Annotated in this window: 34 protein-coding genes (2 of these 34 cut by a window edge); 16 read left to right on the forward strand and 18 right to left on the reverse strand. The window is 61.6% G+C overall.

Going from position 1 to position 57671, the window contains the following annotated elements:
• Together H6A60_RS05145 and H6A60_RS05150 are read left to right on the forward strand one after the other, a co-directional pair.
• Positions 1-1478, forward strand: partial view of a sensor histidine kinase gene (locus H6A60_RS05145; protein WP_205102339.1) — the 3' portion only. Its footprint begins 445 nt before the window's first position; 1478 of the gene's 1923 nt are visible here — the last part of the coding sequence; its start codon lies off the left edge, out of view; the stop codon is at positions 1476-1478.
• 34 nt (positions 1479-1512) lie between these two features.
• Positions 1513-2121 (forward strand): response regulator transcription factor, encoded by a 609-nt coding sequence (locus H6A60_RS05150; RefSeq protein WP_205102340.1) that lies wholly within the window; start codon positions 1513-1515, stop codon positions 2119-2121.
• A 91-nt stretch (positions 2122-2212) separates the two neighbouring features.
• On the opposite strand, the gene bcsG is transcribed toward H6A60_RS05150, so the two are convergent.
• The 5 genes from bcsG to H6A60_RS05175 all read right to left on the reverse strand — a co-directional run bounded on the left by bcsG (position 2213) and on the right by H6A60_RS05175 (position 12000).
• A complete protein-coding gene (gene bcsG, locus H6A60_RS05155) occupies positions 2213-3862 on the reverse strand; it encodes a cellulose biosynthesis protein BcsG (protein ID WP_205102341.1) in 1650 nt (549 codons plus the stop codon).
• Positions 3859-5187, reverse strand: coding sequence for a cellulose synthase complex periplasmic endoglucanase BcsZ (bcsZ, locus tag H6A60_RS05160; protein ID WP_205102342.1), 1329 nt, complete (start codon positions 5185-5187; stop codon positions 3859-3861). Before bcsZ ends, bcsG begins: the two co-directional genes overlap by 4 nt.
• A gap of 95 nt (positions 5188-5282) precedes the next feature.
• A complete protein-coding gene (locus tag H6A60_RS05165; protein WP_205102343.1) occupies positions 5283-7577 on the reverse strand; it encodes a cellulose biosynthesis cyclic di-GMP-binding regulatory protein BcsB in 2295 nt (764 codons plus the stop codon).
• Positions 7574-10192, reverse strand: coding sequence for a UDP-forming cellulose synthase catalytic subunit (gene bcsA, locus H6A60_RS05170; protein WP_205102344.1), 2619 nt, complete (start codon positions 10190-10192; stop codon positions 7574-7576). The genes H6A60_RS05165 and bcsA overlap by 4 nt, the downstream gene beginning before the upstream one ends.
• Positions 10193-10665: 473 nt before the next feature.
• The gene (locus H6A60_RS05175) at positions 10666-12000 is read right to left on the reverse strand and encodes an MFS transporter (RefSeq protein ID WP_205102345.1); all 1335 of its coding nucleotides are present in this window, start codon (positions 11998-12000) and stop codon (positions 10666-10668) included.
• A gap of 584 nt (positions 12001-12584) precedes the next feature.
• On the opposite strand from H6A60_RS05175, the gene H6A60_RS05180 reads away from it, so the two are divergent.
• Positions 12585-14552: a multiheme c-type cytochrome gene (locus tag H6A60_RS05180; RefSeq protein ID WP_205102346.1), complete on the forward strand. Its 1968-nt coding sequence runs from the start codon at positions 12585-12587 to the stop codon at positions 14550-14552.
• A 348-nt stretch (positions 14553-14900) separates the two neighbouring features.
• Here H6A60_RS05180 and H6A60_RS05185 read toward each other — a convergent pair whose 3' ends face one another.
• The 3 genes from H6A60_RS05185 to H6A60_RS05195 all read right to left on the reverse strand — a co-directional run bounded on the left by H6A60_RS05185 (position 14901) and on the right by H6A60_RS05195 (position 17549).
• On the reverse strand, positions 14901-15926 hold the full coding sequence (locus H6A60_RS05185) for a DUF362 domain-containing protein (RefSeq protein ID WP_239477603.1): 1026 nt from the start codon (positions 15924-15926) through the stop codon (positions 14901-14903).
• 143 nt (positions 15927-16069) lie between these two features.
• The gene (locus tag H6A60_RS05190; RefSeq protein ID WP_205102347.1) at positions 16070-16609 is read right to left on the reverse strand and encodes a flavodoxin family protein; all 540 of its coding nucleotides are present in this window, start codon (positions 16607-16609) and stop codon (positions 16070-16072) included.
• 139 nt (positions 16610-16748) lie between these two features.
• Positions 16749-17549 carry an RNA methyltransferase gene (locus H6A60_RS05195; RefSeq protein WP_205102348.1) on the reverse strand — a complete coding sequence of 267 codons (801 nt, stop codon included), beginning with the start codon at positions 17547-17549 and terminating at the stop codon, positions 16749-16751.
• Between the two features lie 414 nt (positions 17550-17963).
• On the opposite strand from H6A60_RS05195, the gene H6A60_RS05200 reads away from it, so the two are divergent.
• The 3 genes from H6A60_RS05200 to H6A60_RS05210 all read left to right on the forward strand — a co-directional run bounded on the left by H6A60_RS05200 (position 17964) and on the right by H6A60_RS05210 (position 22968).
• Entirely contained in the window at positions 17964-19013 is a 1050-nt protein-coding gene (locus H6A60_RS05200; protein WP_205102349.1) for an inositol monophosphatase family protein, read from the forward strand.
• 125 nt (positions 19014-19138) lie between these two features.
• Positions 19139-21898 (forward strand): DNA mismatch repair protein MutS, encoded by a 2760-nt coding sequence (gene mutS, locus H6A60_RS05205; protein ID WP_205102350.1) that lies wholly within the window; start codon positions 19139-19141, stop codon positions 21896-21898.
• A 377-nt stretch (positions 21899-22275) separates the two neighbouring features.
• Positions 22276-22968 (forward strand): FCD domain-containing protein, encoded by a 693-nt coding sequence (locus tag H6A60_RS05210; protein ID WP_205102351.1) that lies wholly within the window; start codon positions 22276-22278, stop codon positions 22966-22968.
• 426 nt (positions 22969-23394) lie between these two features.
• Here the strand turns inward: H6A60_RS05210 and H6A60_RS05215 are convergent, their stop codons facing one another.
• The 4 genes from H6A60_RS05215 to H6A60_RS05230 form a co-directional block, all read right to left on the reverse strand.
• Positions 23395-23916 (reverse strand): peptide deformylase, encoded by a 522-nt coding sequence (locus H6A60_RS05215; RefSeq protein ID WP_205102352.1) that lies wholly within the window; start codon positions 23914-23916, stop codon positions 23395-23397.
• 93 nt (positions 23917-24009) lie between these two features.
• Positions 24010-24744: an S-methyl-5'-thioinosine phosphorylase gene (locus H6A60_RS05220; protein ID WP_205102353.1), complete on the reverse strand. Its 735-nt coding sequence runs from the start codon at positions 24742-24744 to the stop codon at positions 24010-24012.
• Positions 24745-24776: 32 nt separating this feature from the next.
• The gene (ligA, locus tag H6A60_RS05225) at positions 24777-26936 is read right to left on the reverse strand and encodes an NAD-dependent DNA ligase LigA (protein ID WP_205102405.1); all 2160 of its coding nucleotides are present in this window, start codon (positions 26934-26936) and stop codon (positions 24777-24779) included.
• A 344-nt stretch (positions 26937-27280) separates the two neighbouring features.
• Positions 27281-28504 (reverse strand): hypothetical protein, encoded by a 1224-nt coding sequence (locus H6A60_RS05230; protein ID WP_205102354.1) that lies wholly within the window; start codon positions 28502-28504, stop codon positions 27281-27283.
• A gap of 474 nt (positions 28505-28978) precedes the next feature.
• Here H6A60_RS05230 and H6A60_RS05235 point away from each other — a divergent pair, with 474 nt between their 5' ends.
• From H6A60_RS05235 to H6A60_RS05260, 6 genes are all read left to right on the forward strand, one after another.
• The gene (locus tag H6A60_RS05235) at positions 28979-30880 is read left to right on the forward strand and encodes a sensor histidine kinase (RefSeq protein ID WP_205102355.1); all 1902 of its coding nucleotides are present in this window, start codon (positions 28979-28981) and stop codon (positions 30878-30880) included.
• A gap of 42 nt (positions 30881-30922) precedes the next feature.
• Positions 30923-31552: a response regulator transcription factor gene (locus tag H6A60_RS05240; RefSeq protein ID WP_205102356.1), complete on the forward strand. Its 630-nt coding sequence runs from the start codon at positions 30923-30925 to the stop codon at positions 31550-31552.
• On the forward strand, positions 31549-33216 hold the full coding sequence (locus tag H6A60_RS05245; RefSeq protein ID WP_205102357.1) for an FAD-dependent oxidoreductase: 1668 nt from the start codon (positions 31549-31551) through the stop codon (positions 33214-33216). Before H6A60_RS05240 ends, H6A60_RS05245 begins: the two co-directional genes overlap by 4 nt.
• Positions 33217-33521: 305 nt before the next feature.
• Positions 33522-33866 carry a cytochrome c3 family protein gene (locus H6A60_RS05250; protein WP_205102358.1) on the forward strand — a complete coding sequence of 115 codons (345 nt, stop codon included), beginning with the start codon at positions 33522-33524 and terminating at the stop codon, positions 33864-33866.
• 2 nt (positions 33867-33868) lie between these two features.
• Positions 33869-35410, forward strand: coding sequence for an FAD-dependent oxidoreductase (locus H6A60_RS05255; RefSeq protein ID WP_205102359.1), 1542 nt, complete (start codon positions 33869-33871; stop codon positions 35408-35410).
• A 499-nt stretch (positions 35411-35909) separates the two neighbouring features.
• Complete coding sequence (locus tag H6A60_RS05260) at positions 35910-36863, forward strand: sugar phosphate isomerase/epimerase family protein (RefSeq protein ID WP_205102360.1); 954 nt, start codon at positions 35910-35912, stop codon at positions 36861-36863.
• A gap of 88 nt (positions 36864-36951) precedes the next feature.
• Here the strand turns inward: H6A60_RS05260 and smc are convergent, their stop codons facing one another.
• Positions 36952-40596, reverse strand: a complete 3645-nt coding sequence (gene smc / locus H6A60_RS05265) for a chromosome segregation protein SMC (protein WP_205102361.1) — start codon at positions 40594-40596, stop codon at positions 36952-36954.
• A 440-nt stretch (positions 40597-41036) separates the two neighbouring features.
• Here smc and prmB point away from each other — a divergent pair, with 440 nt between their 5' ends.
• Together prmB and H6A60_RS05275 are read left to right on the forward strand one after the other, a co-directional pair.
• Complete coding sequence (gene prmB, locus H6A60_RS05270) at positions 41037-41960, forward strand: 50S ribosomal protein L3 N(5)-glutamine methyltransferase (RefSeq protein ID WP_205102362.1); 924 nt, start codon at positions 41037-41039, stop codon at positions 41958-41960.
• Between the two features lie 10 nt (positions 41961-41970).
• Entirely contained in the window at positions 41971-43905 is a 1935-nt protein-coding gene (locus tag H6A60_RS05275) for an ABC-F family ATP-binding cassette domain-containing protein (protein WP_205102363.1), read from the forward strand.
• A gap of 118 nt (positions 43906-44023) precedes the next feature.
• On the opposite strand, the gene H6A60_RS05280 is transcribed toward H6A60_RS05275, so the two are convergent.
• Positions 44024-45349 carry a hypothetical protein gene (locus H6A60_RS05280; RefSeq protein WP_205102364.1) on the reverse strand — a complete coding sequence of 442 codons (1326 nt, stop codon included), beginning with the start codon at positions 45347-45349 and terminating at the stop codon, positions 44024-44026.
• Between the two features lie 285 nt (positions 45350-45634).
• Between H6A60_RS05280 and H6A60_RS05285 the strand changes: the two genes are divergently transcribed.
• Together H6A60_RS05285 and H6A60_RS05290 are read left to right on the forward strand one after the other, a co-directional pair.
• Entirely contained in the window at positions 45635-45949 is a 315-nt protein-coding gene (locus H6A60_RS05285) for a hypothetical protein (protein ID WP_205102365.1), read from the forward strand.
• Positions 45950-46106: 157 nt separating this feature from the next.
• Entirely contained in the window at positions 46107-47588 is a 1482-nt protein-coding gene (locus tag H6A60_RS05290; protein ID WP_239477606.1) for a TrkH family potassium uptake protein, read from the forward strand.
• Between the two features lie 128 nt (positions 47589-47716).
• Here H6A60_RS05290 and H6A60_RS05295 read toward each other — a convergent pair whose 3' ends face one another.
• The 4 genes from H6A60_RS05295 to H6A60_RS05310 all read right to left on the reverse strand — a co-directional run.
• Positions 47717-48058, reverse strand: a complete 342-nt coding sequence (locus H6A60_RS05295; protein WP_205102366.1) for a hypothetical protein — start codon at positions 48056-48058, stop codon at positions 47717-47719.
• Between the two features lie 381 nt (positions 48059-48439).
• Positions 48440-51805 (reverse strand): autotransporter domain-containing protein, encoded by a 3366-nt coding sequence (locus H6A60_RS05300; protein WP_205102367.1) that lies wholly within the window; start codon positions 51803-51805, stop codon positions 48440-48442.
• Between the two features lie 808 nt (positions 51806-52613).
• Positions 52614-52979, reverse strand: coding sequence for a transposase (locus H6A60_RS05305; RefSeq protein WP_205102368.1), 366 nt, complete (start codon positions 52977-52979; stop codon positions 52614-52616).
• A gap of 213 nt (positions 52980-53192) precedes the next feature.
• Positions 53193-57671: the 3' portion of an autotransporter outer membrane beta-barrel domain-containing protein gene (locus H6A60_RS05310; RefSeq protein WP_205102369.1), read on the reverse strand. 2319 nt of this gene lie beyond the right edge of the window; only the last 4479 of its 6798 coding nucleotides appear in the window; the start codon falls outside the window, past its right edge; it ends in the stop codon at positions 53193-53195.

Below are 57671 nucleotides of genomic sequence, written 5' to 3' on the forward strand. Positions count from 1 at the left end.
AGCGATACGCCGACACGGGCGGCACGACCGTCGTCGTGCGTGCCGATCGGCGCGATATTCGAAGTCTTGACGAGCTCTCGGGAAAGTCGATTGCCGCACCTTCGCCCGATGCGCTCTCGGGGTGGCTTTCGCTTTTAGGCGAAATCAAGGTGCGCCATCGCCACATCGACGACTTTTTCGCGCGAACCGACTTTGTCGGCGGCTCGGGCGCCGTCATCGAAGCCGTGCTCTCGGGACGCGCCGACGCCGGGGCGCTCCCCGTCTGCCTGCTCGAAGAGCTCGCGCGCACGAAGCGTCTCCCTCTCGAAGCGCTTCGCGTTGTCGAACCGCGTCCGCAGACGCCGCTTGCGTGTCTGCGTTCAACTGCGCTCTATCCAGAGACCGTTATCGCCTCGAGCGCCGCCGCAGACGAACATCTCGCCAAAGAAGCCACGCGCATTCTCCTTGAGATGCCGCCCGAAGAAGAAAACGAATGGATCGTCTCGCGCAACCACGCCGACGTCGTGCATCTCGCGCAGTCGCTCGAATTCGGTCCCTACAAGGACCTGCGCAGAAGCCGCCTCTACACGGTGCTGCGCGAACACCTCCCAGTCATCGCGGCGATCGGCCTCTTTGTGCTCCTGCTTCTTACGAACGAGTGGCGCCTGCACGCACTTTTGCGCAAGCGCAGCCGCGAACTCGAACAGACTGAGCGCGCGAAAGCACGCGCCGAGAAGGCCGGGCGCGACATGCGCGAGCGGCTCGCCGCACTTCAGACCCGCGGCATGGTTTCGCACCTCTCGAGCATGCTTGCGCATGAATTGAAGCAGCCCCTCGCCGCCATTTTCAACCGCTGCGACGTCGTGAAGCTGCGGCTTAACGACGCGCTCAACGACGACGATGAGAGCGCCGAAGCCGTCCTCGGCATTGAAGGCAGCGCCGCACGCATCGCTTCCATCGTCGAGCGCGTGCGCGGCTACGCACGCAAGGAAGAAGCGCCAAGAACACAGTGCGAACTCAATGCCGTGCTGCGCGCGACGATCGACACCTACCTGGTCGAAACGCCGAACGGCATGCCGATCGACTTCTCGTCGAACGCCGCATCGGTGCCTGTGAACGGCATCGAAATCGAACTAGAGCTGCTCTTTCTCAATCTCATTCGCAACGCGTCGAGCGCGGCCGCCATGCTCGAAAGTCCTTCCATCGTCAACCTCGACCTGATTCTCACGGATCCGGACTGCGCGGTCGTCATGATTTCAAACGACGGCCCGAAGGTCCCCGACGAGGCGTTCCGACGCATTGCCGAAGGTACCCCCGGCTTTGCCTCCGCCACGGGCGGCCTCGGCATGGGGCTCTCGATCGTGCACCTCATTGCCGACCGCCATGCCATCGAGCTGCGCTTCCGTCGCAGACGCACGGGAGGCCTTGTCGTTGAAGCGCGCGTGCCGGTTGTCGCCAATGCAAAGAAAAACGACGAACTCCCTCATCCGGACAACTAAGCAAACGCATACACCATCCGTAGGACCCGCCGCCATGCATCTCACGCCCATCATCCGCGTCGTTGACGACGACCGCGATCTGCTCCAGAGCCTTCGAGCCTGCCTCTCAACCTTCGCTTGGGAAATCGAAACCTATGAGAGCGCCGAAGCGTTTCTCGCGCAAACCGACCTCGACGCGCCGGGCTGCCTCATTCTCGACGTCGCGATGCCCGGCATGAAAGGCACGGAGCTGCAGCTTGAATTGAAGCGCCGCGGCATCGACATGCCGATCATTTTCCTCTCGGGGCACGGCACGATCGCCATGGCCGTTTCCGCCATGGCGCGCGGCGCCTCGACCTTCCTTGAGAAGCCCGTCGAGCCGCAGAAGCTCCGAGAAGCGGTGGTGCTCGCGATGTCCAAACTCATCACGATCGAACGCGAAACGAGTGTCGCGCGCGACGCCAGAGCGCGCTTTGACACGCTGACGGAGCGCGAAAAGGAAATTGCACGCTTGATTACGAAGAGCCTCCTCAACAAAACGATTGCCGATCGGCTCGGCATTTCGGTGACGACCGTGAAAACGCACCGCGCGAATGTCTTTGCGAAGCTTGGCGTCAAAAGTGCCGTGGAACTCACCAAGCTGCTCGTTCTGATAGAGGACTGAAACCGATCGAACCCGAAGAACAAGAGCCCCGCTCATCGCAACGGCAACGCGCGGGGCCCGTTCTTGTGGACTTGAAGGCCGCAGCCGGCGGTCAGCCGCCGTAGGGCTCCCACTTGCCGCGGTTAAGCTTCATGTAGTCGCGCCCCTTGTACTCGAGAACGGCCGCCTGACCGTTTTCCGAGACCATGTGCGTCGTGGGCAGATCCTGCACGAGCGCTTCGAGCGGCACGGCGCCGGCCTTCTTCGAGAAGAAGTTCGTCTCGATGACGCGGCCGATCAGAGTGCTCAGCCCCAAGTAGCTCGTATTCGTCGTCACGTGGATCTGGTTCTTCGGCAGGTCGTCCACGCCGATGAACTTCACGAGCACGGGCACCTGCGTGATGCGGCGGCTCGGAATGTCGCGCAGACGCGGCGTCTGGATGCGGTCGCCGCGCACGGCCGCACCGTGCTCGGGCACGACGACGAGAAGCACCTTGCGCTTGCCCTTTTCAAGTTCGTTGATGAACGTGTTGAGCGAGTCGAGGAACGCCTTCGCACGCGGCTCGAACGCTTCCCAGCGGCTGTGAAGCGGCAGTCGGTTGCCGTCGTGCAGCGCGATGAAGTTAAAGAGCGAGACGCTGCGCACGTCCTTGTCGCGCGTCACGACGCGGTTCCAGTGACGGAGCACCGAGAGCGTGTCGGCAATTTCCTCGTTGTTGAACGACATGTACTTCAACGGGAACTTGCGCTGCTCGAACGTCGCCGTAAGACCGGCCTGCGTGCGCATCGTGTTGAGGTAGTTGTCGTACGCGCCGCTGTGGTCGAGGAAGAGGTGCTGCTTGAAGCCGAGCGAATCGAGGCGGTTCATGATTTCGCAGTCCGGACGACGCGAATCGTAAAGCGCGTCGTGCGAGGGCTGGCCGCAGGCGCCCGTGAGAAGACGCAGCGCCGCCGGGCCCGAATAGGACGTAGCGGAATTGAACTTGTCGAACTTGATGTTGAAGCGCGAGAAGACGCGGTGGTCCTGCAGATTCGACGCTTCAAGGTCGTCGTTCGAGAGCGAGCAGATATTGAGGAGAATGATGTCAAAGGGGGTGTCCTTCGCACCAATGCCCGCAGGCAGCTGCGCAACGCGCTCCTTCTCGTAGTCGAGGAACGTCTTGTACCAGGTCTCGACCTCTTCGGGCGGCACCACCGCGTCGGTGGTGGTCCCCGTGCTCGCCTGCTTCAGAATCTCGTCGGGCGTCTTGGGCGTCGCTTCAGCCACAACAGCGGGCTGCGTGCGCACGGGCGCAGGCGCCATGAAGAAGGGCTGCACGATCAGGAAGACGAGGTAGAGCGCCGTGATCGTCGTCACGCGAACGAAGTCGCGCAAAAGGTAATAGACGAGCAGGATCACGAAGCCCCAGCCGACCATCCGGAAGTTGATGAAGTCCCAGGCGAGCTGAACGACGTAATTGACGGAAAAGCCCGTGATGCCCGACTGGTTGGCCAAAATCGACTGCGGCCCCGGCAGCCAGCTCTCCGACCAGAGCAGCGAGATGCCGAGCACGAGCGCGACGAGCGCGTGCAGTCGATGGAGCCACTTGCCCTTGACGGGAATCAGGACAAAGAGGAAGAACGCGGCGTTAAGCAGCAGATCGAGCCGCAGGTAGCCCGTATAGGCGAGCGCGAACTTCCCGATGAAGTACACGTTCCAAAGTCCGAGCCCGAAATAGGTCTTGGGCTCGGCCTTCGATGGCTGAACATTGGGGGCACTCACTTCTGAGCTCCTTCGACGGGCGCATTGCCCTCGGTTTCGGCTGCAGCAGGCGTTTCGGAAGCCTTATCGGCCTGCTGAGCGGCCCGATCATCAGCCTTCTCGGGCGCCTTTTCGGCAGGCTTTTCGGCAGGCTTTTCTGCGGCCTTCGCATCCGCCTTGGCTTCAGGCTTGGCTTGTGCCTTCGCTTCGCTCGCCGACGGCGCTTCGCCGGCCGCGGGCGCGCTCTGGGCTGCAACAGCCTTCTTCGAGATGACGACGCGGCCGTTGCGATCGAATCGGAAGAGCCCTTTGTCGAACCCGGCGCCGTAAAGCATCAGCACGTTGCGGTAGTAGTTTTCGCCGATGATGGGCTCACCGTCGATCACCGTACGGATGAGCGCGGCGGTCTTCGAGTCGCCGAGCATCTCAAGGAGGCAGGCACCGAAACCCGGGTTGCCCGGGCGGTTCACGGCACCGGTCATGATTTCCACCTTTTCGGGCGGCATGTTCATGCGTTCGGTAAGCTTGCGCATCGGATCAAACTGGCGCATCAGCACGCCGTAGGCGGGATCCTCGGGCGCCATCATCGCCGTCCACAGATAGACGCGGATCGCGTTGTAGCTGCCGATCGTGTAGTCCTCGCCTTCGGGCATCATGAATTTGCCCGCCTTGTCGATCTTGGCCCAGTCGGGCGAATAGCCCGCAGGCGCCGTGCGAACGAGCGCGCGGATCGTGCCCTCCGTCACTTCCTGCCAATAGGGATCGACCTCGGCCATGCGGCGAAGAATGAAGACCGGGTAGTAGCTCGGGTTGAGCGTCACGTGCGTCGGGTGGTCGAAGCCGCTGCCGCCCGGCAGGATCACCTTGCCGAGATTCGGAACGTCGCGCACGTCGCGCTTCAAGAGTTCCATCATGGCAAGCGCCTTCTTTTCGTATTCGGGCACATTCCAGATGCGGGCTGCCTCAAGCAAGTCGTACGCAATCCAAAGGTCGGAGTCCGTGGCGTTGTTCGTGTCGATGATGCCCCAGTTGTTGCCCGACTTCCCCCAGAGCCACGAAGGCAGGTTCTTCGTGATGTCGCCCTTGCTCAGGTTCTTTTCCGTCCAGGCGAGGAGCTTGTCGAAGGTTTCGCGGTCGTCTGCGACGAGCGCGAAGAACATCGCATAAGACTGCCCTTCGCTCGTCGTGATCGCGCGCGAATCGCTGTAGTCGATCACGCGGTAGTTCTTGTCGATATTGACCGCCTTAAAGGAGTCCCACATCGGCCAAGCGGCCGCGCGGTCCGCCATCATTAAGAGCGCCGACATCGTCCCGGCGAGCAAAAGAGGGGTAAGGTGCGATTTCATAGTGTTTCTCGGGCGCGCCGGCCGCTCGATCGAGGGGCCCGCGCGCAGCGTTAAAAAATGAACGATTCTTTGATGTGTCTCTGAGCCTCAGGCGATCAATTCGTCCCCGGCATGCCACGGCGGCGGATCCAGCGGCGCATGAAGAGGAAGATGCCGGCACCGGCAACGATCGCGGCAAGGAGCGCGCAGAAGACGAGCACGAACGGACGGTCCGCGAGCGAGAGCCACACGCGGCGGAACCACGGCATGTCGCCCACGGTGTAGGTCGAGCCCGGAGCAAACGAGCGGATGTTGTCTTCACCCACGAAAACCGTGCCGCCCGTGGCGGTCGCGAGATCGCCCGGATTCGAGAGGCGCGTGTTGAGCAGATGACCGCTCGCGCCGTCCTCGGCAAAGAACGCCACGGCCGTGCGGCCGTCATCCAAGGGCGAACGCACCGAAACGATTGCGGCAAAGCCCGTATCGAGAAGCGCTTCCTCGCTCGCGGCGTCGGCTGCGGGCTTCTTCCCGGCATCCGCAGCAGGGGCGGCAAACCACTTCGAGACATCGTCGGCGAGCGCCGCTGCCGACTCGGGACTGATGTCGAGAATGCCCTTAGGCATCGGGCCGACGATGAGAAGGTCCTTATCCTTCAACTTCGCGCTCTCGGCCTGCGTCGCCACCGTGATGTGGTAAGGCGCAACACCGGTCGTCGCCGCAATACGGCCGACAGCATTCAACATCGTCGTGAGTTCGATCGGACGGGCGCCGTCGCGCACGACCGCAGCCGTCTGACTCAAGTCGGCGTACTTCGAGAACGGGAAGGCGCCCTGCGTGAAGAGGCCGATCTCGGGAAGCTGCGCGTAGTGGAACATCCCGTCGAACTCGATCATCGACGAGGGTTCGATCTGGATCTGATGCGAGGGCATCGTCGCGGCGCGGCAGTTCTCGGGGGAACCCTCGTTGGCGACGGCCTGATAGGAAGCCTCGAAGCTCAAATCGTTAAAAGCGGCGAGACCCGCGCGCGTGCCGCCGAGCGCAACGGCAGGCCCCTCGGTCATCGGGAGCTCAACGATCGCAGAGCCGCGGCTCGCGTCGACGGAAAGGTTCTGACTGTCGGCAAGCGCCCCGTTCACAAGCGTGCGCAGCTGCGCGGCCTGACCCGAAACGGGCTTCGAGTGACGGTAGAGCAGGCTCAGCGTCGCCGTCGAAGCGCTCGTGAGGTACGTGTCGGGCGCGAGACGGAAATTGACGTGCAGCGGCGGGAGCGACTCGCCGCGCGCCGTGAGCTGCTCGGGATACTCGATCAGCTGCGAGAGCGGCACCGCAAAGTCGGTATTGACCCAGTTGGGCGAAGCGTAGGCAGGCAACGGCTCGGCGACCTTGAAGTCCTTGATGAGCGCGTGCGGGCCGATCAGAACGCGGTTGGGCGTCGCAAAAGCCTGCGCGGCAACGACGAGATCGGCGTCGGTCTTGCCGCCCACGACGAGCATCTTTTCGTAGAGGCTCCCCGGCGCATCGACGATCGTGAGTTCGGGCCCCTCAAAGGCCGGCAGCGACGCGAGGAAGGCCGGGCGCTTGTCATTCGTCGCAAAGACGACGAAGTGGCCCTTGGCGGGCGCTTCGGAGAAATAGACGGGGAAGTTCGAGCCGCGCCAGGCGGAGACGGCGGCCACACGCCCCGTGACGATCGCCGCCGCGCGCAGCGCGTCGGTCGAAGGGCTGCCCGCGAAGACGACGGGAAGCGTCGTCGGACCGTCGAACGAGACGTCGGCAAAGGGCGTCGGCAGCTGCGCGAGGTCATTGGGCAGGCGCAGATTCTGCTTTTGGAGCGTCAGTCGGCTCGAAGGCGAAATGTCGAGCCAGAGCGAACTGTTGCCTTCGTTTTCGCAGACGATCTGATAGTGGCCGACGAATTCGAGGCTCAACTGATTGCGCGTCTTCATCGACTTGGCGTTGAGCGGCACGGAGATCTGCGCGGACTTGCCGAGCATTTCCTTCGTGATCGCCTGCACGCCCTGCAGTTCGCCGTTCAGGTAGACGTTAAGCTGCGACGTGCCCGGGATGAGCGAGGGCGAAGGCGTAAAGGCGAGCTCGAGCTTCGCCTGCGAAACCACTTCGTCGGCGCGAATGCCGAAGTCGAAGTACTGCGTGGGGTTCGCCCCGGTGAGCTTCACCGCGGTCGCCAAGCCGCCCGGCACGAGTCGAATCAGGTCGAAGGACTGCGAAACCGTCGCCGTCGCGTCGGTGCGCCAGACGGGCGCGGGCGCATCGGCGGCGTTCGCCGAAAGCGTGCCGAAGGCGAGCGCAATCGCTGCGGCCGCGGCATGAAGGGATCGGATGACGCCCGCCGCAGAGCTGCGGCTGGACGCATCGGACGAACGCGTTCTCAGGTTGAAGCTTGACATCATGAGATTGAAATCGTGTTGGAGGCCGCTCCGCGCGGGATGCGGGGAAGCAGCGAAATGAGAAAACGAATCGAACGGCCGGCGCGGCCGGGGAGGAATTCGAGCAGCGACTTGTAGCCGTAAAGCGCAATGCGGATGAGGTGCAGGAACCCCGTGACAAAGCGGTCGTCGACCTTGCCTTCGGGCGGCTGCGCCCAGATGCCTTCGCGCGCAAACGTACAGCGGTTGAGCGCAATCTCTTCGGCGCGCGACTCGAGAAGCACGCGCACTTCAAGGGCCGCGTCTTCAAGGAGAATCACCTGCGTGCGGAAGCGGTGCGTTTCGCCGCGGGAGGTCATTTCGACAAAGAGCTTGTCGCCGAGCGAGAGCCCCCTGAGCACCTCGGGCGCAACCTTCATGCGCAGGTCCTCCTGCGAAAACTCAACGAGACGCGCGTCGAAAGCCTTTTCAAAAGCTTCGTCGATAGAAAGCCGCACGTCGAGCGCAAGCGGTACGCGCGGCAGGCGGTGCTTCTGCACTTCTTCAACGGCGACGGCGGCCGACGCCCCCAGAACCGTGAGGTTGTAAAGAATCCAGCCGAAGTTGATGAGAAGCGTCGAGACCTGCGGGTCGGCGGCAACGATCGTCTTATAGATACCGACGAGCAGCCCCGCGAAATTGAGCCCCATCAGGACGAGGATGGGCTTGGCGATGCCCCAGTCGACATACTTCTTGTCGATCGTCATGCCCTTGGCGGTCACGTTGAACTTGCCCTTGTGCGGGAAGATGAGCGCGACGGTCGTCGGCAGCAGGATGTACCAGGAGAGCACCGTTTCATAAACGGCGCCGAGGAACGGATAGCGGTAGCCGCGCTGCAGAATCTGGTTCGTGAGCGCCGCGTGCACCATGTGCGGAATGACGTACGCAAAAATGGCCGCCGCCGACGCATAAATCACGTAGATGTCCGCAAACATGTAGGGCAAGGGCGCGGAGAGAAACACCAGGCGCGGCAGCCCGTGCAGGAAGTGGAACATCGCGTTGAAGAAGCAGAGGCGCTGCGGCAACGTCAAGCCCTTGCCGAGGAAGGGATTGTCCAAGCGGAAAATCTGAATCATCCCGCGCGCCCAGCGGATGCGCTGCCCGACGTGCGCGGAGAGCGACTCGGTCGAGAGCCCCGATGCGACGGGCTTCGAGATAAAGGCGGACTTCCAGCCGAGACGATTGAGCTTCAAAGACGTGTGCGCGTCTTCGGTCACGGTTTCAACGGCAATGCCGCCGATCTGCATGAGCGCGGCGCGGCGCATCACGGCGCTCGAGCCGCAGAACATGACGGCATTCCACGTGTCGTTGCCCTTCTGAATGAAGTCGTGGAAGAGCGAATTCTCGATCGGCTGGCATCGGTCGAGATGCAGGTTCTTTTCAAAGGGGTCGGGCGAATAGAAGTGGTGCGGCGTCTGCACGAGCGCAATCTTCTCGTCTTTCACGAGCCAGCCAACGGTCGACGTAAGGAAGTCGCAAGACGGCACGTGGTCGCAGTCGAAAATCACAATGAATTCGCCGTTCGTGATTCCAAGCGCGTGGTTGATGTTGCCCGCCTTGGCGTGATTGTGCTCTTCACGCTTGATGTAATTGACGCCCACCGATCCCGCAAAATCCGCAAACGCGTCGCGGCTGCCGTCGTCCAAGAGATGCACGCGCAGCTTCTCGGCCGGCCAGTCGAGGTTCAAGGCGGCAAAAACCGTGGGCTTGATGACTTCGAGCGACTCGTTGTAGGTCGGAATGAAGATGTCGACGGTCGGCCAGGTATTGCGGTCCGCGGGAAGCGGATGGGGTTTGCGGTTCAGTACCCAGCAGACCTGGAAGTACCCGAGCACCGTCACAATGAAGGCGTAGATTTCAGCGGCGAGAAGCAATGCCGAGAAAAAGAATTCCGCGGGCGAACTCGGGTGCAGCGTCGACGTGCAGCGCCACCAGAGGTAGCGCGCCGAAACCGTCACCGAAATCACGAAGAGGACCATGAGCGTGACGCGCGCGCGAACGTGCGTGAAGCTCCAGGCCGAAAAGAGCATGATCGAGAGAAACGTCACCTGGCCGCTGAAGTCGAAGGGCTGGGTGATGCATAGGAGCGCGAGGCCGATGGCGAGTACGGCTGCCACCCCCACCAGAATCGACTGAAAGCGCCGGTAGACGATGTGCTCGGGGCCCTGAGGCTTGGGTTTCGCTTCACCGTCCTCATTGAGCGTTCCGATCCCGGACAAAAGGCGCGTGCCGAGCGCACCGATGCGTTCGCCGAGCGCACCCATCGTGCGCGAAAAACCGAGAATGAAGCGCGCGATCGGATTGCCTTCCTTGAAGCGCTGCCAGTCGAACGCATAAAAGACAAAAAGCAGAATCGACTGCAGAAAAACGCGCACGATGTCGGCAACGGTCGGCCTATCGAAATTGACGTGCGGATAGAGCTGCTTGCGATTTTGGCGGACATTTCGCCAATAAGGGCTCTCGAGCGGCACGAAGAGCCATGAGAGCAGGAGCGCGATGCTGTTGAGAATCAGCGCGGTCTTCCCCGTCCCCGCATCCAGCCAGTTGGCGATACTGCGCGTGAAATGTTTTCGAATCGAATAAATCGAGGATGAGAACATGTCGGGGCCGTGTCCAATGTCGTCGGAGGCAAAAGAACCTTAAATACGGGGTAAAAAAGCAGGGCTCCCGGACTCTCGATCGGGAGAGCGCATCAGCCCCTTGCACGCATTCGGTCTGCGTACGCCGTCTTTTCGCCGACTCAATTTTTCAAAATAAACGTGCATCCTAACCTATCCAGCCGAGCTCGGTTGGATGTAATCAAATGCGCCCCTCGGATTGGCCGATTCACCGACTCGCGCAAAACCCGCTCTTTCGAGCTATCCCAAAAAGGATCATTTTATGAGTCTTTCTTAATTCATTCATACGAAAAGCACGGCATTAAAAGAATCCGAATATCGCTTATTTTTCCGTACAAATCGACTAAGACTCTACCTATAAAAGAGTATTTAAGCGCTCTGCAGAGCCCAATTTTCATACGATAAAACCGCGCGTTGAAAAGATGCAACAAGATTCGACAAAGCGCTCGCCTCGCTCACGCCTTTTGCTCGGCTTGCACCCGCGAGAGACTCGGCCCAAGACCCAATGCAACGACAGCAGCCACGATCGCCATCGCGGCCCCCGCAGCAAACGACATTTCTGCGCCCACACGGTCCCAAAGCGCACCGGCAAGCAGTCCCGCCGCAAATGTGCCTACGCTCGAGAGCACAGAAAATGCGCCAAAAGCGCTTGCGCGCCAAGCCTGTGCGCTCGTCCGAGCAACAAGCGCAGACAGTGCGCCTTGAACCGCACCGAGGTGCAGGCCTAAAAGCACGATGCCGACAATAACGAACGCTTTCGAATCGGGTACCGCAAATGCGGCTTCTGCCGCGCCGAGCAACAGGAAGCCGACAACGAGACGCTTCGTGTCATCAAGACGCGCCGAGAGGCGCGAGAGCGGATAGCTCGAGACGCTGAAGACAAAGTTCATGCCCGCGAGCGCGATCGGTATCCAGGCATTCGCAAAACCCGCTTCGCTCGCGCGCAGCGCAACGAACGCGACAGAAGCGGTCGCAAAGCGCGAGAAAGCGGCCAGAAATCCGAGAAGCAGTACCGCTCGAAAGGCTTTCTCCTCGGCCGAAAAAATCACGCGGACGAAAAGCGATTTGATCGCGAGCGGCGCGCGAGGCGCCGCTTGCCGTTCGTTACTCGCAGTCGCCTTTGTGCTGCATTCGTTCTCACCTGCGGGCGCCGGTTCTTGAATGCACCAATACAGAATCGCAACGCAAAGCGCACCCGGAATGAAAGAAATCGAGAAGATCGTCTCAAAAACGGCCGCGTTTTCGGCGCCCGCAGCACTGCTCGATCCCGCCAGCCGCCAGAGTAGAAGTGCCGCAATGGTGGGCCCGATGAAGGCGCCCGCCGCGTCGAGCGAATGCCGCAGACCGAAAGCGGCCGATAGCATTTCGGGCGGCGTCGCGTCGGCCAAAATCGCGTCGCGCGGCGCGCCGCGCAAGCCCTTGCCCACACGATCGAGAAAGCGCGCGACAAACACCTGCCAGAGTGCGTCGGCCGCAGCGAAAACGGGCTTCATGGCGGCGGCGAGCCCATAACCCAAGAGTACCCACGCCTTCTTGTGCCCGAATCGGTCGGCTGCGACACCCGAGAGGAGCTTCACGGCGAGCGCCGTGCTTTCCGCGATGCCTTCGAAAAACCCGACGGTGAGCATGTCCGCAGCGAGCACCTGTACGAGAAAGAGCGGCAGCACCGCGTGGATCATCTCCGAGGAAATATCCATAAGAAGGCTTGCGAGACCGAGCACCCAAACGACGCGCGGCATCGCCGCGCTGCTGCCGCTCGCCGCCTCCGCTTCCCGTCCGTTTCTACGCATGACCGTCCCGCCTCAAAGTGTATCGAGTGCTCCCGAACTCGGTTTCTCAAAACCGCCTCAACGAGCTAGCGTATCGCCGAAGCGTCAAAAGCGCTTTGAGCGCCGCCTCTGCCACCTCCTTGGCCTGCGTTGTTTTACATACCGAAGGCATCGGTTTTCGGAAGCACCAAAAATGCCCCTTTCCGTCTGCGAAACCAGTCTTGAAAGCGCATGTGCCCCCAAAAAGCCCAAACGGGAAAACCGAACACCCCGTGATAGTCGTTCAAACATTCTATAAATCAATCACTTACAAAACAGGTCGACCCCGAGCCTCCTCTCTCGGCATGAGGCGGATGAGTGGAACGATTTTTAAGCTTTCCTTCAGGTTGAATACGCCGAAAGGCTTAGGCCACTCGGGACGAATTCGATCGGCAGGAAGCGTTGACCTCCGCTTCCCCTAAAAGAGCTTTGATCTCCGCTCTTTGCCGCCCGCTCCCCAAAAGCTTGCGGGCGGTCTGATGGGTCGGACCTTCGGGTGCAAACGAGCTTTAGCGACCAACGCCCCGATCGAAAGACGCTTCGGAGACCGATAACAGGAGAAAAACATGAAACAAACCAAGTACATGGCGCTTGCCGCTTCGATCGGCGCACTCTTTGCTGCTTCCGCCATGGCCGCCGACGCGCCCGCCGCGAAGACGGAAACCTCGGTCGATCTGCCGCGCACCCTCATGGGCTATGTCGAGCAGGAAAAGAATTTCTGGGAATACCTCAAAGAGAATCACCCGATCTTCAAGACCTACATGAAGGAAGGCCGCGTGGTCGGCAAGTTCACCCGCTCCGACCGTATGGAAGAGTGGGTTGAATTCGGCGGCGGCGACAAGTACGCCGAAAAGACGGGCCGTCACACCTCGGTGACGTACCGCATCCCGGCCGACTCGTTTCTCGATCTGCCCAATAAGTTCGTTGGCCCCAAGAAGTGCGGCGAATGCCACCCGGCGCAGTACGAACGCTGGGAACGTTCCCGCCACAACAAGATCGTCCGCTTCCCGGAAGAACTGACGGAAGTGGGCGGCGATATGAAGAAGCCCCTCTACAACTCGAAGGCCTCCGTGCTGCCGGAAGGCATTGAAGCCGACGACGTCTACTTCGTGATGGGCACCCCGCGCACGAAGTACGGCTTCCTCGACAAGTGGCTCGTGCGCGGCACCTACCACGTCGAAGGCGGCAACATCTCCGCCGGCACCGGCAAGGTCGTCGCGGGCGGCAACCAGTTCTCGCGCAACTGGGCCGAACACATCACGCCTGAAGTCGCCAAGAAGATCAACGAATGGGATCCGACCTTCCCGACGAAGCTCGAAGACTTCGGCGCACAGTCCTCGAACGTCTGGGGCTTCAACTCCTACGGCGCTTCGAACCGCACGCAGGCCATGTTCCAGCCGGGTTCAGCCTACTGCGAAATCTGCCACACGTGGAAGTTCGACTTTAAGAGCCAGGACGAACTCTATGCCGCGATCGGCGACGCCAAGAAGCTGCGCGCTCACACGATCGCCAAGGGCGTGTCCTGCGAAGAATGCCACGGCGCAGGTGCTCACCTTTACGGCGCCCGCGGCGCCGGCATGCCGTCGAACTGCGAACGCTGCCACCAGCGCTTCGTCTACAACGCCGACGATGCCGCCAAGAACTTCAAGACCCCGTTCAACTCCTACTTCAAGAGCTTCTGCCCGGCCTGCGGTACGGAAGGCTCGCAGTCGCACTACACGAAGCACTATCAGAAGGGCATGCGCTGCACGACCTGCCACGACCCGCATGAAGTGACCTCGAACGACTGGGCTTCGCACTACACCGTTCCGAACCTCAAGAAGGAATGCCAGGACTGCCATACGACGGCCGCCTACTTCTTCTCGCAGGGCGGCACGCACAGCCGCAACAGCTGCGCTTCCTGCCACATGCCGAAGATGGGGTCGTGCGAAAACTTCGCCTCGATCCAGCGTCCTGACATGGCGGGCTTTGACAACGTTCGCGCTTCGCACATCTGGCGCATCCTGGTTGACCCGGAAAAGAAGTCGATCAACCCGCCCGACGGCGCCAAGGACCGCAAGCTCACGAACCCGAAGGGCTGGCACCTCACGAAGGACGACGGTCGTCCCTACCTCGACCTGATGTGGACCTGCGGCCGCACGGCCTTCGCCGACAAGCACGTTGTCGACGCGATGGGCTGCCACAGCCCGATCCAGTCGAAGTTCCCGGAAAGCATGCGCTTCAAGGACCAGAAGACCATCTACAACAAGGTCATGGCCTGGCAGACCCCGGTGAAGGAAGGCTACGCGAAGGTGATCGCCGACCTCTCGAACATCAACGACATGCTCAAGGTTGCGAAGCTTTCGACGGCCGACCGTGCGCAGGCGCAGCTCTATGCTGAAGAAGCCCGCATCAACGCCGCCAAGATCAAGGACGACGGCTCCTGGGGCGTCCATGCGCCGCAGTTCTCGAAGCAGTTGATCAACGAAGCGAAGACCTATTGCGAACAGGCCCTCGCGATCATCAACGCTGCCGAAAAGACCGCCAAGAAGTAATCGGTTGACCGATTGAACGGACGCGCGCCCGCTACCTAACCTCGAGCGGGTGCGTCGTGCCGAAACCGTCGGAACGCATGTCCAGCCTGCTTGGTCGCTCGCTTTGCGTTTCGCCGCTTCGCATTGACGAACGGAAAGCGCCCGTTCAAACGGCTTGCAGCAACAATGCCCGCACACGACACTTCGCGTCGCGTGCGGGCTTTCTTATAAAAACAGAAACAAAAAGACCGCAGCCGCCATCGGAGGAGAAATTTGGAGCGGCTGCGGTGCAAAGGAGGTTGGGGGCCGCTCCGAGCCCGCGCGTCTAACGCTGCGCGTGCCGGAGCCCTTGAATGCATCGGACGCGCGTCAGGCGTCGATGTCGATCAGTTCGTAGTTCGCGCTCCCCATGCCGAGCTCATGCATGTAGGAGAGCTGACGCAGCCCGTGGCGCGACTCGATGCGCTCGACCAAATCGCGATTCTTTTCGGGCGCCATTGCATAAACCAAGTCGACCGAAGCCTGATCGATGGCGAGCAGATCGGTCGAAGCGAGCATCCCGACGTCCGGAATCGTCGGCTCGGCAGCCGAGCGGCCCGCGCAGTCGCAGTCGACCGACATGCGGCGCATGACGTTGATGAAGGTGATGTGCTTGCCGAAATGGTCGATCACGGCCTTGGCGGATTCGGCCATGTTTTCCATGAGGCGCTCTTTCGAAGGCCACTTGTCCCAAGGCAGATTCACGTCGCTCACGCCGTGCACCTGCTGCTTGCCGATCTTGCCGTCGGCGCAGCCGATCGCGATATTCTTCATCGACCCGCCGTAGCCGCCCATGGCGTGGCCCTTGAAGTGCGTGAGAACGAGCATCGAGTCGTAGTTGACGATGTTCTTTCCCATCGAGACGGCCTTGAAGTGCTTGCCGCCCTTTACGGGCAGATCCACGGTGCCCTCGGCATCCATGATGTCGACCGGGCAGAAGGTCCAGCCGTTCACCTTCAAGGTCTCAAGGTGCTTTTCCGTCGTGTCGCGGTCGCCCGGATAGAGCGTGTTCGTTTCGACGATCGTGCTCGACGGAATCGTCGACTGCAGCGCCTTCACCATGTCGCGCGGCAGGATGTTCGGGCCGTTTCGCTCGCCCGTATGGAGCTTGATCGCGACCTTGCCCGTGATGTTCTGATTGACGAGCCTATAGAGCTTCAGCAGGTGCTCGGCATCGATATGCTTCGTGAAATAGACCTTCGCGCGCTCGCCCGTGAAGCCAGCGCCCACCTTGCGCGAGCCCACAACGGGCGCCTGCGCGGCGGCGCGGTCGGCGGCAAAACCGCCCGCCGCCATCGCGACGGCAAGCGACGCGGCGGTCTGCAGAAATTCCTTACGCGTGTACATGCGCGGCATGATCATCTCCTTGGTGCGTCAGCGGCGCGGCTCGGGCCGCACCGCCACGGTTGTCATTTTGCCGCTCTTGAGGAACAGAAAACAGGTCGATTCTTCCCCGATCCTTGCCTGTTTTTGCCGTGTTTCGCTTTGTGAGTAAACGCTTACCAGTTCGCACCGAAAACACCGCGGAAGATCTCTGCGCCGCGCGCAAGGTCGATGCGGTCCGGGTGCGTTTCGCTTGCCTGACGGCGCGCTTCGCGCTCGGCGGAAACACTGCCGCCCAACATGGCCGTCATGCGCTCGAACACCTCGGGGTCGATTCGCCCGCGGCAGAGGAACGTTTCGGCGAGTTCGTTGTTGTCGCCCAAGCCCACGAGTTCTTCTGCCGTCGTCTTCATCCAGCGCTTCGCCGATTCGTCCTCGGGGTTGCCGCCCATCGTCGCGAAGCACCCGATGCGCTTCCCGGAAAGCCGGCGGGCCGCAGCCATCATGTCTTCGGGCGCGTGTCCGCGATCGCACCAAAAACCCAAAAGCACCGGGTTGAAGGTCGAGAGGTCTTCGGGAAGTGCCGTCGCGCGCACGAGTTCGGCGCCGGGGAGCGCATCGCAGATGGCGTGCGCGAGGATCATCGTGTTGCCGGTGCGCGAGCTCACAACAATGAGCGGACGGGCGGCATTCGGACGGACTTCAGCTTCGGTCATGGTGCGTAAAACGGTTGGAGTAAAGTTGGCGGGCGGCAAAAAGGCCGGTGAAAGAAGACCGGCAGCGGCGCGACCGCCGCGTGATTCTCCAAGTGTAGAAAATCGGCGGCTGCGGCGCTTGCAGTGTTTTCCATTCTTCTCAGGACTTTGACACCTTCGAACCTGCTCGCTCGCGCTTGGGGCGAATGATCGCCGCGCAAATCCCTCGCAAAAGATCAATTTCGGTGGCGGTGAGCCCCGCGCGGCCGAAGAGACGGCGCGACATCGGCATCAGAAACTTCGGGCGCGCCGGATCATGCACGCCGCAGGCGATCATGGCCTGCTCCCAGTGCTTGAAAAAGCCCTCGATCGCCTCGGCGCTCGCGGGCGGCTCGTGCGCGAAGCGCCCCTGCCAGTCGTAGAGTTCGCCCTTGTGCCCTTCGGCGTCTAGGAGCGCCATCTGCATCTCGTACGCCGTGAGCTGCACGGCCTGCGAGAGGTTGAGGCTCGGACTCGCCGGATCAGCCGGAATTGCCGCACAGCCCTGACACTGCAGCACCTCTTCGTTCGTGAGGCCGCTGCGCTCGGTGCCGAAGACAAAAGCCACGTCGCCCGTCATCTGCCGCAGCCACGCATCGGTTTTGCCCGCCGCTTCGCGCAGCGGCGACATCGGCGGCCCGAATTCGCGCTCGTAGCCGGTGAGCGCCCAGGCAAACGTCACGCCCTCGAGCGCTTCGGCGAGCGTCTCGTGCGACCGAGCCGCCTCGAGCACGTCGGCCGAGCTCGTCGCATAGGCGATCGCCTCGGGATGCGTGCGAAAGTCTTTTTCACGCGGCGCCACGACGCGCAGATCGCGAAAGCCCATGGTTTTGATGGCACGTGCGGCCGAGCCGATATTGCCCGGGTGCGCCGGTTCGCAGAGCACGAAGCGCACGCGGGCGCCGAGTTGAGAAGGAAGCATGCTGTAGTTCTTTTTTGGCCCGCAGCGGGCGACTTTTGGACAAAATTTCGGCAGGCGAAGTCGCGCGGCCGGAGGCGCCGAAAACGGCCTCACCCGCGCGCCGCACATTGTAGAAGATGCGCTCGCGCTGAAGTGACGGACGCTGCCGCACGCAAAAATTCCCGCTTTGGAGAAAGCGCGGCACAAGTTGTTTTTGCTAGAATCTGCGCCATTTTCCAAGGCCCGCGGCGCGCACCTTTGAAAACAGCCGCGCCGATCGAAGGGTCGTCCTTCGCGCTCTTTCGACAAAGTATCGTTCTTTTTCTCCGAACGCCCCGCGCTTCGGGCTTGACGCCCGTTGCACCCCGAAGGCCTTCGCTGCCGCGACCGACGCCCCATTACGGCTACAACTTCACTCTGTCAGGCTCCAAGTACATGTCCACGTCGTTACTCAAAGCTTTCGTTGCCACCGCCGTCAAGGCCGCCCGCCGCGCTGCGCGAGAAATTACCCGCGCCGCCAACGATCGGGATCTTCTTTGCATTGAAGACAAAGCCGCCAACGATTTCGTCACCTCCGCCGACCGCGCGGCCGAAGAAGCCATCGTCAACGAGCTTCGCTACGCCTATCCGCACCACGCCATTCTGACCGAAGAAGCGGGCCGCATCGGCAACCCCAAGAGCGACTACCTCTGGATCGTCGATCCGATCGACGGGACGACCAATTTCATCCACGGCCTGCCGCAGTACGCCGTGTCGATCGGCCTTACCTATCGCGGTGAAATTATCGCCGCCGTCGTCTACGACGTCGCGAAGAACGAACTCTTCACCGCCGCCAAGGGCCAGGGTGCGTACCTCGACAACCGCCGCATCCGCGTCTCGGAAACGAACGAAATGCGCCGTGCGCTGATCGGTACGGGCTTCCCCTTCCGCCGCGGCGACGACTTCAACGGCTATCTCGAGCGCTTCCGCCGCGTCGCCGAACGCGCCGCGGGTCTGCGCCGCCCGGGCTCGGCCGCGCTCGACCTCGCCTGGGTCGCCTGCGGCCGCTACGACGGCTTCTGGGAACAGAACCTCAAGCCCTGGGACATCTGTGCGGGCGTGCTCCTCGTGCTCGAAGCGGGCGGCCTCATCACCGACCTCAAGGGCGGCGAAGACTGGTTCTCGGGCTCGATCTGCTGCGGCAACCCGAAGATCTTCGGTCAGCTCCTGCCGCTCGTGGGCGACTTCGAAAAGAAGGCCGATGCGGACGAAACGGCTGAAGCGGCCGAAGGCGCCGACGCGGCCGTCGCCGACGAGAAGCCCGCCGCCAAGCGCCGCACGCTCACGGCCAAGAAGGTCGAAGCGACCGACTACGAAGCGGCCGAAAGCGCGGAAACGCCCCGCAAAGCCCGCAAGCCCGTGAAGGCTGAAAAGGCCGAAAAGGCTCAGAAGCCCGGCAAGAAGGACATCAAGAAGTCCACGAAGCGCAAGGCCGACGCCGAATAAGGCGACAGCGAAGCGCCCCCTCGCAGCGGCGCTTTGTCGCCCCCGCAGACCGTCCGGCCTCCGGACGGTCTCTTTTTTGCACGAATACCCCGAAGCTGCACCAAACGCGCCAAGAAGCGAAGAAGATGCAAGAACCGAGAGAATCCGAAGGCAAAGACGCCGTCCGCGAACTCCCCGCGGGCTTCCCAGACGAAAGCCTCGTGACGCCGTCGCTGCGTCAGTTTGTCGAAATCAAGCGCCAGTATCCCGATACGCTCGTTCTCTACCGAATGGGCGACTTCTACGAAACGTTCTTCGACGACGCCGTGAAGGCCAATCGACTGATCGGGATCACGCTCACCAAGCGCGGCAAGACCCTCGACGAGAAGCCCATTCCGATGGCGGGCATTCCGATGGTCTCGCTCGACCAGTACATCGCGCGCCTCGTGCGCATGGGCGAGAGCGTCGTGATTGCCGAGCAGGTCGGGCAACCGCAGAAAAACGGCTCGATGGAGCGCAAGGTCTCGCGCATCATTACGCCGGGCACGCTCACGGAAACGTCGCTGCTGCCCGAGAAGGCCGATGCCATTCTGCTTTCCATTTGCGCGGCCAAACGCAAGCGCAGCCGCACGGGCAAGGCGGCCGACGCGCGCTACGGGTTCGTGTGGCTCACGCTCTCGAACGGTGACTTTCGAGCCGAAGAGGTGAGCGCCGAGCAGTTCGAGAGCGAACTCGCACGTCTCTCGCCCTCGGAAATTCTCGTCTCCGACGCCTTGAAGGACGAATTGCGCGAATCGCACCCGGACCTCGTCGTCACTTCAATGCCCGACTGGCACTTTGACGCCGAGCACGGCGAGAAGCTCCTCAAAGAGCAGTTCGACCTCGACAACCTCGACGCCTGGGGCGTCACGGGCAAGAACGAAGTGCTCGCCGCCGCCAATGCGCTTCTCGACTACACGGCCGAGACGCAGGTCGACATGATGCCCTTCATCCTGCCGCTAAAGCTCGTCGACGAGAGCGAATTCATCGTGATCGACCCGGCGAGCCGCCGCAACCTCGAAATCTCGAGCACGATCCGCGGCGACAGGGACGGCCTCACGCTCTTTTCGGTGCTCGACGGCTGCGAAAGCACGATGGGCAGCCGCGAACTCTGCCGCTGGCTCAATCAGCCGCTGCGAGACCGCGCCGCGGCCGAAGCCCGTCATGAAGCGATCGAAACGCTTATCGCCAGCCCGGATCTTCTGGATGCGTTTGTCGAGAAGCTCGCCGCCATGCCCGACATCGAGCGCTTCTCGAGCCGCATTGCACTCGGGACCGTACGCCCGCGCGAACTCGCTTCGCTTCGAGACGCGCTCCCGGCTGCCGCTGCCCTTGCCGCACACCTCGCGAACCGCCCCGAGACACTCTTTACCGAACTGGCCCGCTCGCTCGCGCTGCCCGAAGAAATCCATGCGCAACTCCGCGCCGCGCTGCTCGAGGAACCGGCCGTGCTGCTTCGCGACGGCGACGTGATCGCCTCGAGCTACAACAGCGAACTCGCGGAGCTGCGCGCGCTGCGCGACGAAACGGGGGGCTTTCTCATGCAGATGGAAGTCCGCGAGCGCGACGCGACCGGCATTCCGACCCTTCGCGTGCAGTACAACAAGGTCCAGGGCTTTTATATCGAAGTCTCCAAGTCTTATGCCGATCAGGTGCCGATGCACTATCACCGCCGGCAGACCTTGAAGAACGTCGAGCGCTTCATCACGCCCGAATTGAAGGCCTTTGAAGACAAGGCGCTCTCGGCGAAGGAGCGCACCGCGCAGCTCGAAAAGACGCTCTACGAGGCGCTCATCAATACGCTCAAGCCGCACGTCGCCGCACTCATGCGCGCCGCGCACGCGCTCGCTTCGCTCGACGTCCTCGCGGCACTTGCCGGTCACGCCAAGAAGCGCGGCTGGGTGCGCCCGCAGCTCACGGCGCGCCCGGGAATCAACATCCGCGCGGGCCGCCACCCCGTCGTCGAAACGGCGATCGAGGTGTATGTCCCGAACAGCTGCCGGCTCGAAGACGGCCGCCGCATGCTCGTCATCACGGGCCCCAATATGGGCGGCAAGTCAACCTACATGCGAAGCGTCGCGCTCATCGTACTCCTCGCATGGGCGGGGAGCTTCGTGCCGGCAGAAGCCGTGCAGATCGGCCCGATCGATCGCATTCACACACGTATCGGGGCGTCCGACGACCTCGCGCACGGCCGCTCGACCTTCATGGTAGAAATGACCGAAGCGGCCGCCATTCTCAATCAGGCGACCGACCGCAGTCTCGTTCTCATGGACGAAATCGGCCGCGGCACCTCGACCTACGACGGGCTCTCGCTTGCTGCGGCGATCGCGCAGGAGCTCGTGCAGACGACGCGCTCCTTCACCCTTTTTGCGACGCACTACTTCGAGCTCACGACGCTTGCCGCGAACGTGCGCGAAGTCGCCAACGTCCACGTCTCGGCCGCGCAGTCTAAGCGCGGCGTCGTCTTCCAGCACGAAATCACCGAGGGGCCCGCGAGCCGCAGCTACGGCATTGATGTCGCCAAGCTTGCGGGCATCCCGAGCACGGTGATCCGACGCGCCAAGGCCTTCATGACATCGCTCGAGAAGCGCGATGCGGCGCGAAGCGCCATTCAGCCCGATCTCTTTGAAGAGGGCTCGTTCCTGACGGAAGCGTCTTCGCAGCTCGCGCTCGAAGAACCGCAACCGCCTGAAGAACAGGTTGAGACGCTCTCGCCGCGCGCCGAAAGCGCCATTGCGCTCCAGGATCGCTTGGCCGACCTCGATCCGACGCTTTTGAGCGCGCGCGACGCGATGATGCTCCTTTACGAGCTGCACGACGCAGCGGAGCTCGAGCGGCGCAAAGCACTCGAGAGCGACGAATAAGCCGCAAGACTTCGAGTGATTTCGAGTAAATTTTTCGGTACAGAACGAACCTATTCACGCTTCATTGAGCACGCGGCGCGGCGTCAAGAGATGCCTCGCCGCTTCTTTTTATTGCCCGACCGCAACGCACCCTAGGAGCCGCGAATAACCTCCGGCACAGCGGCAACCTTGCGAAAAATTAACCGACTGGGAAAATCTGCCGTAAAATGCGCCGCCTGCGCTTGAAAGCGGCGACCATTTTGCCGACAATTGTCGCCAAAAGGCCTGTACTCGCACACGCTGCGCCGGCATTGCCTTTTTTTGGGCGCGCGAGCAGAAAAAAAGAAGAACGCTCCGCCCGGAATCCCCGAAATCTCCCGACAGAAGGAGCCCATTCCGTGAATAAGAACGATTATTTCGGCGATGCCGCAGCCGACGAAGACACCCTCTTTCGCGACATTCACAAGCACATTCTTCACCAGGCCAAATCGGGCGGTCGCATCGACACGGAAACGGAACTTGCCGAGCGCTTTCACGTGACGCGCTACAAGGTTCGCAAGGCCCTCTCCATCCTCTCTCAGATGGGCATTGTCGACCGAGCGCCGAAACGCGGCATGACGGTAAACTCCCTGGGTCCGAAGAACCTCTCCTCGCAGATTCAGGTGCAGATGGACATCGCGAACTTCGACATCCGCGAATTCATCGAAGCGCGTCTTTTGATCGAAGTCGAAATCATTCCGCTCGCCATCCGCCGCATGACCCCGGCGCTCTTGGGGCGCCTCGAGGACGCGATCAACCGCATCGAAATGAGTGCCTCGAACACGGAGGAAGCCGACCGCTGGGACCGCGAATTCCATCTGCTGCTTCTTGAAGCCTGCGGCAACCGCGTGCTGCAGGTCTTCTCCGCCGCACTTGTGACGTACTTCGAAAAGACCACGGCGCATCTGCCGCAGAACGACCCGGACTTCGTTCTCGACATGGCGCGCAAGGAGCGCGAACTCCTCGGCGCAATCAAGCGCGGCGAAGCCGAACGCGCGAAGTCGCTCCTTTCGATGCAGCTGCGCGAACAGGTCGATCTGCTGCCGACCTAACGGCGTGCGCTGCCTTCACGGCACGCTAGATTTTCGATGGGCACCTGCCAGCTGGCGCGGTGCCTTTTCTTTTGACCGTGCGAATGCGAACTCACTGCAGCGTGCAGGCCGCTTGAGGTGTGCACCGAGAGAACGAGCGGATGCATTTTCTTTCATTTTGCTATTGCGAATCATTCTCAATTCGTGTACTATGCATCGCATGGAACTTCACCGAGCCCGACACACAAAAGAAGCAGGGGTCGCTTCTACCGGGCTCGAGGGGAAGCGGGCGGCACGAATGAACATTTGCAACGCCGCGCCGGCATCCCGCGGTCTCTCCTAACCGCTTGAAGTTTCGGGGTCTCTAAGCTTTCGGGCGGCGATGTTTTTCACTTCGCCGCCCGCTTTCTTTGCGGTTTTCGCCCTGCCAGCACCAATCGCAACTTCTCAACCTTTCGGGAAGAGCGCTTCGACAAAGCCGAAGCGGTGCCAGTCTCGAATGCGTGCCGGATAGAGGATTCCGTCGAGGTGGTCGTACTCGTGCGCGACGACGCGCGCGTGATAGCCCTCGGCCGTGCGCTCGAGGGGCTCGCCCTCGATGGTTCGTCCCCAATAGCGAATCTTGGTCGGGCGCGGCACGACGCCGCGCAGTCCCGGCAGCGACAGGCAGCCTTCCCAATCGTCTTCCACGGTTTCGCCGAGGACTTCAATCCCCGGATTGACAAGCACAGTCTGCGGCACGAGAAAGGAGTCGGGTTCGGTGAGCTTGTGCGGCAGACCGAAAGCGATGACGCGAAGCGAGACGCCGATCTGCGGCGCCGCGAGGCCGATGCCGCCGCGCTCGGCGAGCGTATCCCAGAGGTCGGCCGCAAGCGCTCGGAGCTTTTCCGTGCCGAAGAGGTGTTCGGGCAGCGGCAGCGCAGCCTGCGCCAAAACGGGAGCACCCATGCGAAGCACTTCGCGAACCATTTTTTTCTTTCCTCTCGAACAACGAAAGAGTCCGCCGTCGCGCGAGCGCCATCCGCCGCTCGGGGTCTCCGGCAGACAAAGTCGCGGCGCGCTTTAGTCGAGCGAAGCCTTCACGACTTCAACGACGCCGAGAACGGCCTTTTCAACGACGTCCGCAAGCGACTCGAAGTCGATTTTTTCGGCCGAGTCGCCGATGCCGGCCGCATGATTGACGCTCACGCAGATCCCCGCGTAAGGGAGTGCGAGTTCGCGCGCAAGCGCGGCTTCCGGGTAGAGCGTCATGCCGATCATGTCGGCGCCGTCGCGGCGCATGCGCTCGACTTCAGCGGCCGTCTCGAGGCGCGGCCCCTGCGTGCACGCGTAGACGCCGCGCTTAAAAACGGGTACGCCGATGCGATCGGCCGCCGCAATGAGGCGCGCCGAAAGCGCACGGTCAAAGGGGTGCGTGAAGTCGACATGCTTCACGCCCGCTTCGGGCGAATCGTAGTAGGTTACCTCGCGCCCCCAGGTGTAGTCGATCAGCTGATCGGGCACGGCAATGCCGCCCGGACCGAGCTCGGGCGCGATCCCGCCCACGGTGCCGACGGCGATGACGCCTTCGACGCCGCACTTTTTAAGTGCCCAGAGGTTGGCGCGCGAAGGCACGCGGTGCGGCGCATATTCGTGCTTTCTGCCGTGCCGGCGCAGAAAGGCAACCCGCTTGCCGCCCAAAAGTCCGAAAACGATGGGGGCCGATGTGTCGCCGTAAGGCGTTGTGACCACCACCTCTTCGCGGTCCGTAATAACGTCGTCGCTCGTGAAGCCCGAGCCGCCGATGAGTGCGTACATAGTGCGTCCGAAATGGTTTGATAAAGCGCGTGTTATTCGAGACCGAGCGAAGGCTGCGGCACGGCGTTCGGGTCGTCGCCGAGCATGAGTAGGAGTGCGGCTTCGTCGATCACCTTGACGCCGAGGCTTTCGGCCTTGGCGAGTTTGGAGCCCGCTTCCGAGCCCGCCACGACGTAGTCGGTCTTTTTGCTCACCGATCCGGAAACGCGTCCGCCCGCAGCGAGAATGCGGTCCTTGGCTTCGTCGCGCGTAAGGTTCGGCAGCGTCCCCGTAAGGACAAAGGTCTTCCCGGCAACGGCTTCGTTCAAATCTGCCTGCGCACGCACTTCGACGGCGGGCCAGTTGACGCCGGCGGCAACGAGCGAAGCGATGACGTCGCGGTTGTGCGGCTCGCGGAAGAACGCTTCAACGCTCTGCGCGATCACTTCGCCCACGTCTTCGACGCGCACAAGCGCTTCGGCGTCGGCCGCTTCGAGCGCGGCGAGCGTGCCGAAATGCATCGCGAGGTTGAGCGCCGTCGCTTCACCGACGTGACGGCAGCCGAGCGCGAAGATAAAGCGCGCGAAAGTCGTGTGCTTGGCCTTTTCGAGGCTTTCGAGCAGGTTTTGCGCGGCCTTGGGCCCCATGCGTTTTTGGGGCTTTTTCTCGTCCTTCGTTGCGTTCGTAGGCGCCGTGAGCGCTTCGTGCGTAAGGGAGAAGAGGTCCGCAGGCGTCTTCACAAGTCCTTCGTCAACGAGCATCTCGACGATCTTTTCGCCGAGTCCGTCGATCCCCATGGCGCGGCGCGCGGCAAAGTGCACGATCGAGAGCTTCATCTGCGCCGGGCAATAAAGACCGCCCGTGCAGCGCGTGTCCTTTTCTTCTTCGTCTCGAATGACGGCGCTGCCGCACACCGGGCAAACCTCGGGCATGCGGAAGGGCGACGTCCCTTCGGGGCGGCGCTCGGCAACGACGCGCAGCACCTCGGGGATCACGTCGCCCGCACGGCGCACGACCACCGTGTCGCCCACGCGCACGTCGAGCTCGGCCACGTGATCTTCGTTATGAAGCGTCGCATTCGAAACGGTGACGCCGCCGACATAGACGGGCTTCAGTTTCGCGACGGGCGTCAACTTCCCGGTGCGGCCGACCTGAATGTCGATTGCTTCAACGGTTGTCAACGCCTCTTCGGGCGGGTATTTGTGCGCGCACGCCCAGCGCGGCTCGCGCGCGACAAAGCCGAGCTGCTGCTGCAGCGCGAGACTGTCGACCTTGTAGACGACGCCGTCGATATCAAAGGGGAGCGTCCGGCGCTTCTCGAGCACTTCGGCATGGAATTCGGCGAGCGCTTCGGGGCCGCGCACCACGCGGCGCATAGCCGCAACGGGGAAGCCCAGCGCGGCCAGCCGCTCGAGCACGCCGCTCTGCGTCTCGGCCAAAGGCTCGGACGTTTCGCCGAGCGCGTAGGCATAAAAGTGCAGACGGCGCTCGGCCGTCACCTTCGGATCGAGCTGGCGCAGAGAACCGGCTGCCGCATTTCGGGGATTTGCAAAGGTCTTTTCGCCCGCTTCGAGCTGACGGCGGTTGAGTGCTTCGAAGTCGTCGCGGTGCATGATGACTTCGCCGCGCACTTCAAGCACCTCGGGGACGCTTTCCGGATCGAGGCGCAGCGGAATCGTGCGAATCGTGCGGACATTGGCCGTCACGTCTTCGCCGACGGTGCCGTCGCCGCGGGTCGCGGCCGCAACGAGCACGCCCTTTTCATAGCGCAAATTCGTCGCAAGCCCGTCAAACTTGAGTTCGCAGTCGTACACGATCGGCTCGTCCGTTTCCTCGAGACCGAGGTCGCGGCGAACGCGTTCGTCGAATGCGGCGGCCCCGGCAGCGCTGAAGTCCGTTTCCGTGTGAATCGAGAGCATCGGCAGCGCATGCGTGACCTTGCGAAAACCCGCCTTGACGGCCCCGCCCACGCGAAGCGTCGGCGAAGCGGGCGACTTCAAAGCCGGGTACCGACGCTCGAGCTCGACGAGTTCGTTGAAGAGCCGGTCGTACTCGCTGTCGGGCACGCTCGGCGCATCGAGCACGTAGTACTCGTAGCCGTAGCGCTCAAGGAGTGCCTCCAATTCGCGCATGCGCGCGGGCGCGCGATCGCGCGCAAGGGCTTCGGCGGCCTCTCGGCCGAAAAAATCGTCGTCGTCAAAAAGACCGGGCATGGCGGCGGTCTCCTGTTCGATCGGTTTCTTCTTGCTCATACATCGAAAGCCGCGGTCTCGGCCGCGGCTTGTGGAAAACGGTTTAGGTGCAAGGATTGTAGAGGAACCTCATCGGTCGGAGGCGGTGCGCAGCGATCCCGCCCAATTTATGCGTCTCACGCCCAAAAACGACAATTGCGCAAAGAAAAAAAAGCATAGGAAACCCACGCAAACACGTTTTGCCAACCAATGAAAAGCGGCTCGCGCGCTTGTCGCCGCATTTGCTGCAGACGACCGGCGTGAGCCGCTTTTCCCCGAACAGTCCGATCAAAGCGGAGCCGTCGAGTCACCTGTTTGCCGACCGGTCAGGCGCCGCGCGCAAAGAGGAGCTTCGCGCGCTCGGAACCGGCTTCGGCACCGTTTTCGGCCATGAGCGCCGTGCGGTGCTGGATCGCTTCTTCAATGAGAAGCGCGCCGCCCGCATCGATCGCGTTGTGCGACTGATCGACCCAGGCGCAGTGGAGCGCGTTGGCGATGTGGTTGGCCATCGCAAAGAAGAGCCGCAAGTCGCCGCGCTCGATACTCGAGACGGGAACGTCGTAGGCAAGAACAAGGCACTTCGTGCCTTCGTCGCCGAAAGCGAGGCGCAGAATCGGATCGTGGTCCGAAGCGCTCACGCGGTATTCCCAGCACCCCGTGGCGGCCTTGAAGCCCGCGCTCGTTGCGACGCGGTCAACGCCTTCGACCGTGAGCGGCGCTTCCGGATCGATCGGCTCGATCAGCACCTCGACGGTCGTGTCGAAGTATTCGACAAACTGCTTGAGCTTTTCGGAGCGCTGCACGGCCTGCGCGGGTTCGAGCTGACGGCGAACCACCACGTCTTCGCTCTGCGCGGCCGACTGCTCGAGCACCTGATAGAAAGCCGACGCCTTGATGTCATCGAGCTTCGCGGTACGGTTGGCCAGAACGAGCGAAGCGACGACGTGCTTCGCGGGCGACGTCAGCGCGTCGGCTTCGTAATAAAGCCCGTCGCGCACGCTCTGCGCCCAGCAGCGAACGAGAAGCGGCAGTCCCAAGCGATTGATTTCGCGCGCGAGGCTCTCGACGCCGCCGAGAACGAACTGCTGGCCTTCCTTGGGCGAGATTTCGAGCACCCATTCGATGCCCGGATCCACGGGCGGATAGGTGTAGGCATCGGTCGGCGGCTCGTCGTCGGCCGCTTCGAGCTTTTCCTTGACGCGGGCGGCCTCTTCGGCCTTCTGCTTCTTTTCGGCTTCGAGCGCCTTGTAGATGGGCGGATCCTCGGTCGGGACGATCGTTTCGGGCTCGGGCACCGCCTCGGCCTGCGCGACTTTGGCCTGCAGCGTCTCGTCCACCGACGCGGCTATCTGAGCGGAAGGCTGGAACTCCGGCTCGACGTGCGCATTTTCTTCGCGCTCGTTCGACGCAAGCACGTCCTTGGCGGGCTCGACGCGGCGCAGTCGGTTCGAGCTGCTCGCCGCGCGCTCTTCGCGCTTGGAGCGCCAATAAAGAAGGCCGATGATAACCAGGGCGGCCAAAACAGAAATGATGATGGTCTCGTACTGCATGGGTTAATGAAGCCCGAAAAAGAGATACTCCGAATCAAGGAATTCTACGCGCGATGCGCCGAGTTCGTTTGCTCTCGCGCCCTCCGCGGACAAACGGGCGCTTGCGCTGTCGCCGTGCGGAAGACGCGCGTGCAAGGCGCTTCTTGAGAAACCGTCCCTTGGCGGCGCACCCTGCCGCTTTCTACCGTCAAGAAATACCCCCGCCGGCGGGTAGTCGGAAAGCCTCTCTTGAGCATGCGGAGGCCGTGCATGCTGTTTTCATGCAGAATTATGTTTTCGGACGAGGGATCGGCCGCCCGCCGGCAGCGCGTATCCCTAAAAACACAACCCGCAAACGCAAGCGGCGACAACGAGCCCGCGCCAAGTACGTCGACCATGACAGGACGAAAAAAGTCTTTCGCCCATATGCGCTCGGCACGATCGAATGCCGATCGTGCCGCGAGTCCTTGTTCGCACGCTCGACTCCGTCGGCCCTTGGCGTACTTTCACCGCCGTTTCTTCTGTGCTGCCGGCTGTGCGCTCGTCACGCTTCTCTCGGCGCCGACCGCTGCAGAGGCCGTACAAACGCCCGCCGCAGCGCCCGAGCCCGTCATGCAGTCGCTCGTGATCGGCGTCGTCGATGCGCTCGAGTCCGACTTCTACGCGAGTACGATCGAACCTGCGCTCGAGGCGATTCGCCGAGAGTTTCCCGAGGCTGATCCGCAGCTCAAGCGCATGTCCTCGCTTACGCTCACGAGCGATATCGGCCGGCTGCGCCCCGATCTCGTGATCATGCCGGCGGGCGACTTCGGCCAAATTTTCGAAGAGATCGGCGCGCACCCGATCGCCACGCGCAAAACCGTCTGGGCTCGTTCGTCCGCAGCCTCGGTCGGTGCAGCGTTTGTCGTGCGCGCAGACCGCGCCGAGCTTTCGACCATTGAAAGCCTCCAGGGACTGCGCGCCGCCGCGACGACGCCGAGAGCGATCGACGGGTGGCTTGCCGCACGGATGGCTTTGCGCGAAGCCGGGTTCGAAAGCCTCCAATTTTTCAGCCGCGTCGACTTCCTTTCTTTTGGCATGCCGGACGTCTTCGAGACCGTTCTCACGGGGGCAGCAGACGTCGGCATCGTGCCCGCGTGCGCGCTCGAACAAGCCGAATCGATCGGCCTCCTCGCCCCGGGACGCCTCAAAGTCGTCGCCGAGCGCACGGAGGGCGAGATTGCCTGCCGCTATTCGACGCCCCTTTACCCCGATTTGATTGCGGGCGTTCTCCCCTGGACGCCGCCCGAGATCTCGAGACGCCTCACGCTCGCGCTCCTCTCACGCGCGGCCGAACCCGGACGTCACGCCTGGATGGGCACGAGCGACCTGCGCGGCATCCAGACGCTTTTCCGGGAGCTGCGGCTCGGCCCCTGGGCATACCTCGCGAGCTGGCGGCCCGCCGACATCTGGCGGCGCTTTCAGTGGGAGATCCTCGCAGGCTTGGGCGCTCTCCTTCTCTTGCTTCTCTCCGAAATCCGCCTCTCGCGTCTCGTTGACCGACGCACGGCCGAGCTGCGCCAAGCGATGAAAACGCAAAGCGAACTCGAAGCGCGCGCTGCCGGCATGCGCGAGCGCGTCGCCGAACTCGAGCGCATGGGCGCCGTGAGTCAGCTTTGCGCCATGATCGCGCACGAATTGAAGCAGCCGATCGGATCGGTGCGCAACTACATGACGATCATCCGCCTGCGGCTTGCCGCCTCGGGCGACTCGGACCTCGAGCAGGATCCCGTCCTCGCGCAGGCGCTCGCGGGCGCGGAAAAGGAGTCGCTGCGCATTGCGCAGATCATCGACCGCGTACGCGGCTACGCGAAGAAAAAGCGCCGTGAAGCGGTTCGGCTCGATTTGCGGCGGTCGCTCGCGACGGCACTTGAAAACGCGAAGCGATCGGCCGAAAAGTACCGAGCCCGCGTCGAATTCGTGCAGACGACCGCTGAAGTGCCGCTCGTGATCGAAGGCGACCCGCTTGAAATTGAGCTGCTGATGCTCAACATTCTCAAGAACGCCGCGGCTGCGGCCGCCGAGATCGCCCCCGAGGAAACGCCGCACGTTGCCGTTCGACTGCAGCCAACGGCTGCGAACGACAATAACGCGACAATCGTTTTCGAAGTGCTCGACAACGGCCCGGCGATCGACGAAAAAGCGTTCGAGCGCATGAAGCACGTGAGCGAAAGCGTCAAGGAGGACGGCCTCGGACTCGGGCTCGCCATCGTGCGGCACATCGTCGACGAGCACGGCGCAAAGCTCGAAATCGAACGGCGCTCGCCCCACGGACTCGCCGTGCGCGTGGTCTTCGACGCCCTTGAAGGCGACGAGCCAGTCGAAGCGGCGCCGAAAGCCGGCGCAAAAGACCATTAGCAAAAGACCCTCACGCAGACCTACACCACAAGGACCACAGCCATGCAGAAACCCATCATTCGACTTGTTGACGACGACGAAGCGCTCGCCGACTCGTTCGAGCTCCTACTCAAGACGATGGGCTGGGACGTTGCCAAATACGCGAGCGGCAAGACCTTTCTCGCCGAGGACGATCTCTCGGCACCGGGCTGCATCGTGCTCGACGTGCGCATGCCCGACATGACGGGGCTCGAGGTGCAGCTCGAGCTCGAAAAGCGCGGCGTGAAGCTGCCGATCCTCTTTCTATCGGCGCACGGCAACATCGCCATGGCCGTGCACGCCGTCCGCCACGGGGCAACGGACTTTCTCGAAAAACCCGTCGACCCGATGGTGTTTCTGCAGAAGGTTTCGCAGGCGGTCACGGCCGCGATGGCGGCCGAAGCCGCACGCGCAAAGACTTCGAACGAACTCGGACGCTTTGAGGCGCTCACGCCGCGCGAGCGCGAAGTGGTGCTCGCCGTTCTCGAGAATCACCCGAACAAGGTGATCGCGCGCGAGCTCGGACTCGAAGTGAGCACGGTCAAGATGCACCGAGCGAACGCCTTTGCGAAGCTCGGCGTGCACTCGCCCGCCGAACTCATTCGCCTCGCTTACGAATCGGGCTTCAGCGTCAAGAAGGACGACGCGCCATGACGAACGCCGCGCGCAGAGCGCTCTTTTTGCGCGTCACGCGTCTTTCGGCGTTGGCGGGCGCCGCAAGAATGCTCCCGGTGCTGCCGCTTCTGAGTGCGCCCCTTGCCTCGGCAGCTGACGAAACGCCGATTGACGTCCTTATCGCGGGTTCGGGTCTCGCAGGACTCGCCGCCGCCGTTGCCGCACGCGAATCGGGTGCGCGCCGCGTTGTGGTGCTCGAAAAGCTCCCGGTCGCGGGCGGACACGGACTCGTTTCATCCGGCTCCTTTGCGGCGGCGCTCCCTGACGCGCGGGACGCCACCGAAGAGGCGACTGCCGCGCAGAGGCGCCTCGAAACGCTCGAAGCCGTCGTCGCGGCCGAACTCTCGGCCTATCGTCCGAGCGATGCGGCGGTCGAATCCTTCTACCGCGACATGCTGGAAGCGGGCGGCGACACGGTGAAGCCCGAGCTTGCACGAAAGGTCGCGCGAGAGAGCTGGGACGCGCTCTGCTGGCTCGCGGCGCTCGGCGTCGATTGGTCGCCCGAAGTCTTTCAGGCGGTGGGCTCGCCCGCACGGCGCAACGTATCGACAGGCTCCTCGCAGGCCGGACTCGACTACGTGCGCGCGCTCATGCGGCGCGCACGCGCCTTGGGTGTCGAAATCCGCTTTGAAACGGAAGCGCTCGAGATCGTTCGGACGCCCGACGGCCGTGCGGCGGGCCTCAAGATGCGGCAGCAATCGGTACTGAACCCTACGACAGCAGACGAAGCGAACACACCCGATCCAAGCACGCAGCGCCTCGCTCACGCGATGAGCGAACCGAACGCGGCCGAACGAGAAAAGAGAGCCCCGGAGAACGTCCGCATCATCCCCGCGCGCGCCGTCGTGCTCGCCACGGGCGGCTTCGGCGCGAATTTGGCGATGCGTCGGCGCTTTGCGCCGGATGTGCCCGCTCGGTTTGCAACCACTGCGAACCCCACGGGCAACATGTTCGACGGCGCGACGGGCGACGGCATCCGCATGGCCGAAGCGCTCGGCGCCGGCTTGATCGGCATGGCCGACATTCAGATCATGCCGTACTCGGGGGGCCGGCTTCTCAACTTTGTCGGCGGCGAGATCTGGCTCAACGCAGAGGGGCGGCGCTTCGCGCGTACGGGCCTTCTCTTTCGGGAGCTGCGCGGCGAAATTCTCAAGCAGCCCGAAGGCATCATGTGGGCGCTCTCCGACAGCTCGACACCCAAAGGGGCCACGCTCGGCACGAAGCTCGACCAAGGCATCGTGCAGCGAGCCAATTCGCTTGAAGAAGCCGCGTTCGGCATGAAGATGCGTGCCGACGTACTCAAGCAGACGATCGACGACTGGAACCGCGCGGTCGACCGCGGCTGGGACGACGTCTTTAACGTCCCCCTGATCGGCACGCGCATTGAGGAGCCGCCGTTCTACTACGGGCTCGAGCGCTTTTCCGTGCACTACACCTCGGGCGGCATTGAAATCGACACCCGGGCAGCCGTGCTCGACCGTTCGGGCCGCCCGATCGAGGGACTCTTCGCAGCGGGCGAAACCACGGGCGGCGTGCACGGACACGACCGCATCGGCGGCGCGTCGATCACCGACTGCATCGTCTTCGGGCGCACCGCCGGCCGATCGGCCGCACATTTTGCGATGCGCAATACCGACCGCTGAGGTCGCCCTGCGCCCGACGCTTCGGGCACTTTGGCCGCAAGTCCGTCACTGAGCGCCCTGACGCAGCCGCGCACGGATCACCGAACTATGCGTCGTGCGGGATTCACTCACAGCTCACGAATACCGCCCGCGGGCGGTATTGCCTTTCTGAAGCGTTTCTTAACATTTCCTTGCGCAGAAAGTGCTTTCGAGCGCAAGCCGCGGCAAACGAGACTCGCCGCCCGTCGTTCGAGCTCAGGAGACCCGCACGACCCGAGAAGCGCTTTCCAAGCGAGACCTCAACGCTTCCCAAAAGAGAGAAAGCCATGAACTTCAAACAGATGCTCGGCGGCCTTTGCCTTGCCGCCATGATCGGCGCCGCTTCGGGCGCCGTCGCTGCCGCTCCGACCGCAGCCGCGGGCCCGCACGCGAGCCTGCCCTGCAGCACGTGCCACGCCGACGGCAAGTTTGCCGCGCCGGCCAAGACGACCTGCCTCGGCTGCCACGAATCCTATGAAAAGATTGCCGAGCGCACCGCCAAGATGACGCCCAATCCCCATGCGTCCCACCGCGGTGAACCCAACTGCTCCAACTGCCATTCGATGCATGCCAAGCCCCGCTTCGAATGCAATGACTGCCACACGTTCAACATCAAGATGAAGGGGGAATAATCATGTCTCATACCGATCTTTCCCGCCGTCATTTCCTCGGCGCTGCCGCCGCTTCCGCCGCCGCTGCGCTTCCGCTCGCCGCTCGTGCCGCGAGCACCTCGAACCCCGCTCCCGCCAAGTGGGATCAGTCGGTCGATGTTGTTATTCTCGGCTGCGGCGGCGCGGGCATGATGGCCGCCTGCCAGGCGCACGATGCGGGCGCGAAGGTCGCCATCTTCGATAAGGGCGCGTCGCCCTACCATACCGCCACGTGCCTCTGCGGCGGTCTCTTCACGGCCTGCGGCACGAAGGCGCAGAAGGCCGATCCGAAGATCAAGGACTCCTGGGAAGCCTTTGCCGAAGACATCATGGCCTACGGCAACTACATGTCGCTTAAGGAACCGGTCTACGGCTTCACGAAGCACTCGGGCGAAGCCTTCGACTGGCTCGCCGACCACGGACTCGCGGCCTTCCACCTCGAACCCTATGCCGGCCACACGAACACCCGCGCGCACCGCCAGGAAACCTTCAAGGGGCGCGACTACATCGACTGCCTCGTCAAGCAGCTCAGCGAACGCGGCCTCAAGATCGAACACCACCGCGGCCTCAAGCGCTTCTTCTTCGATGAAAAGGCCAACCGCGTTCTCGGCGTTGCCGTGGCCGGTCCCGACGGCAAGGAAATCACGGTCGAAGCCAAGAAGGGCGTCATCATGGCCACGGGCGGCATCACCGGTTCGCCCGAATCGCTCGACCGCTGGGTCCCGAGCGTTGCCGGCAAGGGCGTCGCGATCGGCGGTCCCTCGAACGACGGCGAAGCGATGATGATCGCCGTGCGCGACATCGGCGTGCCGCTCTCGCACATGCAGTACATCGCCTCCTACCCATGCGGCATCGTCACGCACGGGCGCAACGGCCCCTACTGCCGTTGGTGGTTCATCACGAACCACGGCGGCATCCTCGTGAACAAGAACGGTCAGCGCTTCGTAACGGAAAAGGAAGGCATCTGCCACGTCACCCCGAAGCTTGCGCTCAATCCCGACGGCTGCCACTACGTCCTCGCCGACCAGGCGACTTGGGATCGCACGCTGAAGTCGATCAAGCTCGGCGCCCTCGTGGGTCTGCCGTCCTGGTCCGCCGAACGCGTTGAAGCCGAATTCGCCAAGGGTGAAAACCTCTGGAAGTGCGACACGCTCGAAGAGCTCTGCGAAAAGAGCGGCGTCAATCTCGAAGGCCTCAAAAAGCAGATCGCCACTTGGAACAAGGCTGTCGAAACGAAGGTCGACAACCAGTTCGGCCGCACCGACCAGCAGTGGAAGCTCGAAAAGGGCCCGTACTACATGATCCGCATGTTCCCGTGGAACAACCTCTCCTGCGGCGGCGTGCGCGTCACCGAACACTTCGAAGTGCTCGGCTGGGATATGAAGCCCGTGGGCGGTCTCTACGCGGCCGGCGAAACGGTGGCGGGCGTTCACGGCGCCTTCTACTGCGGCGGCAACGCCTGCGGCTTTGCCCACACGTCCGGCTACATGGCCGGCAAGTACGTCACGGGCTACAAGGAAGCCTGATCGACGCCATGCACTTCTGAAGTGCATTGAGGCACTTTGAAACGGGAAGAATCCGCTCTTTTGCTCCTGTGACGGATTCTTCCCGGTGCACCAAGTCCCGTCCGTTCATTTCAGCGTATGCGCGGCGATTTCCTCCTCCTTTGCGCCGTACGGTTCGCTTCGACAATGCGCTCGGGCAATCCTCTGCCGGGGCCTCAACCTGTCTCGGGCTCTGAAGAGGTTTTTTTGAGGTTCTCAGCCGATTTCGGTTCGCCGAAGTCGGCTTTTTTTCGCATCATTTTTTGATGCGATTTCTCCCAATACCCTCTTACAAAGCTCGGATACCGTCCGCGGCATGTATCCGTAATAACTAGGTCGAACTACCATTTTTCTCGACCCGCGCGAGTAAAGAAGCACCCGCGCGAAACCCAACCGAACGCGCCGCCCGGGCAGAGAAGCGCCGAGCGCAGTCCCCGAAAAGCGCGCGCATTCGCGAACGCAACCCCAAGGAGAAACAATCATGTTCACCCGTCGCAGCTTCCTTCGCAACGCGGCCGCCGCCGGTCTGGCCGCCGGTTCCATGGGCGCTTTTTCCGGGAGCGCGCACGCCGCCGTCGCCCCGAAGGCACTGAAGGACGTGAAGTTCGAGCCCCTCAAGCTGCCGCGCCCGATCAGTCTCGCCGCGCTCACGGTGCTCGACGTCTCGCCCGCGAACCAGGTGCTCTGCGCCGCAAAGGCAGGTTACAGCCACGTCGGCATTCGCCTCGTGCCTGCCACGCCCACCGAAACGCAGTGGGACATGATCGGCGACACGCCGATGGTGCGCGAAGTCGAAGCCAACCTCAAGGCGACGGGCGTGAAGGTGCTTGACGTGGAAATCCTGCGCGTGAAGCCCGACACCCGCGCGATCAACTGGAAGCCCTTCTTCGAAACGGGTGCGCGACTGGGCGCCACCGACGTGCTCGTCGCCGCTAACGACCCCAACTATGAACGCTTCCTCGACAACTTCGCCGAACTTTGCGAAATCGCCCATCCCTACGGGCTCTCGCTCTCGATCGAACCGATGCCCTGGTGCGATATCTCGACCGTGAAGCAGGCGGGCGACGCCATGAAGCGCGTCAACCGTCCGAACGCGGGCGTGCTCGTCGACCCGATTCACTTCTATCGCGCCGACAACGACTACGCCGACATTGATGCGCTGCCGAAGGGCTCGCTCAAGTACTGCCAGATGTGCGACCTCACGGCCGACAAGCCCAAGGACATGGACGGCATCCTCTATCAGGCGCGCAACTTCCGTCTGTCGCCGGGCACGGGCGCGGGCGACCTCACGACGCTCCTGAAGCACCTCCCGGGGCTGCCGATCTCGATCGAAGCGTGCAACGCCGAACTCGCGCTTGCGATGTCGCCCGTCGAACGCGCCCGCATGTATCTTGAAGACATGGTCGCCGTTCTCAACAAGGCGGGCGAACACTAAAGCGTCGCAACCGCCCTCCCATATTCCCCCAAAGGCGCCGAAGCGAGAGCGGCGCCTTAGGTAGAAACGGTCTCCGGCAAACGGTTGATCAGCCCGGCAAACGCCGGGCTTTCGCGTTTTGGGCGTAGCTCACCGCCTCGTCAATATCGACGCTCACGACGCGCGAGACGCCGGGCTCCTTCATCGTGACGCCGATCAAAGACGTCGCGAACTCCATCGTGATGCGGTTGTGCGTGATGATGAGAAACTGCGTCGCTTCGGCCATCTTGAGGCAAAGCGATGCGAGACGCGCCTGATTGGCTTCGTCAAGCGGCCCGTCGACTTCGTCCAGGAGACAGAAGGGGGCGGGATTGAGGCGAAACATTGCAAAGACGAGCGCGGTCGCGGTCAACGTCTGCTCGCCCCCGGAGAGCGACTTCACCGAGGCGTTGCGCTTCCCGGGCGGCTGCGCGATCACTTCGATCCCGGCCGAGAGAATCTCTTCGCCCGTCATCACGAGTTCTGCCCGACCGCCGCCGAAAAGCACGCGGAAGCACTCGGCAAAATGTGCGCGCACCGCTTCGAACGTCTCGCGAATGCGAGCGCGCGTTTCCTGGTCGATCTTTCGAATCGCCGCTTCAAGCGTCGCGATCGCCTGCTCGAGGTCGGCCATCTGAGCGGCGGTCGCTTTGTAAGCGTCTTCGGCTGCCTTGAGGTGGTCGAGCGCGGCGTGGTTGACCGGGCCGAGTGCGGCCATTTCGTTCATGAAGCGCGAGACTTCGTTACGTACCGTCACGGCCTTGACGCCGCGCGTCTGCGCGAGCACGGCCATCGCCGTCCAATCGGCGCCGAGCTCGTCCATTCGGGCGGAAAACTGATCGCGCAGCGTCTCGTTTTGCTGCGCGGCTGCGCGCAGGTCGCCGAGCGACTCCGTGAGCGGCAGAATCTGCTCGCGCAGCGTTCTCGCGATCCGCTCGTTGGCGGCAGCCTTCTCTTTGGCGAGCGCAAGCGCCTGCGCGGCAGCGCGCTCGGCCTTTTCGAGCGCATCGAGTTCGAGAAGACGACTTTCGATCGTCGCCTCAACGCGCGTGTCGACATTCTCTTCGAGTTCGGCGCGTGCGGCGGCCGCTCGCTTTTCTTCGCGCTCGATGTCGGCCGCAATGTCGGTGCGGCGCGTCGTGAGGGAACGCCGTTGCGCCTGGCGTTCGTTTAAGGCCATCCGCTTTAACGAAAGCGCGTGCGACTTGCGAAGCGCGTCACGCTCAAGCCCCGCGCGCCGCTCGCGCGCACGACGCTCGGCATCCTGCGCGCGTACGGCCTCCCGCTCGAGTGCGTCAAGCGCGTCGAGCGCCTCCTCGGCGAGCGCCATCGCTTCGTCGACGGCGGTGTGCTTTGCATCCACCTCCTTTAAGAGCGCTTCGTGCGAGAGCTTCAGATCCGCCTCGCGCCGTTCATATTCCGCCTTGGCGCGCAAAAGTTCCCCGCGGGCCGCTCGCGCTGCCTGCAGGCGCTCCTGCGCGATTGCGGCCATGCGCTTTGTGGTTTGTGCGCGCTCTTTGGCCGATTCGAGCGCATCGGCGGCGCACTTTCGCGCGTCGTCCTTTTCGCCCGACTCGATTTCGAGCCGCTCGAGCATTTCGGCTGCGCGCCGGATGTCCTGCTCGCGCGAGAGCATCGAGAGCGACGGATCGTCGTCGGCCCAAAAACTGATGGACGCGCGCGTGACGACGTCGCCCGCGGGCGTCACGAGTCGATCGGCGTCGCCCAAAGCACTGCGAAGACGCATCGCTTCGGCAAGACTCTCGACCGCCCCCGTGTGCGCGAGCCAGGCGGCGAGCGCCGCACGCGCGCCGGCGGCCGCCGCGTCGCCTTCGGCGTCCGTGACGCGCACGAATTGGAGAAGCTTCGGCACCGAGACACCGTTCTGAAGAACAAGGTGCATCTCGCTTTCCTGCGAAGCATTCGCGCGCTCGGCGTCAGCCGCCTGCGTCTCACCCGCGCCCCCCAGGCGCGCACCGATCCCGTCGACGGGCGCGACAAAGACCGCACGAACGGGCGGACGTGCCTCAGCGAAGCCCGCAACGGTTCGCAGGTCGCGCAAAAGCATCGCGCGCACGTGCTTTTCGAGCACGGCTTCGAGCGCCGTCACCCACGCGGGCTCAACGTCGATTGTGCGCGCGAGTTCGGGCATGCCGATGAGCCCCGTTTCTTCGAGCCAGTCGCGTGCGCGGTCCGACTGCGCGGCCTGCGCCTGAACGGCTTCGAGCGTCTCGAGCGTGGCGCTCTGCGCTTTGAGTTTCGAGAGCGTTGAAAAGTAAGCTTCGTTCGCCGCCTCGAGCGCATCGTGCGCGTCGCTTTGCGCCGCGTCGGCCGCTTCGCGTGCTTCAGCCGCCTCTTCGGCAAGCGCTGCGGCGACTTCGGCTGTTTCTTCTGCCTCTTCTAGAAGCGCCTCGTCGGGCTTTTCGAGCGCTTCGCGCTCGGCATCGAACCCTTTGGCGCGCCGTTCGAGCTCTTCAAGGCGTGCGCGCTCGGCCGCGTACTTGGCATCGCGCTCGGCCGCCACTCGCCGTTCACGCTCGAGCTTCGTCGAGAGCGCCGCTGCCGCTTCCGCCGTTTTGCGCTCGTCTTCGCGCGCGGCTTCGAGTGCCGCCTCTTCGCGCAGCGACGCCTCTTCGAGCTCGGCGAGCGTCTCTTCGAGTTCGTCGGCGGCGCCCGCGGCCGCCTCGAGCTCACCGTCGATTTTCTCGAGCGCAGCGCGCTTTTCCTCGAGTGTCGCCTCCGCTTCAGCGAGCGAGCGCTCGGCTAGCCGCCGCTTCTCGAGCAGGTGCTTGAGTTCGCCCTCGAGACGCGCGAGCGCCTTCTCAGCTTCGGCGAGCGCCTTGGCGGCGCTCTCGTGGCGCCCTGTGGCGTCGAGCACGGCCGCTTCGAGCTGCTCACGCTCAAGATCGGCCTCTTCGAGCGCCGCCTTCTTCTGCGCGATCTCGTTTTCGTTTTTCGCCACCGCCGCGCGCGCCTCTTCGGCGGCCCGGCGCGCCTCTTCGTACTGCAGGAAGTACCAGAGCGATTCCGACCGGAGCTTTTGCGCTTCGAGCGCCTTCCAGCGTGCGGCCGTTTCCGCTTCGGCGCGCAGCCGATCGATTTCCTGCTGCTTCACAACCTGCAGGTCGCCCGCGCGATCGAGGTTCTCCCGCGTGCCTCTTAAAAGCGTCTCGGTCTCGCGGCGCCGCTCTTTATAAAGCGACACGCCCGCGGCTTCTTCGATATAGCCGCGCAGCTCCTCGGGTTTGGCTTTGATGAAGTCGGTGACCATCCCCTGCGAGATGATCGCGTAGCTCTTGGGGCCGAGCCCCGTGCCCATGAAGATTTCCTGGACGTCGCGCCGGCGCACCTGCTGGTGATTGATGAAATAGGCCGACGTCCCGTCGCGCGTCACGACGCGGCGTACCGAGAGTTCGGCAAAAGCCGCCCACGGGCCCTTCACGGTGCCGTCGCTGTTGTCGAGCACGAGTTCGACCATGGCGCGGCCGATCGGCGCACGCGTCGCCGACCCCGAAAAAATGAGGTCGGTCATCGTGCTCGAGCCGCGCAGCTCGCTCGCGCGTCCTTCACCGAGCACCCAGCGTACGGCGTCGATGATGTTCGACTTGCCGCAGCCGTTCGGGCCCACGACGCCCGTAAAAGCGTCCTTGAGCTCGATGAGCGTCGGATCGGCGAAGCTTTTGAAGCCGGCAAGTTTTATCTGGGCGAGACGCACGGAAAGAGACGTTTTCGGGAGGAGGAGTTGCGGGAACGGGTTCCGGACGAACCCAAGAGCGGCGGCATAGCCGGTTCGTGCGCATGCACGCGCGCGAACCATTTCTTCCTGAGATGGGAAAGCCGGTCGACGCCCGGCAACGAGGCTCGCTTTTATTGGTGTTATCCCTTGAAAAGCGAGTGGTCTTCTCAATGCGGCGCATTGTAGCAAAGGCGCTCGGACGAGTCGCCGTTCGTGCCGCGCACCCGCGTTTTTCGAGTAGGCATAGGGCGGATTCAGCGGCGTCGGCCCCTTCGCTATAATGCCGCGATTCCTTTGAATTCACGCGCCTGCGGGGCGCGTTTGCAGGCGAGCCTCCGCTCGCAGACCCGCCTTGGCACACCGCGGGCGAGCACTGCGCCCAAAAGCGACAAGCCAAGCACAATCGGGAGAACACATTCATGTACGAAACCGCGCCGCTCCTTGACGATCCGATTCACAATCTCAAGACGATCCGCGACCTCTACCGCTGGGCGATCACGGAAATGGAAAATGCCGACCTCTCCTACGGCCACGGCTCGCCCGACGCCGCCGAAGAGGCGTCCTTCCTGATCTGCCGCGCGCTCAAGCTCCCCTTTGAGCGCTTTGAAACGTTTTTCGACGCCGCGCTCACGCACAACGAACTCGTGCGCCTCGTGCATCTGATCGACCGCCGCGTGCACGACAAGACCCCGACGGCCTACCTCCTCAAGGAAGCCTGGCTCACGGGGCATCGCTTCTACATTGACGAGCGCGCGCTCATTCCGCGCTCCTACATCGCCGAGCTCCTCGAAGAGGACCTCGCCCCCTGGATCGACGATCCGTACGAAGTCGAGTCGGTGCTCGACCTCTGCACGGGCTCGGGGTGTCTGGCGATTCTCGCGCAGGGGACATTCCCGAATGCGCGCGTGACGGGCTCGGACATCTCGGCCGATGCGCTTGAAGTCGCCAAGATCAACCGCCGCGACTACGGACTCGAGGACGACCTCGAGCTCGTTCAGGGCGACCTCTTCGCCTCGCTCGAAGGCCGCCGGTTCGAGCTCATCATCACGAACCCGCCCTACGTCACGACGGCCTCGATGGCGCGGCTCCCCGCCGAATACCGCCACGAGCCCGCGCTCGCTCTCGGCGCGGGCGACGACGGCATGGACGTCGTTCGCCGCATTCTGCGCGAAGCCAAAGACCACCTCACCGAAAACGGCATGATCATCGTTGAAGTGGGCGACGGCCTTGAAGCCGTTGAAGCGATGTACCCGGGGCTGCCCCTCACGTGGCTCACCGTTTCGGGCGGCGACGACCAGGTCTTCATGGCCCGCGCCGAAGATCTGCGCGCATATTTCAGCTGAGGCGCGATCGATGCTTCGTCTTTTGAACCTCGCGCTCATGCGCGGCACACGCCTGCTCTATAAAGGCGCGAGCCTCACGGCGGCGCCCGGCGAACGCGTGGGGCTCGTCGGCCCCAACGGCTGCGGAAAGTCGACGCTCTTTGCGGCCGTCTTGGGCGACCTCTCGCCCGAAGACGGCGAAATCGACGCGCCCGCGTCCGACCGAATCGCGCATGTGGCGCAGAGCTTTGTGGCGGAAAACGTCACGACGCTTGAATTCGTGCTCTCGGGCCACGCGCCCCTCGTTGCCGCCCGCGAAGCGCTTCGCACCGCAGAGGCGAGCGGCGACGAAATGGCGCTTGCCGCCGCACACGCGCAGCTCGCCGAAGTGAACGAAGGGGCGGTCGCCGCCCAAGCGCGGACGATTCTTGCCGGTCTCGGCTTTTCGCAGGCCGACGGCGAACGACTCGTCTACGACTTTTCGGGCGGCTGGCGCAACCGCATCGCGCTCGCACGCGCACTGATGCGACCCGCCGACCTGCTGCTCCTTGACGAGCCGACCAACCATCTCGACATTGATTCGCTCATCTGGCTCGAAAACTGGCTGCGCCACGTCGAGTCGACGGTCGTCATCATTTCGCACGACCGCGAGTTTCTCGACCGCGCCGTCTCGACGATCTGGTCGATCGAAGACGGCACCATCGTGCGCTACGCCGGGAACTACACGCAGTTTGAAGCCGCGCGCATCGAAAAGCTCCGCCAGCAGGACGCCGCACGAAAAGCCTACGAAACGCAGGCCGCGCACCTCACGAGCTACATCGAGCGCTTCCGCTACAAAGCCTCCAAAGCCCGCCAGGCACAGTCGCGCATCAAGATGCTCGAGCGCCTGCAGGCGGTCGAACCCGTACGCGCCAAGCGCGAGTGGCGCTTCGAATTCTTTAAGCCCGAACGCCTTCCCGAACACTTGGTCGACGCCGAAGGCCTTGCCGTCGGCTACGGCGAGCGCCGCGTCTTGTCGGACGTGACGTTCAGCATTCGTTCGGGCGAGCGGATCGGCATTTTGGGCGTCAACGGCGCGGGCAAGTCCACGCTCATCAAAGCGATCGTGGGAGAACTTCCGCTCATGGCGGGGGAACTTCGCCGCGGCCAGGGGCTCGAAATCGGCTACTTCGCGCAGCACCAGCTCGATCAGCTGCGGCTCGACGAAACGCCGCTCGAGCACATGAAGCGCTTGGCGCCCGATACGCGCGAGCAGGAACTGCGCGATCATCTCGGCACCTACCGCTTTTCGGGCGACCTTGCCACGAGCCCCGTCAAGCCCATGTCGGGCGGCGAGAAGGCGCGTTTGGCGCTCGCACTCATTGCGTGGAAGAAGCCGAACCTCCTTGTTCTCGACGAACCGACCAACCACCTCGACATGGAAACGCGCGAGGCGCTCACGATGGCGCTCTCGACCTTCGAAGGCGCGGTGCTCCTCGTTTCGCACGACCGACATCTGCTTCGCGCCGTCACGGACCAACTCTGGCTCGTGCACGACGGCCTTGTAAAACCTTACGACGGCGACCTTGACGACTACGCGAAGCTCGTGCTCGAACATCGCCGCACGACGGCGCAGGCCGAACGCTCGCAGCGCGAAGGCGAAAAGCTCGAGAAGAACGACAAGGGGCCGCAGCCCGTCGTCAACAAGAAGGAAGCGCGCCGCCTTGAGGCACAGGAGCGTCAGCGCATTGCGGAACTGCGTAAGCCCTTGAAGAAAGAGCTCGACGCCGTCGAAAAGGCGCTCGCCCAAGCGAGCGAAAAGCTCCGCGCACTCGACGCCACGCTCGCAGACCCCGAGTTCTACAACGGCTCGGACCAGGACTTGGTCGCCAAGACCCTGCGCGAACACGGCGAACTCGCCCCCAAGGTCGAAGCGCTCGAAATGCGCTGGCTCGAGCTCTCGGAAGCCATTGAGGCGATCTGCTGATCTCGCGTGCGTCAGCAACAATCGAGACCACCGGCCATCGAGTGAAGCCATAAAGAACGGGCGGCGTGATCAACACGTCGCCCGATTCTTTTTGGCGCAATTTGCGTGAAGGACCGACTTATTCGCCGTCGTCCTTCTTCTCGGCGGACTTCTCCGTTTCGCGCTTCACCGCGGCCTTCACAAGCGCCTCGACGGCGGCCTGTCCGGCGTCGGCCGCGGCGAGTTCGCCGCGGCTACGCTTTTCGTTGGCTTCGCGCGCCTCGCGAACGAGCGCGGCGATCGTGTCTGCATCGGTCGAAGCAGCGGTGCTCGGCGCAAAGGCGGTCTCTTCGGCTTCGCTCGAGGCGAACTTGTAGGCGCCCACCGACGCCTCTTCGTTTTGAGCGCCGAAATCGATGCCGCCCGAGCGCACCATCTGCATGACGATGCCGTTGATCACTTCGGCGTCGCGGTCCATTTCTTCTTCCGTCGGATCTCGCCCTTCGGCAAAGGCCTTGCGGCAGCGGGGACCGTCGCGAAGCGCATAGCCCATGACGATTTCTTCGCGCTTTCCCTGCGGCACGTCAGCGGACCCCGCAGCCGTATAGAGCACGCGCATGTCGTGCATGAAGTTCGAATTGGAGAGCAGCGACGCCATAAAGGCCATATCCTCTTCGCTCACCGAGTTAAAGCCCATGCGCTCGACATTGAGCGCGTCGGCGTCTTCGGGCTTCCAATCGGGATAGGTCTTGCGGAAGTCGTCTGTAACGGCGTTTTCGGCAAAGAGCTCCTCGAGATCGGGCAGTCGGTCGCCCGCGAGCGCAAGGTTCGATGTCGTGAAGCCCGTATAAATCGTCACGATCGCGTCCTTGCATTCGGTGACCGAAATCACCTTGTCGCCCCCCATCTGAGCGAGTTCGCCCGTGAGGTCGAGGAAGGTCATCACGAAGTCCATCGCAAAGAGCGAGCAGAGGATGCGCGGATCCATGTAGCGGTTCGTGATATCGATACCCGCCTGACTCATCTTGGCGCGCCCCCAGCGTTCGCGGATGGCATCGATGACGCCCGCGCCCATCCAGCCCGAGTCATCCTTATAGTCGGGACGGATATTGAGCAGAGTCGCAGCGATCGTGTAGGCGACGCCCGCGACGCGGTCTTCGCGCTCCTCCATCGAATAGGGGGCGTTGCGGCGAATGGCAGCGGCGAGCGCATAGGAGAAGCCGATAAACATATCCTGCAGTTCGACATAGTCGGCGAGGTTGCCGTGGCGAACGGGACCGTTGTAGTTGGCCGCAAGAATTTCGAGATGCGGGAAGCCCTGCTCTTCGTAGAAGCGGTTGTTGAGCGCTTCGCGAAGCGTATCGAGTAGGAACGTGTAGCTCACGTTCTGCAGACGCTGCGCGCTCTTTTCGCGGCGCTGCTCGAGCTTCTTGGCCCGACGGGGGGCGGCTTTGCTTTTGGGCATGTTCGGCCTCAGGGAAAAGAATCGATTCCGGGCCGGCACTTGCCCAATAGGCGTGGCCGGCCGCATTTTCTATGGGTTGAATTTCTCGAAGACTAGCGCCGGAACCTTAAGTGTGAATTTCGCGCCGCTCGCCGCCCGGCAACCCCGGCATCTTCTTGGCGCGACCCGCTCGAAGCCCTACAATGACGGCAGTGACAACCGCCGCGGGATCGGCAACCCAACCGACAAAGCACGCGAACGGGTGTTCGTTTTATTCGCGCGACAACCTCTTTGGAGATTCTTCCGATGTCCGATATTTCCGCTCAATGGATCCAAGCAACGCTCAGCGACGCGGCCGAGGCGCTTCAGGAAGCGCTCGACAAGCTCGAAGAGCATCCGGACGAAGAAACCGCCGAGTACATTCTCAAGCACGATCTCGTCAACGTGTACGCCAAGCTCAACTATGCGGTCAATTCCGCGCGCCTCGGTCCGGCGGCGCTCTCGGCGCTCTCCGAGGACGAGCTCATCGCGTGGCCTGCGAAGATGCCCTTCTACACGTTCGATGAAATCGACATGCTCGGTGCAGAAGAAGAGGACGCCGAGACGCACGAAGTGAAATAACGCGCAGCACGCGCAAGCGGTTCGCTTCCTCCTAAGAAGCAGTCCCGCACCCCGAGATAAACGAAGCCCAATCGGCCGAGCCGATGCGTACCGCGAGCTGCGCGCATCGGCGCTTTGCTTCTCGGCAGGTGCCCGCTAGCGCCGAACGCGACCGTCCATGAACGCATCGATCATCACCTACCTCATCTGCCCCGTACTGCACGTACTCGGCCCCGTTCTCATTTGGTTCGGCGCCGTGATGCTGATTCCGTACGGCGTGAGCCTCTACAAAGCCGACGGCGCCGACTTCGTCTTCGCGCAGTCGGCGGCCGCGACCATTTCGATCGGTCTTCTCCTCACGATCGCCTTCTGGAAATTTAAGCGCGAGATGACCGCGCAGCACGGTTTTCTGGTCGTGACGCTCTCTTGGACGTCGATCGCGGCGGCGGCGACGCTCCCGATCATGCTTTACCTCCCGCAGTACGGCTTCATTCAGGCGTTCTTCGAGACGATGTCGTGCCTGACAACGACGGGCGCGAGCATGATGAACGACCTCGAAGGCCTGCCCCTCTCGATCAACGGCTGGCGGTGCCTCCTCGCCTGGATCGGCGGCATGGGCTTGATTGTCTTCTCGGTGGCGATTCTCCCGCTCTTAGGCGTCGGGGGCGCGCAGATCATGAAGGCCGAGATGAGCGGACCGCTCAAGGAGACGCGCCTCACGCCGCGCGTTGCCGAAACCGCACGTGCGCTCTACATGATCTACTTCGGACTTTCGGTCGCGAGCGCCATCGCCTACCACTTGGCCGGTATGGAGTGGGAAGACGCCATCATGCACATGATGACGACCGTGAGCCTCTCGGGAATCAGTCCGCACGACGCGAGTTTCGGGTACTTCAACAGCCAGGCGGTCAATCTCGTTGCCGTGATTTTCATGGCGATCTGCGGCTGCAACTTCGCAATGCATTTCGTGGTTTGGCGCCGGCGCAACCCCTTTCTCTACCTGCGCGACCCCGAAACGCTCGGCTGGTTCGGCGTGCTCGCCGCACTCACAACCGTAATGACGCTCTACTTTCTGAGAACGGGCGTCGAAACAACGACCTGGGAGGCGATTTTGTCGGCAGCCTTCGTCGTCTTTTCAACCGCGTCGACAACGGGCTACACAAATCCCGACCTCGCCTACGCGATGATGCCGCCCGCGCTCACGCTTATTCTCATGGCTTCGGCCGCCTTTGCAACCTGCGCAGGATCGACGGGGGGCGGCATCCGCATGGTGCGCGTCATCATTCTCTTGAAGGAGGTGTCACGCGAATTCCGCCATCTCCTGATGCCCAATGCCGTTCTGCCTTTGAAAGTGGGCGGCTACGTCGTGAGCCGCAACATCTTTGCGGGCGTCTGCGTCTACCTGATCGTCTGGATGCTTTCGATTGCAGCGGGCTCGCTCTCGCTCATGATTTCGGGATTTGAACCGATAGACGCTTTCTCAACAGCTTACGCCTGCATCACGAACCTCGGGCTTGCACTCGGGTCGCTTGAGAGTGCAGGGAACTTCGCAAGTCTCTCGAATATTCAGCTCGGCATCTGCACGTTCCTCATGCTCCTCGGGCGTCTCGAACTCTTTACCGTGCTCATTCTCTTTACGCGCACGTTCTGGCGCCATTGAGCACAATGAGGGAGACTTCACAGCCAACGCGCTCGAAAGTCTCCCTTACGACAAAAAAGATCACATTCAGCCTCAAACCATGCAGGCTTGCGCTTCGGGGTTTGTCGTTTCTCTGCGCGAAGATGAGATCACACCCAACTTCGGCAGGTCGAGACGTTCACTCCGGTTTCGGCGGAGATTTGCTGCCAACTCAGCCCTCGTGCGCGAAGTTCGCGTACTCGCTCTTTTACCTTCTGGGAATAGCGGCACCGCATGGTGCTGGGCTGATCGCTGAACACGCCGCGCTTATATTCGCGCCCCCAGTCGCGAACCGTGTTCGGCGACAAGCTGAGCACCTTGGCAACCAACTTGTAGCCGAACCCTTTGTCAAAAAGAATTTTGGCGGCCTTGCGCTGCTGTTCGATCGAACCTTTCGAAGGACGCTCGCACAATGACGCAGAGGCTGGAGCAGAAGCTTCAGACTTCTTCATTCTTCTTTCCGGTTGTTCCGTAGAGCAGTCGTTTAGTTCAATCGAAAAAGTGAGGTTGCGAGCTAAGCAGTCCGCTTGACTTCGCGTCAAGGGATGCTGGAAATCTCCCGCGCCTTTACCGTCTGTACCCGCACAAACACAACCGAAAGATTAACAAATTGCTCTTTGAACGGAGGGAAGCGTTAACCCGCTAAAAGAAAATGAAGACCTGCAAGCCGCATTGTTCTCAATGCCGTAAAAAAATCCCCCGAGGTGACAGCCTCGGGGGGATTGAATTTCCTTTTGGTGGTTGATTTTTAATTTTTTCGCCTGAGAGGGACTTCGCACCAACGGTTGCGTCCGCGATGCGAAGTCCGTCAGACTGCTCGATTTTTCTTTTTATTAGAAGGCGAAGCGAACGTTGGCGAAGAGGCCGCTCGACGAAACATCGCCGTCGTACGCACCGGTGTACGAGAGACCGAACGTGGTGGTCTTCGTGAGCTGGGCTTCGATGCCGAGACCGACACCGAACATGTTGTCAAGCTCACCGCCTTCGATCTTGGCAACACCGGAACCGCCGAGGCCAAGCAGCGCTTCAGCGGACGTGTCGCCGAAGAAGTGCATCCAGTTCACATCACCCTTGACGGACATGGCAACGGAGCCGACCGTGAACGGAATTGCACCACGCAGACCAAGCGTCGTAACCTGGACGTTCTGATTTTCGTTGTTGGTTTCAACTTCGACACCGGCGACGTTTTCCGAGAAGTCGTCGCTCTGGACATGCATCCAGGAGAAGCCGACGTACGGTTCTACAGAGTAGGAAGCGGTGTTGAAGCCCGTATAGGCGCCTTCAACGAAGATCTGAGCGATCTGAGCGTCGTTGTCGATCTTGTTGGTAGCGGTATTCGTACCGATCGTCAGGCCGCGATGACCTTCACGGTCCTGCTGCGTGTACGTAAAGCCGAAGTTCAGACCGACAACATCCTGGATGTTCGTCTGCGCATAGATACCGAAGTGGATATCGTCGCTTTCGAGCTTGCCGTTCTTGCCGCCGTCGAACTCGGACGTACCGGCGCCGAAGAAGACGCCAACCTTGGCTGCCGGGCAAACATCGACTTCAGCACCGACGAGGCCGGCGTAGAAGTCGTTGTCGATGCTCGAATTGCCGTAGTCGACATCGCCCCAGGTACCAATGCCCGTCGCCCAGATGCGAGCCGTACCGTCAGCCATTTCGGCAACGCGGGCGCCGCCGATGCCCTGTGCCTGATCCTTAACGGCACGCGTCATCGTGATCGTGTTGACGATCGAGGCGTTCTGAGCGTTCAGGAACGCATCGTTGCCGAGGGAGTCGTACGTACGGCCAACCTGTTCGCCGTTCGCAGTCAGGAGCATGTCAAAGAGCGCACCGTCCTTGGTGGCAGCGAGTGCCTTACCGATTTCGCGAGCATTCGACGAGGAACCGTAAGCCGTGAACGAACCTTCGTTGACTTCGGTCGTCGCAGTGATTTCGCCGGTAGCAGAATCGATGGTGAGCTTCGTATCGAAGAACGCAAGAGCATCATCGGAGAACATGTCTTCGGTGAGGCCCGTAACGTTATCAGCCTTCAGCTTCGTTTCGAGAGCGACCCCGTCAACAGCACCCTTGAGCGTTTCGGCATTGGCGCTGCCAACCGAAATCTTGGCGCCTTCTTCGAACGAGATGTTGCCAACGGAAACTTCTTCACCGGCCGAGAGGAGATACGTACCGCCATCCTTCACGGCAACATCAACGGAATGATCGCTGTGTTCGTCATGGCTCGTTCCCGTCTGCGTGAATTCGTCGGTGTACGAATTCATAATGCCGAAGGAACCGCCGTTGACCGTCACCTTACCGTTGGCAACAGCCTTGGTTTCCGTTTCCGTGACACCGAACGAATTGTTAAAGCCCCAGAGGGTGCCTTCTTCAACCGTCGTGCCGCCGCGGTAGGTGTTGTTGCCCGTCAGAACGAGCGTGCCCTGACCACGCTTGACAAGCGAACCGTCGTACAGACCGTGTTCAAGCTTGTACTTGATCGATTCGGCGCGCTTGGCATAGTACTCGGCACGCCACTTGCGGGCATCTTCGGGATCGATCGTTGCGTCGTCAACGTCGGGAATATCGGCGCCGCCGAGCTCATAGTCTTCGGCATCAAGGTCGGTGCCGTTCTTCGTGAGTTCCATCCAAGCGAGATCTTCGGCCTTGCGCTGATCGAGAGCAACCTGCGAGATGTCGTTCGACCAAACGTCGAGCGCCGTCGTACGCATGTTGTAGTCGAACTTGCCGAGAAGCTGGCCGGGACCGTACATGCCCTTTTCAAGATCGGGCATACCCCAGCCGTAGATCTCGTCAACTTCGCCTTCAGCAGCAGTCCAGCCGGTGAAGTTCGAACCGTCGGCGTTCTTGTGGTTGGCCGTCGTGAAGAGCACGTCGCGAACCTGAACGGCGCTCATGTCCTGATAGCGCGACATCAGCACGCCCATGGCACCGGTGACGTGCGGCGCAGCCATCGAGGTACCGCTGTAGGAAGCGTAGCCGGCATCGCCGAGCTTGTGCTCGTCGTCCGTCGCTTCGTAGTGATCGTCGTAAACGATGCTGCTGTAGATGCCGCTACCCGGCGCAACAACCGTCCACCACTTGGCATTGCCGGCCTGGTTAAACCCGTCGACCCACTTGTACTTGTCGCGGCCTTCCGCATCAACACCGTCCTTCTGCAGACCGGCGACGGCGATCCAGTTCTGTTCGGCTTCGGGGTTGAAGTACGGATAGAGCGCACGGTAGTACGGCATATCCATGTTGCGGTTGCCGGTCGTCATCACCTGAACGACGTTCGTGCCCTTGACCGCATCCCAGGCCGCATCAACAAACGACGGATCGTCGCCGTAACGCTGCTTGAAGAGGAAATATTCGTACTCGGTTTCGGCCGTCGTATTGGCGGGCAGCGACGTACCGCCTTCGTTGATACGGAGATTCGTACCGAACGAGTTGTTGATCACGCCACCGCGCTCAGCTCCGTTGGCTGCAATAAGGTTATCGGCAAGAGACTTCCAACCGGCATAGAAGAAGTTGTAGTCCTGCGGCATACCGTAGTTGGTGTTGTCGGTGCCGCCCGTGTTGCCGACCCAGATTTCGGAACCCCAGGACACGCCGTGGAATTCGCTGCCGTCGCGGTTGGCGCCGACCGTCCCGGTAACGTGCGTGCCGTGCGTATCGTTCACATGACCGATCCAGTTGCCGTCGATGTCGAACTTGTCGCCCTTTTCATAATCGCCGTTTTCAAAAACGTCGCCGACACCGGAAACACCGTCCTGATAGCGGTCGCCCGTCGAGCCGTATTCGCCGGTTGCATGCGAAGCATGGAAACGGTCGCCCGCAAGTTCCGGATGCTTCTGCAGGAGAGCGCCCGAATCCATCACGCCAAGCGCAACGCCCTGACCGTGGTAGCCGAGCGCATAAGCGCTCGAGGCCTTCATGGCCGTGAGACCCCAGTCCTTCTTATATTCTTCGGTTTCCCAGGAACCCTTGTCACCGATCTTGCCGGGGTCCTGGTAGCCGCTCGAAGCCGAAAGGGAAGAACCGGTCAGTTCGACCGGCATATAAGCGGCAAAAGCAGAACCCGCAGCAAATGCGGCGGCAACAGCAACGGCAGCCATGGTCGCTTTGGCTGCCTTACCGCGCGACATGTGCTTTTCATCGGAAACGATGTACTGCTGACGAGCGGCGCTCCAAATGGTCTTGAAAGTGCGATTCATTTTGTGAATCTCCTCAAACACAAAAAAACGAAGCTGCGCGTTGCCCGCCAGGGCTCACTTGCGCGAAAGCTTCGTCGTGAAATTCTGCATATCCCCCCCCCCCTCAATTTGATCTTTATCAAATATATATAGCAAACACCCTATGTTGCTAAAACAAACAACACTCGCGGGTTAAGCCGAATAGACAAACTTTCTTTCTGACGATTTTGGGTTTAAACCGAAGCACGCAAAATTGAAATCAGACTCTGATTTATTTTTTTGTGTTACATAGGATTACATATAAATAGAAGCGAATTTAAACGAAAAAACTTCTTTAAATTACCGTTTACATCAACCGAAAATATGACTGAATGCTCAAATAACTATGAGGGCATCAACCTCTATATAAATCTTGTTCTAATGGGCTCTTTTCTCGGCGAACTAAGTTGCTTTTTCAGCACTAGTTTGATCGTTATTGCCACCCCCTAATTTGATCAGCGAAATGAGAAATAACCACCCACTAAAACCGTCAGTTCATCCTTAAATTGATCGAAATATGCCTGCTATCCATCCCCCTCGCCTCCGTCGAATTAAGGTGCGATCCGACCTTCGGTCACCTCGGTCAAAGACCACCGTTTTTTTTCGACACGGAAATCTCGTAATTGAAGAAATGGACCGCGAACAACGATCGCGATACGCTGAAAACCCACCGCACGTGCCAAGTCTCCATTTAAGGGCTGCACCCAGCGAAGAAAGGGTTGCAGCTATGAAGCTGCCCCCCCTTCTTTATTGAACTTGATCGAATCGCATTGGGTCCGCCCGTTCGCATTCAGTCGTCGCTCGCAGCGGACGCCCGAAGCATCCACTTCTTGCAGGTCGCGGGCGATATGCCCGTTCTTCTTCGCAATTCCGCCCAAGAAACGCCCGATTTACGCAGCGCAACGACTTTTGCCTTGAAGGCCTCGTCGTAGCGGTACTGCTTCTCGGTGAGTTTCTCGGAGAATTGTCCCTGCGCGTACAGCCGCGACCAGTCTCTCACCGTGTAGATCGAGAGACCGAGTACCTTGGCGACTGTTCGATAGCCCATTCCCTTCGAAAACAAAAGCGCCGCAAACGTCCGCTTCTGGTCCGACGGAAAATCGGGGCGAAATCGCACCGTCTCGATCCGATCGCCGTTGTCGATCGAATCGGTCATGGCGCGCGTCCTCGTTGTCGGATGCGATGCCCTTCGGAAAGCGCAGAAAAGAGGCGCTGCGCTTTCCGAAGGGCACCGCACCCGCAGTGACGGAGTCTGCTCCGAACGTCTGCGGGGCTGCCCCCGCAAACGCATCAGAACAGAGTCGCTAACTATTCGCTTTGCCCCGAGCGACGCTTCTCATATGGGAAGCGTCGCCCGAGAGTCATGCGATTAGAAGCGATAACGCGCGTTGAGACCGAAGGTCACGTTGCCGTCGCGGCTGCCGCCCGTCGAGAAGCCGAGGTTGCCACCGAACGCCATGTTGTCCTTTTCGGCAGAAATGCCGATGCGGACGGCGCCCGTGAGATCGTCGGCGAACTCGGTATTGACGACGTCTTCAGCCGTGAGACCGTTGGCCGTGATCGTCGTATCGACATCCTTGTCGCCGGCAACCGGCGTCACGGAGAAGTCGATAACGCCGCGGCCGGTCCAGCCCGACTTCGTCTCAGTCGTACCCTGGAAGGCTACGCCAATCGGGAATTGAACCTGCGTGACGGAGTCGGTGTCGTAGTCAAAGGCGTCCTGGTGGGCCATCTTCGACTTTTCATCCGACGTATCCATCCAGACGGCGCGAACGCCGACATACGGAACAGCCTGCACGCTCTTGCTCAGCGCAATGTTGTATTCGCCCTTGAGGCCGAGCGTGTAGATGTCGTTCTGAACGTCCATCGTGTGCTTGCCCTGCTTGGCGCCGAGCGCACCCGGCAGCGACTGTTCGAGGTCGGAGTCGATGCGCGTGTACGCGAGCGAACCGATGAAGTTGAAGTTGCCGAACGTCTTCGCAGCGTAGAGCGCGAAGGTGTAGGCATCCGCTTCATTGCTCGTCTTCACGGCAGAGCCGTTCGAGTCGATGTTGGCGTTCTGATAGGCAAACGCAGCGCCGTAGCGGGCGTCGCAGGAAGCCATCAGGTCAGCGCCGAGGATGAACCCGGTGTTGTAGCCGTCGAACTCGGCCGACGAACCCGAGAAGTCGTAACCGGAAGCGTCAACACGCTGACCGAGCGCATCCGCCCAGAGACGGACGCCGTCAAAGCGCTGCAGCTGGCCGTTCTTGAAGTGAACGTCTTCGTAGCTGAGGTGACGATCGGTGATGTCGAGCACGTTGCCCACAAGCGTCATGCCCTGGACCATCACGCCGCCCGCAGCCATGATCTGCGCCGTGTCGTTGATCACTTCGGCCTGGAGGTTTTCGCTCAGGATGCCGTTTTCAATGGCACCCGCGAGGAAGCCCTTCACACCCGATTCGTTCGGCGAGCGATGCGGATCGGAGATGACTTCGTTGACGATGTTCGGGATCGCAACATCCGGGAGCTTGTCGAGAATGTTGTTCGAGCCGACCGTGATTTCGACGTTGCCGTCTTCATTTTCACGGATCGTCAGATCGACATCCCTATCACCCGTGTAAATGATGTTTTCGTGTTCGAGCCAGCCGCCTTCGGCAAGTTCAACATCGCTGAACCCTTCGGACACGAGCGTATAGGTACCCCAACCGATCGAGGCGTCGGACACCTGGATCTGAGCACCGTCTTCAACCTTGAAGGAGCCCTGCCCCTTGAAGAAGCCCTGATTACCGTCGTATGTCGAGGTATTGAGCTCAAGGAGAGAATCGGAACCGAACCAGACGGAGCCGCCCGCGAGCTCGACATTCGCAGCACCGTTGCCAACGGCAATGACACCTTCGCTGCCGAGATCAACCGCGTGCTCGTTCATCTTAAAGATGCTCGAAGCTTCATGCTGCGGCTCATCAACATTGCTGAGCGTATCGGGCAGGATGTCACCGAGCGTGAAAGTTGCACCGTCGACATTGATGCGGCCGGACATCTTGTCATTCGCCGCACTCACCTGTGCCGTTGCACCATTCGTCACCGTCAGCACGGAGCCCGCATTCATCGTCGTATTGCCGAGAACGAAGTTACCGCCCGAAACGGAAGCCGAACCGTTAATGACGTTGCCGCCTTCACCACCGAGCGCTACGAACTGACCATCGGTTTGCGTGAAGGTGCCGCCAATAGTCGTCGTACCATCAACGAAGGTCTTGCCACTCGATGCGAACGAACCGTTGACATCAAGACCACCATAAACCGTGAGAGTGTTCTGGTTGTCGAAGCTCTCTTCCACCGACAGGTTGCCTGCAACAGCCATCACGGCTTCGTCACCGGCATTGACCGCCTGGTTGACGGAAACGTCACCGCCGAAAACAGCCTGTCCTTGGTTGGCGAACACGCCAGTGAGCGCAGCATTGCCGCCTACAGAGAGTTCTGCATTGGCATGGTTGAAGAGAACGTCGTTGGCGGTCAGATCACCTGCCACAACCATTGTGTTGTGGTTGTCGGACGTGCCGTTCAAAACGAGCGAACCTTCAAACTGAGCTGTGCCGTTGTTGTTGAGCGTACCGATCTGAGCCTTACCCGCTACGATCATAACTGCGTTAGCAGCATTCGTAAGGGTCTCGATATTGGCTTCACCAAACTGGACCGAACCACTATTGGTGAGCGTACCGATTTCAGCCATACCGTTGACGACTGCAACCGCATCAGCAACGTTCGTGAAATCGTCAATAACAGCTTCATTGAACTGAGACGTGCCACTGTTGGTGAATTCGCCGATGTCAGCCTTTCCTTCGACAAGAATCCATCCTTGACCCAAATTTTCAAGGCTACCGGCCGTTAGATCCGTCGTGCGAACAATCTTTTCGTTGGAGAAATTCTCAGCAACGCTGATGCTACCAGCAGAGATCTGACCGGCATTTTCAAGGTTTTGAGCCGAGAGCTCATCCGTTACGACCAAGATGCCGTCATTGTCGACTTTACCTGCGGAAGCGATGCTCCCTGCCTGGAACTGGGCTTTGCCACCATTCGTGATGCCATAGTCGGCATTGACCTTGCCTTTGACGGAAATAAGCCCTTGGTTCTGAATACCGTCAGCGCCGCCAACAGCGAGGTTACCGCCGACATTGATCTCGCCGCCGACCTGATTCGTGAAGTCGGTGTCGATGTTGACGTTTCCAGCAACTGCAACACGACCAACGGAGCTATCGTCGGCCAAATTATCGAATGCGAACGCGTTGAGATCGCCACTCACGCTCAGAACACCGTTGACCGAGTTCACGAAAGCTACATCGGACGAGAGCGAGCCGTCAACCACAAAACCGGCACTGTTGTAGACATCACTAATCTCCGCATTGCCTTCGACCCAAAGAAGGCCACTTTCGTTCTGCAGTTGATCGACATCTATATTTTTCGTGACATGCAGGTAGCCAGCATTCGTGATTGCGCCTTCGCCATCGACGGAGCCTTCGATCGTGTAGCTACCCGAAGCGACTTCAAAGCTGCCGCTATCGAGGGTTACGCCGGCAAGTTTGCCAGCGCCCCAGCCGAGCGTAAGTACGCCGCCATTGCTTACCGAAACGCTGCCACTCTCGCCAACGAGCGACTCGCCTTCGCCGCCCCCCACAAGCGTGAGATGCGCCTCGTTGGTAACCGTCACTTTTTCCGTGCCGTTGATACGGCCGATGCCGAAGCCCTTCGTACCGTTGGCATTATCGCCATTCATGACTAGCGAGCCGTCTTCCACGCTGAACATGCCATCGTGGAGATTTTCATCCTTGGCTTCCAGCGTTACGGCGCGCAGAACGACTTCGTTTTCGAGGCCGTCGAGCATAGCATTCGCGTCATCGACGGTAAAGATGAGATCGTCGAGCTTACCGGTGTAATGCACAGCCAGGTCGCCGCCACCCGTCCAATCAGTGCCGGCAATCTTGCCGTCAACCTGACCGACTAGAGCAGTGGAAATAAGGTTGTCGTTGAAGATCAGATGACCGCCGTTGGTCTTGACTTCAATTCCAGTAGCAAGTTCCTCATTGATGTCGCCGACGTGGTTACCCGCAATCAGTTCGCCGACCTTGTCAGGATCTGTGATAACAGAACCAGTTACGTCGTCAACGTAGCTCACTTCATTGAAGAAATCTTCAAGAGACGTTTCCAGAGCACCGCCATTGAAGGTGATCTTCCCCGCCTGGTCAGAGAAGTTGCCAAAGTCCCCAGCAATCAGGAGACCGCCTTCGTTGAGAACGAAGTCATTCGCACCATCAACAACATCAGCACGAAGCGTGCTAAAGCCCTCACGCCAGTCACCACCGTCAAGAATCGGATCGAGTTCTCCAGTAAGCGTCGAACCGAGGACATACTCGTTGTTCGTCCCTAGCGTCTTACCCGTGCGGTCGATCTTGGCACCGTTGCTCAATTCGATCGACGAGTTCTCGAACCAAGCATCACCGATATCAAGACTCGAATCACCGCCAACCTGCTTGTACTTGACACGAGAGAAGTCGGCATCGGAAGTAGCCGTGATGTTGCCTCGGTTTTCAAGCGAGGAACCACTCTTTAGCGAGAGCGTATCGATAGCGAACGTACCGTTCGTGACGAGCGTCGAAAGCTTTTCAGCATTAAGCGTACCGAGTGTAAAGTCGCCGTTCAGTCGTAGCTGACCGCCGCGATCGTTCGAAATGCTTGCTGCCGTATTGACGGAACCGACCGAACCGATCGTCATCGTGCCGCCGTTCGTAATAATGCCCGAACCCGAAACGCTGCCAAGCGTTGCCGTACTGCCCGTCAGATTGCGCAGAGAAGCAGAAATGCCGAAGTCGGCATT

This window comes from Sutterella massiliensis (assembly GCF_016899755.1).
GTDB classification, from domain to species: Bacteria; Pseudomonadota; Gammaproteobacteria; order Burkholderiales; family Burkholderiaceae_F; genus Sutterella; species Sutterella massiliensis.

What these genes read in the sequence shown, in the direction of transcription:
- H6A60_RS05150 (WP_205102340.1), top strand. Translation starts at nt 1,513, where the DNA reads ATGCATCTCACGCCCATCATCCGCGTCGTTGACGACGACCGCGATCTG.
- bcsZ (WP_205102342.1), bottom strand. Translation starts at nt 5,187, where the DNA reads ATGAAATCGCACCTTACCCCTCTTTTGCTCGCCGGGACGATGTCGGCG.
- H6A60_RS05165 (WP_205102343.1), bottom strand. Translation starts at nt 7,577, where the DNA reads ATGATGTCAAGCTTCAACCTGAGAACGCGTTCGTCCGATGCGTCCAGC.
- bcsA (WP_205102344.1), bottom strand. Translation starts at nt 10,192, where the DNA reads ATGTTCTCATCCTCGATTTATTCGATTCGAAAACATTTCACGCGCAGT.
- H6A60_RS05175 (WP_205102345.1), bottom strand. Translation starts at nt 12,000, where the DNA reads ATGCGTAGAAACGGACGGGAAGCGGAGGCGGCGAGCGGCAGCAGCGCG.
- H6A60_RS05180 (WP_205102346.1), top strand. Translation starts at nt 12,585, where the DNA reads ATGAAACAAACCAAGTACATGGCGCTTGCCGCTTCGATCGGCGCACTC.
- H6A60_RS05185 (WP_239477603.1), bottom strand. Translation starts at nt 15,926, where the DNA reads ATGCCGCGCATGTACACGCGTAAGGAATTTCTGCAGACCGCCGCGTCG.
- H6A60_RS05190 (WP_205102347.1), bottom strand. Translation starts at nt 16,609, where the DNA reads ATGACCGAAGCTGAAGTCCGTCCGAATGCCGCCCGTCCGCTCATTGTT.
- H6A60_RS05195 (WP_205102348.1), bottom strand. Translation starts at nt 17,549, where the DNA reads ATGCTTCCTTCTCAACTCGGCGCCCGCGTGCGCTTCGTGCTCTGCGAA.
- H6A60_RS05200 (WP_205102349.1), top strand. Translation starts at nt 17,964, where the DNA reads ATGTCCACGTCGTTACTCAAAGCTTTCGTTGCCACCGCCGTCAAGGCC.
- mutS (WP_205102350.1), top strand. Translation starts at nt 19,139, where the DNA reads ATGCAAGAACCGAGAGAATCCGAAGGCAAAGACGCCGTCCGCGAACTC.
- H6A60_RS05215 (WP_205102352.1), bottom strand. Translation starts at nt 23,916, where the DNA reads ATGGTTCGCGAAGTGCTTCGCATGGGTGCTCCCGTTTTGGCGCAGGCT.
- H6A60_RS05220 (WP_205102353.1), bottom strand. Translation starts at nt 24,744, where the DNA reads ATGTACGCACTCATCGGCGGCTCGGGCTTCACGAGCGACGACGTTATT.
- ligA (WP_205102405.1), bottom strand. Translation starts at nt 26,936, where the DNA reads ATGCCCGGTCTTTTTGACGACGACGATTTTTTCGGCCGAGAGGCCGCC.
- H6A60_RS05230 (WP_205102354.1), bottom strand. Translation starts at nt 28,504, where the DNA reads ATGCAGTACGAGACCATCATCATTTCTGTTTTGGCCGCCCTGGTTATC.
- H6A60_RS05240 (WP_205102356.1), top strand. Translation starts at nt 30,923, where the DNA reads ATGCAGAAACCCATCATTCGACTTGTTGACGACGACGAAGCGCTCGCC.
- H6A60_RS05245 (WP_205102357.1), top strand. Translation starts at nt 31,549, where the DNA reads ATGACGAACGCCGCGCGCAGAGCGCTCTTTTTGCGCGTCACGCGTCTT.
- H6A60_RS05250 (WP_205102358.1), top strand. Translation starts at nt 33,522, where the DNA reads ATGAACTTCAAACAGATGCTCGGCGGCCTTTGCCTTGCCGCCATGATC.
- H6A60_RS05255 (WP_205102359.1), top strand. Translation starts at nt 33,869, where the DNA reads ATGTCTCATACCGATCTTTCCCGCCGTCATTTCCTCGGCGCTGCCGCC.
- H6A60_RS05260 (WP_205102360.1), top strand. Translation starts at nt 35,910, where the DNA reads ATGTTCACCCGTCGCAGCTTCCTTCGCAACGCGGCCGCCGCCGGTCTG.
- prmB (WP_205102362.1), top strand. Translation starts at nt 41,037, where the DNA reads ATGTACGAAACCGCGCCGCTCCTTGACGATCCGATTCACAATCTCAAG.
- H6A60_RS05275 (WP_205102363.1), top strand. Translation starts at nt 41,971, where the DNA reads ATGCTTCGTCTTTTGAACCTCGCGCTCATGCGCGGCACACGCCTGCTC.
- H6A60_RS05280 (WP_205102364.1), bottom strand. Translation starts at nt 45,349, where the DNA reads ATGCCCAAAAGCAAAGCCGCCCCCCGTCGGGCCAAGAAGCTCGAGCAG.
- H6A60_RS05285 (WP_205102365.1), top strand. Translation starts at nt 45,635, where the DNA reads ATGTCCGATATTTCCGCTCAATGGATCCAAGCAACGCTCAGCGACGCG.
- H6A60_RS05290 (WP_239477606.1), top strand. Translation starts at nt 46,107, where the DNA reads ATGAACGCATCGATCATCACCTACCTCATCTGCCCCGTACTGCACGTA.
- H6A60_RS05295 (WP_205102366.1), bottom strand. Translation starts at nt 48,058, where the DNA reads ATGAAGAAGTCTGAAGCTTCTGCTCCAGCCTCTGCGTCATTGTGCGAG.
- H6A60_RS05300 (WP_205102367.1), bottom strand. Translation starts at nt 51,805, where the DNA reads ATGAATCGCACTTTCAAGACCATTTGGAGCGCCGCTCGTCAGCAGTAC.
- H6A60_RS05305 (WP_205102368.1), bottom strand. Translation starts at nt 52,979, where the DNA reads ATGACCGATTCGATCGACAACGGCGATCGGATCGAGACGGTGCGATTT.